The 56,674-nt window shown below is 62.4% G+C and carries 51 protein-coding genes and 1 pseudogene (2 of these 52 running past the window's edge); 27 read left to right on the top strand and 25 right to left on the bottom strand.

All coding sequences use genetic code 11. The annotated features are described in order from the left end of the window. The 4 genes in view from JET17_RS25555 to JET17_RS25540 are tightly spaced (each overlapping or abutting the next) and all read left to right on the top strand, a layout consistent with a single transcriptional unit that may run on beyond the window. Positions 1-577 carry the 3' portion of an ABC transporter permease gene (locus JET17_RS25555; protein WP_012316766.1) on the top strand. The gene continues 206 nt to the left of window position 1, outside the view, so the window shows 577 of its 783 coding nt (coding positions 207-783); the start codon falls outside the window, past its left edge; it ends in the stop codon at positions 575-577. Beyond that, positions 577-1,434 carry an ABC transporter ATP-binding protein gene (locus tag JET17_RS25550; protein WP_012316765.1) on the top strand — a complete coding sequence of 286 codons (858 nt, stop codon included), beginning with the start codon at positions 577-579 and terminating at the stop codon, positions 1,432-1,434. Before JET17_RS25555 ends, JET17_RS25550 begins: the two co-directional genes overlap by 1 nt. Further along, entirely contained in the window at positions 1,431-2,396 is a 966-nt protein-coding gene (locus tag JET17_RS25545; protein WP_012316764.1) for a HEAT repeat domain-containing protein, read from the top strand. The genes JET17_RS25550 and JET17_RS25545 overlap by 4 nt, the downstream gene beginning before the upstream one ends. Further along, positions 2,396-2,695 carry a DUF971 domain-containing protein gene (locus tag JET17_RS25540; RefSeq protein ID WP_012316763.1) on the top strand — a complete coding sequence of 100 codons (300 nt, stop codon included), beginning with the start codon at positions 2,396-2,398 and terminating at the stop codon, positions 2,693-2,695. Before JET17_RS25545 ends, JET17_RS25540 begins: the two co-directional genes overlap by 1 nt. A gap of 5 nt (positions 2,696-2,700) precedes the next feature. On the opposite strand, the gene JET17_RS25535 is transcribed toward JET17_RS25540, so the two are convergent. After that, positions 2,701-3,564 carry an ABC transporter ATP-binding protein gene (locus JET17_RS25535; RefSeq protein ID WP_012316762.1) on the bottom strand — a complete coding sequence of 288 codons (864 nt, stop codon included), beginning with the start codon at positions 3,562-3,564 and terminating at the stop codon, positions 2,701-2,703. Further along, entirely contained in the window at positions 3,561-5,147 is a 1,587-nt protein-coding gene (locus tag JET17_RS25530) for an ABC transporter permease (protein ID WP_012316761.1), read from the bottom strand. The genes JET17_RS25535 and JET17_RS25530 overlap by 4 nt, the downstream gene beginning before the upstream one ends. Positions 5,148-5,445: 298 nt before the next feature. Here JET17_RS25530 and JET17_RS25525 point away from each other — a divergent pair, with 298 nt between their 5' ends. Together JET17_RS25525 and JET17_RS25520 are read left to right on the top strand one after the other, a co-directional pair. Beyond that, a complete protein-coding gene (locus JET17_RS25525) occupies positions 5,446-6,489 on the top strand; it encodes an ABC transporter substrate-binding protein (RefSeq protein ID WP_012316760.1) in 1,044 nt (347 codons plus the stop codon). A gap of 37 nt (positions 6,490-6,526) precedes the next feature. Further along, a complete protein-coding gene (locus JET17_RS25520; protein WP_012316759.1) occupies positions 6,527-7,432 on the top strand; it encodes a TauD/TfdA dioxygenase family protein in 906 nt (301 codons plus the stop codon). Positions 7,433-7,479: 47 nt separating this feature from the next. Here JET17_RS25520 and JET17_RS25515 read toward each other — a convergent pair whose 3' ends face one another. After that, entirely contained in the window at positions 7,480-8,394 is a 915-nt protein-coding gene (locus tag JET17_RS25515) for a LysR family transcriptional regulator (protein ID WP_012316758.1), read from the bottom strand. A gap of 191 nt (positions 8,395-8,585) precedes the next feature. Between JET17_RS25515 and JET17_RS25510 the strand changes: the two genes are divergently transcribed. The 5 genes from JET17_RS25510 (at position 8,586) to JET17_RS25490 (ending at position 17,178) form a co-directional block, all read left to right on the top strand. Next, positions 8,586-10,922 carry a TonB-dependent receptor gene (locus tag JET17_RS25510; protein ID WP_012316757.1) on the top strand — a complete coding sequence of 779 codons (2,337 nt, stop codon included), beginning with the start codon at positions 8,586-8,588 and terminating at the stop codon, positions 10,920-10,922. 17 nt (positions 10,923-10,939) lie between these two features. Then, positions 10,940-12,616 (top strand): aryl-sulfate sulfotransferase, encoded by a 1,677-nt coding sequence (locus tag JET17_RS25505; RefSeq protein ID WP_012316756.1) that lies wholly within the window; start codon positions 10,940-10,942, stop codon positions 12,614-12,616. 263 nt (positions 12,617-12,879) lie between these two features. Beyond that, positions 12,880-14,322 carry an NADP-dependent succinate-semialdehyde dehydrogenase gene (gene gabD / locus JET17_RS25500; protein ID WP_012316755.1) on the top strand — a complete coding sequence of 481 codons (1,443 nt, stop codon included), beginning with the start codon at positions 12,880-12,882 and terminating at the stop codon, positions 14,320-14,322. Between the two features lie 178 nt (positions 14,323-14,500). After that, positions 14,501-15,778, top strand: a complete 1,278-nt coding sequence (gene gabT, locus JET17_RS25495) for a 4-aminobutyrate--2-oxoglutarate transaminase (protein ID WP_012316754.1) — start codon at positions 14,501-14,503, stop codon at positions 15,776-15,778. 137 nt (positions 15,779-15,915) lie between these two features. After that, positions 15,916-17,178, top strand: coding sequence for a response regulator (locus JET17_RS25490; RefSeq protein ID WP_012316753.1), 1,263 nt, complete (start codon positions 15,916-15,918; stop codon positions 17,176-17,178). A 32-nt stretch (positions 17,179-17,210) separates the two neighbouring features. Here the strand turns inward: JET17_RS25490 and JET17_RS25485 are convergent, their stop codons facing one another. Both JET17_RS25485 and desA read right to left on the bottom strand, forming a co-directional pair. Further along, entirely contained in the window at positions 17,211-18,197 is a 987-nt protein-coding gene (locus JET17_RS25485) for a GGDEF domain-containing protein (protein WP_012316752.1), read from the bottom strand. Between the two features lie 141 nt (positions 18,198-18,338). After that, a complete protein-coding gene (desA, locus tag JET17_RS25480) occupies positions 18,339-19,523 on the bottom strand; it encodes a delta-9 fatty acid desaturase DesA (RefSeq protein WP_012316751.1) in 1,185 nt (394 codons plus the stop codon). A 146-nt stretch (positions 19,524-19,669) separates the two neighbouring features. Here desA and dibA point away from each other — a divergent pair, with 146 nt between their 5' ends. After that, on the top strand, positions 19,670-21,565 hold the full coding sequence (dibA, locus tag JET17_RS25475) for a phosphodiesterase DibA (protein ID WP_012316750.1): 1,896 nt from the start codon (positions 19,670-19,672) through the stop codon (positions 21,563-21,565). 24 nt (positions 21,566-21,589) lie between these two features. On the opposite strand, the gene JET17_RS25470 is transcribed toward dibA, so the two are convergent. The 9 genes from JET17_RS25470 to tcyJ form a co-directional block, all read right to left on the bottom strand. Continuing rightward, complete coding sequence (locus JET17_RS25470; protein WP_012316749.1) at positions 21,590-22,234, bottom strand: methionine ABC transporter permease; 645 nt, start codon at positions 22,232-22,234, stop codon at positions 21,590-21,592. Further along, positions 22,224-23,333: a methionine ABC transporter ATP-binding protein gene (locus JET17_RS25465; protein WP_012316748.1), complete on the bottom strand. Its 1,110-nt coding sequence runs from the start codon at positions 23,331-23,333 to the stop codon at positions 22,224-22,226. The genes JET17_RS25470 and JET17_RS25465 overlap by 11 nt, the downstream gene beginning before the upstream one ends. Position 23,334: 1 nt before the next feature. Beyond that, complete coding sequence (locus JET17_RS25460; RefSeq protein WP_012316747.1) at positions 23,335-24,135, bottom strand: MetQ/NlpA family ABC transporter substrate-binding protein; 801 nt, start codon at positions 24,133-24,135, stop codon at positions 23,335-23,337. After that, a complete protein-coding gene (locus tag JET17_RS25455; protein ID WP_012316746.1) occupies positions 24,128-25,522 on the bottom strand; it encodes an LLM class flavin-dependent oxidoreductase in 1,395 nt (464 codons plus the stop codon). Before JET17_RS25455 ends, JET17_RS25460 begins: the two co-directional genes overlap by 8 nt. Beyond that, positions 25,522-26,703 carry an SfnB family sulfur acquisition oxidoreductase gene (locus JET17_RS25450; RefSeq protein ID WP_012316745.1) on the bottom strand — a complete coding sequence of 394 codons (1,182 nt, stop codon included), beginning with the start codon at positions 26,701-26,703 and terminating at the stop codon, positions 25,522-25,524. Before JET17_RS25450 ends, JET17_RS25455 begins: the two co-directional genes overlap by 1 nt. 73 nt (positions 26,704-26,776) lie before the next feature. After that, the gene (locus JET17_RS25445) at positions 26,777-28,018 is read right to left on the bottom strand and encodes an SfnB family sulfur acquisition oxidoreductase (RefSeq protein ID WP_012316744.1); all 1,242 of its coding nucleotides are present in this window, start codon (positions 28,016-28,018) and stop codon (positions 26,777-26,779) included. Positions 28,019-28,290: 272 nt separating this feature from the next. Beyond that, positions 28,291-29,049 carry an L-cystine ABC transporter ATP-binding protein TcyN gene (tcyN, locus tag JET17_RS25440; protein ID WP_012316743.1) on the bottom strand — a complete coding sequence of 253 codons (759 nt, stop codon included), beginning with the start codon at positions 29,047-29,049 and terminating at the stop codon, positions 28,291-28,293. Between the two features lie 2 nt (positions 29,050-29,051). Continuing rightward, the gene (gene tcyL / locus JET17_RS25435) at positions 29,052-29,720 is read right to left on the bottom strand and encodes a cystine ABC transporter permease (protein WP_012316742.1); all 669 of its coding nucleotides are present in this window, start codon (positions 29,718-29,720) and stop codon (positions 29,052-29,054) included. Next, entirely contained in the window at positions 29,717-30,511 is a 795-nt protein-coding gene (gene tcyJ / locus JET17_RS25430; RefSeq protein WP_012316741.1) for a cystine ABC transporter substrate-binding protein, read from the bottom strand. Before tcyJ ends, tcyL begins: the two co-directional genes overlap by 4 nt. A 269-nt stretch (positions 30,512-30,780) precedes the next feature. Between tcyJ and epsC the strand changes: the two genes are divergently transcribed. Further along, the gene (gene epsC / locus JET17_RS25425; protein WP_012316740.1) at positions 30,781-31,713 is read left to right on the top strand and encodes a serine O-acetyltransferase EpsC; all 933 of its coding nucleotides are present in this window, start codon (positions 30,781-30,783) and stop codon (positions 31,711-31,713) included. Between the two features lie 208 nt (positions 31,714-31,921). Then, the gene (gene betT, locus JET17_RS25420; protein WP_012316739.1) at positions 31,922-33,919 is read left to right on the top strand and encodes a choline transporter BetT; all 1,998 of its coding nucleotides are present in this window, start codon (positions 31,922-31,924) and stop codon (positions 33,917-33,919) included. 119 nt (positions 33,920-34,038) lie between these two features. Here betT and tauD read toward each other — a convergent pair whose 3' ends face one another. From tauD to tauA, 4 genes are read right to left on the bottom strand one after another with little or no spacing between them, the layout of a single operon-like run. Then, positions 34,039-34,872 (bottom strand): taurine dioxygenase, encoded by an 834-nt coding sequence (gene tauD, locus JET17_RS25415; RefSeq protein ID WP_012316738.1) that lies wholly within the window; start codon positions 34,870-34,872, stop codon positions 34,039-34,041. Positions 34,873-34,924: 52 nt separating this feature from the next. Continuing rightward, positions 34,925-35,764 carry a taurine ABC transporter permease TauC gene (tauC, locus tag JET17_RS25410; RefSeq protein WP_012316737.1) on the bottom strand — a complete coding sequence of 280 codons (840 nt, stop codon included), beginning with the start codon at positions 35,762-35,764 and terminating at the stop codon, positions 34,925-34,927. Continuing rightward, complete coding sequence (gene tauB / locus JET17_RS25405; RefSeq protein WP_012316736.1) at positions 35,761-36,549, bottom strand: taurine ABC transporter ATP-binding subunit; 789 nt, start codon at positions 36,547-36,549, stop codon at positions 35,761-35,763. The genes tauC and tauB overlap by 4 nt, the downstream gene beginning before the upstream one ends. Positions 36,550-36,562: 13 nt before the next feature. Continuing rightward, positions 36,563-37,534 carry a taurine ABC transporter substrate-binding protein gene (gene tauA / locus JET17_RS25400; RefSeq protein ID WP_012316735.1) on the bottom strand — a complete coding sequence of 324 codons (972 nt, stop codon included), beginning with the start codon at positions 37,532-37,534 and terminating at the stop codon, positions 36,563-36,565. Between the two features lie 499 nt (positions 37,535-38,033). On the opposite strand from tauA, the gene JET17_RS25395 reads away from it, so the two are divergent. The 8 genes from JET17_RS25395 to JET17_RS25360 all read left to right on the top strand — a co-directional run bounded on the left by JET17_RS25395 (position 38,034) and on the right by JET17_RS25360 (position 45,198). Continuing rightward, positions 38,034-39,365 (top strand): OprD family outer membrane porin, encoded by a 1,332-nt coding sequence (locus JET17_RS25395; protein ID WP_012316734.1) that lies wholly within the window; start codon positions 38,034-38,036, stop codon positions 39,363-39,365. A 164-nt stretch (positions 39,366-39,529) separates the two neighbouring features. Beyond that, positions 39,530-40,168 (top strand): peroxiredoxin, encoded by a 639-nt coding sequence (locus JET17_RS25390; protein WP_012316733.1) that lies wholly within the window; start codon positions 39,530-39,532, stop codon positions 40,166-40,168. A 291-nt stretch (positions 40,169-40,459) separates the two neighbouring features. Beyond that, positions 40,460-41,053 carry an NADPH-dependent FMN reductase gene (gene ssuE / locus JET17_RS25385; protein WP_012316732.1) on the top strand — a complete coding sequence of 198 codons (594 nt, stop codon included), beginning with the start codon at positions 40,460-40,462 and terminating at the stop codon, positions 41,051-41,053. 93 nt (positions 41,054-41,146) lie between these two features. Beyond that, positions 41,147-42,112: a sulfonate ABC transporter substrate-binding protein gene (locus JET17_RS25380; RefSeq protein ID WP_012316731.1), complete on the top strand. Its 966-nt coding sequence runs from the start codon at positions 41,147-41,149 to the stop codon at positions 42,110-42,112. A gap of 60 nt (positions 42,113-42,172) precedes the next feature. After that, positions 42,173-43,321 carry an FMNH2-dependent alkanesulfonate monooxygenase gene (ssuD, locus tag JET17_RS25375; RefSeq protein WP_012316730.1) on the top strand — a complete coding sequence of 383 codons (1,149 nt, stop codon included), beginning with the start codon at positions 42,173-42,175 and terminating at the stop codon, positions 43,319-43,321. Between the two features lie 10 nt (positions 43,322-43,331). Continuing rightward, entirely contained in the window at positions 43,332-44,129 is a 798-nt protein-coding gene (ssuC, locus tag JET17_RS25370; protein ID WP_012316729.1) for an aliphatic sulfonate ABC transporter permease SsuC, read from the top strand. Further along, positions 44,126-44,938 carry an aliphatic sulfonates ABC transporter ATP-binding protein gene (gene ssuB / locus JET17_RS25365; RefSeq protein ID WP_012316728.1) on the top strand — a complete coding sequence of 271 codons (813 nt, stop codon included), beginning with the start codon at positions 44,126-44,128 and terminating at the stop codon, positions 44,936-44,938. Before ssuC ends, ssuB begins: the two co-directional genes overlap by 4 nt. A 44-nt stretch (positions 44,939-44,982) precedes the next feature. After that, a complete protein-coding gene (locus tag JET17_RS25360) occupies positions 44,983-45,198 on the top strand; it encodes a TOBE domain-containing protein (RefSeq protein ID WP_008095172.1) in 216 nt (71 codons plus the stop codon). A gap of 122 nt (positions 45,199-45,320) precedes the next feature. On the opposite strand, the gene JET17_RS25355 is transcribed toward JET17_RS25360, so the two are convergent. The 4 genes from JET17_RS25355 to JET17_RS25340 form a co-directional block, all read right to left on the bottom strand. After that, positions 45,321-45,947 (bottom strand): TetR/AcrR family transcriptional regulator, encoded by a 627-nt coding sequence (locus tag JET17_RS25355; protein ID WP_012316727.1) that lies wholly within the window; start codon positions 45,945-45,947, stop codon positions 45,321-45,323. Continuing rightward, complete coding sequence (gene gshA / locus JET17_RS25350) at positions 45,947-47,524, bottom strand: glutamate--cysteine ligase (protein WP_012316726.1); 1,578 nt, start codon at positions 47,522-47,524, stop codon at positions 45,947-45,949. The genes JET17_RS25355 and gshA overlap by 1 nt, the downstream gene beginning before the upstream one ends. Before the next feature lie 154 nt (positions 47,525-47,678). After that, positions 47,679-48,062 (bottom strand): PaaI family thioesterase, encoded by a 384-nt coding sequence (locus JET17_RS25345; protein WP_012316725.1) that lies wholly within the window; start codon positions 48,060-48,062, stop codon positions 47,679-47,681. Beyond that, entirely contained in the window at positions 48,062-50,386 is a 2,325-nt protein-coding gene (locus tag JET17_RS25340; protein ID WP_012316724.1) for a Tex family protein, read from the bottom strand. The genes JET17_RS25345 and JET17_RS25340 overlap by 1 nt, the downstream gene beginning before the upstream one ends. 227 nt (positions 50,387-50,613) lie before the next feature. Between JET17_RS25340 and ompR the strand changes: the two genes are divergently transcribed. Further along, entirely contained in the window at positions 50,614-51,354 is a 741-nt protein-coding gene (gene ompR, locus JET17_RS25335; protein ID WP_012316723.1) for a two-component system response regulator OmpR, read from the top strand. 13 nt (positions 51,355-51,367) lie between these two features. Continuing rightward, positions 51,368-52,681 (top strand): ATP-binding protein, encoded by a 1,314-nt coding sequence (locus JET17_RS25330; protein ID WP_012316722.1) that lies wholly within the window; start codon positions 51,368-51,370, stop codon positions 52,679-52,681. A gap of 69 nt (positions 52,682-52,750) precedes the next feature. On the opposite strand, the gene rimK is transcribed toward JET17_RS25330, so the two are convergent. Together rimK and JET17_RS25320 are read right to left on the bottom strand one after the other, a co-directional pair. After that, positions 52,751-53,656, bottom strand: coding sequence for a 30S ribosomal protein S6--L-glutamate ligase (gene rimK, locus JET17_RS25325; RefSeq protein ID WP_012316721.1), 906 nt, complete (start codon positions 53,654-53,656; stop codon positions 52,751-52,753). Next, complete coding sequence (locus JET17_RS25320; protein ID WP_039603122.1) at positions 53,653-54,135, bottom strand: ATP-dependent zinc protease; 483 nt, start codon at positions 54,133-54,135, stop codon at positions 53,653-53,655. The genes rimK and JET17_RS25320 overlap by 4 nt, the downstream gene beginning before the upstream one ends. Positions 54,136-54,244: 109 nt before the next feature. Between JET17_RS25320 and JET17_RS25315 the strand changes: the two genes are divergently transcribed. Beyond that, positions 54,245-54,646 (top strand): RNA-binding S4 domain-containing protein, encoded by a 402-nt coding sequence (locus JET17_RS25315; protein ID WP_012316719.1) that lies wholly within the window; start codon positions 54,245-54,247, stop codon positions 54,644-54,646. A 27-nt stretch (positions 54,647-54,673) separates the two neighbouring features. Here JET17_RS25315 and JET17_RS25310 read toward each other — a convergent pair whose 3' ends face one another. Further along, positions 54,674-55,468, bottom strand: a complete 795-nt coding sequence (locus JET17_RS25310) for a phosphatase PAP2 family protein (RefSeq protein ID WP_012316718.1) — start codon at positions 55,466-55,468, stop codon at positions 54,674-54,676. A 119-nt stretch (positions 55,469-55,587) separates the two neighbouring features. On the opposite strand from JET17_RS25310, the pseudogene hslO reads away from it, so the two are divergent. Further along, positions 55,588-56,489, top strand: a pseudogene (gene hslO, locus JET17_RS25305) (Hsp33 family molecular chaperone HslO). A 179-nt stretch (positions 56,490-56,668) separates the two neighbouring features. Next, a protein-coding gene (locus tag JET17_RS25300; protein WP_012316716.1) for a phosphoenolpyruvate carboxykinase crosses the window boundary here: on the top strand, positions 56,669-56,674 show its start. 1,536 nt of this gene lie beyond the right edge of the window; the window shows 6 of its 1,542 coding nt (coding positions 1-6); it begins with the start codon at positions 56,669-56,671; its stop codon lies off the right edge, out of view.

Below are 56,674 nucleotides of genomic sequence, written 5' to 3'. Positions count from 1 at the left end.
GGTATTTGCCGGCTATAGCGTCGCGGCGCTGCTGGGGGTGGCGCTGGGGCTGCTGATCGGACGGTCGCAATGGGCCGAAGACACGCTGTTGCCGCCCCTTGAGGTACTGCGGCCGATCCCGGCGGTGGCCTGGATACCGTTGGCGATCCTGATGTTCCCTTCTTCGGAGCTGTCGATGGTCTTCATCACCTTTACCGGCGCGCTGTTCCCCATCCTGCTCAACACCGTGCATGGCGTCGAGGCGGTCGACCCGCGCCTGGTGGCCTCCGCGCGTAGCTTAGGCGCCGGGCGCTGGGCGATCCTGCGTGAGGTGGTACTGCCTGGTGCGCTGCCCAGTATCGTCACTGGGCTGGCCATCGGCATGGGAACCTCGTGGTTCTGCTTGGTCACTGCCGAGATGATCTCAGGGCAGTTCGGCATCGGCTATTACACCTGGGAGTCGTACACCTTGCAGAACTACCCGGACATCATCGTCGGCATGTTACTGATCGGCGTGCTGGGCATGGGTAGCAGTGCTCTGGTCAAGCAGCTCGGCGCACTGGCCACCCCTTGGTATCGCACGCGGAGGGCCGCCTGATGAGCCGTTGTCAACAGGCCCTGGCGCCTGGGCGCATCGAAGGGCGCGGCCTGTCCATCCGTATGGGCCAAGGTGCTGAGGCGTTCGAGGCAGTGCAGCGCCTGGACTTCGCCGTCGCGCCCGGTGAGTTCGTGTGCATCCTCGGGCCTTCCGGTTGTGGCAAGTCCACGTTGCTCGGAGCACTTGCCGGGCACCTGGCCCCCAGCGATGGCGTACTGAGCGTGGACGATCAGGTCATCAATGGGCCGTCGCCGCAGCGCGGCATGGTGTTTCAGCACCACACCCTACTGCCTTGGCGCAGTGTGCTCGACAACGTCGCGTTCGGCCTGAAGATGCAAGGCCTGGGCAAGGCCGAGCGCCAGCGTCAGGCGCGCGAGATGCTGCAACTGGTGGGCCTGGCCGACTTTGCCGGGCGCTGGCCCAGCCAGCTGTCCGGTGGCATGCAACAGCGCGCCGAAATCGCCCGGGTGCTGATCAATCGTCCCCGCCTGTTACTCATGGACGAACCTTTCGGCGCCCTTGATGCGCAAACCCGCTCACGCATGCAGGAACTGTTGCTGGATATCTGGGCGCGTATTCGCACTACTGTGGTGTTCGTCACCCATGACATCGATGAAGCCCTGTTCCTGGCCGATCGCATCCTGGTGATGAGCCCGCGCCCGGGGCGTTTCATCGAGGACCTGCAGCTGGACTTTCTGCGGCCACGCCGCGCCGGCTTGTTGACCAGCCCGCAATTCACCCATCTCAAACGTCACTGCCTGGCCTTGCTGCGCCACGAAGAAGGTCGCGAACTGCCGCGGCTGACCCCGTTGGGCCTGCCGGACACCGACCACCCTCCACTACGGATCGCGCTATGACTGAACGCAACATCGACAACCCGGCCATCATTGCTCTGCTGTCTCGCCTTGAAGACGTCGACGCAGGTGTGCGGCGCATCGCGCTGATCGAGCTGGCCGACCTGGAAGACCCGGACGGTTTGCCTTGGCTCACCGATGCGCTGTTGGTCGATGCGGCCGATGAGGTGCGCACTGAAGCCGCGCGGCTGCTCGAAGCGTGGGAAGAGCCAGAGGTGGTACAGGCCCTATGCGCTGCGTTGGCCGATCCTGCCGAGCCGGTGCGCCTGGCCGCAGCGCAGAGCCTCAGTGAACTCAAGAGCCTGGAAGCCGGGCAACTGATCCTGCCTTGGGTCAGCCACGCAGCGGCCTTTGTTCGCACCAGCGCCCTGCGTGCCCTGCGCGAACTGCGCCTGGAAGATGCCGCAGCGCCTGCGCTGCTCGCGCTGGCGGATGACGATGCGGCCGTGCGACGTGAGGCGGTGGGCATCCTTGGTTGGCTCAAACACGAGCCCGCGGTGCCGGCACTGGCAAGGCTGGCCGAGGGTGAGCCGGACGCGCAAGTGCGTCGCGCAGCTATTGGTGCGCTAGGGCTTGCGCGTGGCAGCTCCGTGCTGCCTGCGCTGGTGGCAGCGTTGAACGATGCGGTCTGGCAAGTGCGTGAAGAAGCTGCGACCACCCTGGGCAAGGTAGGCCAGGCTGAGGCTGGGCCGGCGCTGGTGGATGCACTTGCCGACGGTTTCTGGCAGGTACGCCTGCGTGCGGCGCGTTCACTGGGACGCCTGCGCTATGCCGCTGCACTGGATGCCCTTGGCGATCTGCTCGGGCACGGCATCGCCAACCTTCGCAAGGAGGCGGCCTTGGCCCTCGGCGAGCTGGGCCAGGCGCGTGCCTTGCCATTGCTGCAGGCCGCCGAGGCCGATAGCGACCCGGAGGTGCGCAAGGCGGTGCGCATTGCCTTGGCGCAATTGCGCGGGGTGGCGTGATGAACGCGCCGGGGGCAATCAGCAACCTGCGCGGGGTCGGACAGTTGCTGCTGGAATGGGAGGATGGCGAGCACAGCATCAGCCATGCGCGCTTGCGCGGTGCATGCCCCTGCTCGCAATGCCGCGCGGCGCGGTTGCTGGGAGGCATTGCAGTGGTTGCCGCCGATGTCCGCATCGAGCGGATCGAAGCACAAGGGTATGGCGTGCAACTGGTATTCAGCGATGGTCATGAGCGGGGGATCTATCCTTGGGCGTACTTGTACGATCTGGGTAAACACCGCTCTACAGCTACCGCCTGATTCAGTCAGAGCGCAATCAGCTCCGGCCGCAACCCCTCCACCCGTCGCGTTGGCGGCGGCAGGTAACCGCCATCACCGGTGATCTGGTGCAGCACCTGCTCACGCAGCCCATGCAGCGCCACGCCTGTGCGCAGCCGCGGGTGCGGCAGATCAATGTCGACCACCGACTTGATCCGCCCAGGGCGCGGCTCCAGTACCACGACCCGGTCCGCCAGGTAAGTTGCCTCCTCGGCGTCGTGAGTGACCAGCAACGTGGTGATGCCGGCACGTTCGCGGATGCCCAGCAGCTCATCCTGCAGCTGCTGGCGGGTCAGCGCATCGAGCGCACCGAACGGCTCATCCAGCAGCAGGATGCGAGGGCTGGCCACCAGACCTCGGGCGATCGCCACGCGCTGGGCCATGCCACCGGAAAGCTGATGCGGGTAAGCGGACTCGAAGCCGACCAGGCCTACCAACAGCACGAACTCATGCACGCGACGGGCACGCTCGCCCTGAGTCAGCTGCTCATTCACCAGCCCCAGGGCGATGTTCTGCTCAACCGTCAGCCAAGGGAACAATCGATGCTCCTGGAATACGATGCCGCGTTCGCCACCGATGCCGCTCACAGGTTGGCCATCGACACGAATGCTGCCGCTGTAGTCAGTGTCCAGCCCGACCAGCAGGCGCAGCAGGGTGGACTTGCCGCACCCGGAGGCGCCGACGATGGCGATGAATTCGCCCTCGTTGATCGACAGATTGAAATTGCGGATGGCTTCCAAGGAATGACCATCGACGGTGAAAACCTTGCCCACTCCTTCGAAGCTCACCAGCGCTGGCGTGGTATCAGGTTGGTTGGCCGCAAGCAGCTGTGAGGTGTTGAAAGCGTTCATGCGGTTCTCCAGCGCGTGGCGCGCATTTCGAGGCGTTGTCCAAGGTTGCCCAGCAGGGCGCCGACCAGGCCGATCAGAAGCATGGCGGCCATGACCTGGTCCATGCGGAACAACTGTTGTGCGCCGATCATCAGGCTGGCGATGCCGCCGTCCGAAGGCATGAAATATTCAGCGCCGATGGTGCCTAGCCAGGCATAGATCAGCGACAGACGCAGCCCGGCAAAGATGGCCGGAGCAGCGCCGGGCAGCACCAGTAGGCGCAGGCGTTGCCACTGGTTCAGGCGCAGCGTGCGGCCAGCTTCGCCCAGTTGTGGCGAGAGGCTGGCGGTACCGCGCTGCGTAGCGATCAGCAGTGGAAAGAATGCTGCCAGGCCGACAAACACATTCTTGGCGCCCTCACCCAGGCCGAACCAGGCCGTCAGCAGCGGCACCCAGGCGAACAACGCTACCTGGCGCAGTGCCGAAAGGCTTGGCCCGAACAGCCGCTCGGCGTTGTGTGAAAGCCCCAGCAGCAGCCCCGACAGCAAGCCCGCACCGCCGCCAAGCACCAAGCCGGTCAAGGTGCGCTGCAGGCTCAGCAGCATGGCTTCAGGCAGTGAGCCATCGGCCAGGCCTGCGAACAGCGTACGCACGACATCCAAGGGCGAAGTCAGAATGTTTTGATCGATCCAGCCGAAGCTGCTGCTGGCCTGCCAGAGCATCAGCAGGGCCACGGGCAGCAACAGGCTCAGCCAGCCTGTGGGCAGTGGGCCGCGCTGGTGTTCGCCCGTGGCCGGTTGTGGCCAGTACAGCAGGCGCTTCTCCAGCGTCGAAAAACCTCGGTCCATGAGCCCGCCGACCAGTCCGATCATCAGGATGCACAGCAGCACCAGGTCGAGCATGAACAGTTGCCTGCCCCACACCATCAAATAACCGATGCCTTCGCTGGAGGCCAGCAACTCCACGGCCAACAAGGAGGTCCAGCCGGTAGCCAGGGCAAGTCGCACGCCAGTCAGGAAAGCGGGCAGGGCGGCGGGCAACAGCAGGCGGAGTATCAGCAGATGAGGCGGCAGGCGCAACGCTGCAGCGGCTTCACGCAACTTGGGTTGGGTATCGCGTACGCCGACCAGCGTATGCAGGGTGACCGGCACCACCACGGCTTTCACCAGTACGACCAGTTTGAGCAGTTCCCCGATGCCGAAAAACAGCATGAACAATGGGATCCATGCCAAGGTGGGGATCTGTGCCAGCGCGACGAAGGTAGGCAGCACTAGCGTCTGCGCATTGCGCGAAGTCCCGAGCCACGCCCCAAGCAGCAAGCCGCTGGCAATACCTACCAGCAATCCCCACCACAGCCGCTGCAGACTTATCCACAAGTGCCCCCAGAGTTCACCGGAGCCAAACTCAACGGCACTCTGCCAGACCAGCGAGGGCGCCGGCAGTATCTGCTCACTCATCCAGTGCTGTTGGCTCGCCGCCACCCACAACAGCGCGATCAGAATAGGCAACAACACCGCAAGTATGCGGGAGCGGCCTTGGGCCGTGGAAGGGCCGCGTAGCGGCCCCAGCCGTACCCACGCTCGCTTGCTCAGAATTCCATTCATCGGCCATCTCTACGAAGCGTTTTTAGGTTATGCACTTATGGAATTAAAAATTCACATATGTGGACTTCAAGAGATAAGAGCATGCGCACCCTGCATACGGAAGCCTCACGTCATTGCGTTTTCGTCATATTTTCCATGCGTTTTCCGCAAGCTGTCCGCCGAGCCGCGTGCTGCTTGGTTTATGCCTTTCAGCTACTAAAAAATGAAGTTTTGATATTTGTAGCTTCTAACCAGACCTGCCTAGCTTCTGGCCAAAGCGCCGGCCATCGCCGGTGGCAGCCTGCCAAGGAGCCTTGCCATGAAAACCCCGCTGCGCCACCTGATCCCCGCCTTCGGGCTACTCGTTTTGTCCGCCTTCAGCGCCCAGGCGGCCGATTCGGCCAAGCCCGAGAGCATCCGTATAGCCGTGCCCGACCTGAGCGCTGGCAGCAAGCACAGTGCCGGCGGTGTCGTTGATGTGCTGCGTGACCAGCAGCTGCTGGAAAAGGAATTTGCCAAGGACGGTATTCGTATCGACTGGCGCTTCTTCAAGGGCGCTGGGCCGGTGGTCAATGAGGCACTGGCCAACGGGCAGGCAGACTTCGCCTACCTGGGCGACCTGGCAGCGATCGTCGGCAAGGCCAATGGCCTCGACACCCGCGTGCTGTCTGCCGGTGTGCGCGGGGTGAAAAGCTATCTGGGCGTCGTGCCGGGGTCGGGCATCAAGACCTTGCACGACCTCAAAGGCAAGCGCGTCGCGGTGTTCCGCGGCACTGCCAACCAGCTGTCGTTTGCCAGCGCCCTCGCTAGCCAAGGGCTGTCTGAGCGCGATTTGAAAGTGATCAACCTGGATTTCAATGCAGCTAACGCCGCGCTCGCCGCCAAGCAGATCGACGCCACCTGGGGCCTTGCCAGCCTGCTTTCGTTGCGTGAGCGCGGCCTGGTCGAACTACCGGTCAACTCTCGAGACCTGGAAGGCGCTGGTAGTACCCAGGCGGTATTGCTGGGTACCGGCGAGTTCATCCGCAAATACCCCGAGCTGGTACAGCGGCTGGTCAACGCCCAGCAGCAAGCGACCCGCTGGCTGCGCGACGAACACAACCGCGATGCCTTCGTCGACCTGGTGGCAAGCAATGCAAGCTGGCCGCGCAGCATCCTCAGTGACGACCTGGCCAAGGAAGACCTTGCCCACTACTTCGACCCGCGCCTGGATGCGGCCTTCCTCGCCCAGTTGCAACAAGGCGTGGACCTTGCTGCACAGGAGCGCCTTATCCGCCGCAGCTTCCAAGTAGCTGACTGGGTCGAGCCGCGCTTTCTCGATACCGCGTTGCAACAGGAACAAGCCGTACAAGCCGCCCGCTGAACCCTTGACCCCAACAATGACCGTGAGGACCACAACCATGAGTACTGCTGCACTGGCCACTGCGCCGCAAGCCCTCGAACTCGATATCCAACCCGTTGCCGGTCGTATCGGCGCGCAAATTCGTGGCGTGAAGCTCTCCGCCGACCTCGACGCCGCCACGGTCGCGGCCATCCAGGCTGCCTTGGTGCAGTACAAGGTGATCTTCTTCCGCGGCCAAGCCCACCTGGATGACCTGAGCCAGGAAGGTTTTGCCAAGCTGCTGGGCGAGCCGGTAGCTCACCCCACCGTGCCGGTGGTCGACGGCACCAGCTACCTGCTCCAGCTCGATGGTGCCGAAGGCCAGCGGGCCAACTCATGGCACACCGACGTGACCTTCGTCGACGCCTACCCCAAGGCCTCGATCCTGCGCAGCGTGGTCGCCCCTGCCTCTGGCGGGGATACCGTGTGGGCCAATACCGCTGCCGCCTATCAGGAACTGCCCGAGCCGTTGCGCGAACTGGCCGACAAACTCTGGGCGGTGCACAGCAACGAATATGACTACGCGAGCATCAAGCCGGATGTCGACCCGGCCAAACTCGAGCGTTATCGCAAAGTCTTCACCTCGACGGTGTACGAGACCGAGCACCCGGTGGTACGGGTGCACCCGATCAGTGGTGAGCGGGCGCTGCAGCTGGGGCACTTCGTCAAACGCATAAAGGGCTACTCGCTGGCCGACTCGCAGCACCTGTTCGCGCTGCTGCAAGGACATGTCGCTCGCCTGGAAAACACCGTGCGCTGGCGCTGGGAGGCGGGGGACGTGGCGATCTGGGACAACCGAGCGACGCAGCATTATGCGGTGGATGATTACGGCACCCAGCCGCGCATCGTGCGCCGGGTGACATTGGCCGGTGAGGTACCGGTTGGGGTTGATGGGCAACTGAGCCGGACTACGCGCAAAGGCTGATAGTGTTGGGGCCGCGTTGCGGCCCTTTCGCGACGCAAGGCCACTTTTTACTCTTCGGTATCACAGGCCACCAACTGCCTGACCATTCCTTGCGCCAGTGGCGACAACCCATACCCCACCCGGCTAACCACGCCATAGCGGGTGTAGAAAGACTCCTCCTGCTCCGGCGCCAGGTCCGCCAACCGCAGCGCCACCAGCCCCTGCCCCGCCTGATAAGGCCGCAAGTTGGCATTGCAGGCAATGCCGATGGTATCCGAGTGCATCACCACGTTGAGCAACGCATAGCCGTGCTCGCACTCTACTGAGGGCAGAAAGTCCTGCCTGCCGCTCAGTTCAGTGAGGATCTTGCGGATGTTCGGCGGGCGGAAAGTGGTCGCCAGCGGGTACTCGAATACATCCCGCGCATTAACCTGGTAGCGCTCGGTCAGCGGGTGTCCGGCGCGGCAACAGAAGTGCCAGCGCTGTGGTGTCAGCTTGTGCACGCGGTAGTCCGGGTCGGACTCGAACTGGCGGGTGTCGGCAACGAAGAATTCGATCTCCTCGGCAATCAGCTTGCGGTTCAGGGCCTGCCAGTTATCCACCTGAAAACAGGTACGCGCCGCCGGGTATTCAGCGACGAAGCGCGCCACTGCCCGTGGCACTAGCCCGCCCGCGGGGGCAGGGCCTGAGCCGAAGCACACTACGCCCGTAGTGGCGCCATTGAACTGGTGGATTTCGTTAACCAGATTGTGCGCGCCGTGCACCAGCCGGCGGGAGTGCTCCAGCACCAGCAGGCCCTGACGGGTGGGTGAAAGCTCCTTGCTGGCGCGGTCGACCAGGCGGCAGCCGACGTTGTGCTCCAGGGTCTGGATGCTGCGGCTGAAGGCCGATTGCGACAGGTTCACCGCAGCCGCCGCAGCGACGAAACTGCGGTGTTCGACAAGGGCGATGAAATGGCGGAGCTGGCGAAGGTCGATATGCATTTTTTACATGAAAACTTTCGGTCGAATGCAATTGATGAACAGGGTGAGCCCCCTTATAAAGACTGTTACTTATTCCTCAAAATATGAATAAAACATATTTATATCTCTTAAAAGAATATAAGCCCACTTAGCCGCGATTCGGTTCCGCCAACGGAAATGCTCGCCAGGGCAATGCCTCAAGGAGCATTTGCATGTCCCGAATTTCCCGTTGGCCTGCGCGCGCGTCGCGTTTCACCTTGCAACCCTTGGCCGCTGGCGTTCTGCTGGCTGCTTCCAATGGCAGCTTCGCCGAAGAACCGGTCAGCACTGCCCCCGCCGTGGCGCAGGACGCCAAGCTCGGCACCGTCACCGTCAATGCCCGCCGCCGTGAGGAAACCGCACAAAGCGTGCCCACGCCGATCAGCGTGCTCAATAGCGAAACTCTGGAAACACAGCGCATCTACCGTGTGCAGGACCTGCAACAACTGGTGCCAAGCACCAACGTGTCCTATGTGCATGCCCGCCAGTCGAGCATCTCGATCCGCGGCCTGGGCAACAACCCGGCTAGCGATGGCCTGGAAGGCAGCGTTGGCATCTACCTGGACAACGTCTACCTCGGGCGCCCTGGCATGGCGGTGTTCGACCTGCTGGATGTCGAGCAACTGGAAGTACTGCGTGGCCCGCAAGGTACGCTGTTCGGCAAGAACACCACGGCCGGGGTGCTGAACATCACCTCGCGCAAGCCGACCTTCCACCGTGAGGGCAGCATCCAGCAGTCCATTGGCGAGGATGGTTATCTGCAGACCCAGGGCAGTTTTTCCGGGCCCATCAGCGACACCTTGGCCGGGCGAATCAGTGCCTACCGTACCGAAGACGACGGCTATGTGAAGAACATTCACAACGGCGATCATCTGAACGGCGGCAAGCGGCAGGGCTTTCGGACCCAGTTGCTGTTCCAGCCGAGCGAAACCTTTAACCTGCGCTGGATCGGCGAGTACAACGAAGAGGATTCCAACAACGGCATCCTCAGCCTGTACAGCTCCGGGCCGACCATCAATGGCGTCAATCGTTACGAAAGCCTGGCCGCCCTGGCCGGTGCCACACTGGTCTCGGGCAAGGACCGCAAGGTCAATTTCGATTCCGATCAGCAGGTAACGGTGTTCCAGGGAGGTACCTCCGTGGAGGCCAACTGGACGCTGCCCAATGACTTCACCCTCACCTCGATCACCGCCTACCGTTGGTGGGACTTCACCCCGCGCAACGACGATGGTCTCAACGTGCCGGCGGCCTACAACGCAGGGGTCGCGGTGCGCGACAAGCAGTATTCCCAGGAAATCCGCCTGGCGTCGCCCACCGGAGGCTTTTTCGATTATGTACTCGGTGCCTACTACTTCAAGCAGGACCTGGACAACAAATCCTTCACCTATTACGGCCCGCAGGCCGACGTCTGGAGCGCTACGCCCGCCGGTGCCCTGAACGACGTCACTACACTGGGTGACGGGCACATCGATACCGACAGCTATGCCCTGTTCGCCCAAGGCACCTGGCACGTCACCGACCGCCTCGACTTCACCGCCGGTGTGCGCGGCACCTATGAAGAGAAGAGCGCGTCGGTGACACGTGATGCGCCGGTTGGCGGAGCGCTCGTGACCGGCGCCGCTGCTGCGGCGCGCCAGGGCAGGGTGGGGGCCTATGACTCGGGTGACCTCAACCAGTACAGCTTCAGCCCCTCCGGCCTGCTCGGCCTGAGCTACCGCTTCAACGAGCAACTTCTGGGCTACGCCACCCTGACCCACGGTGAAAAATCCGGAGGTATAAACCTCACCGTCGGCGCGGCGCCGCGGCTGGGTACCGACTCGTTGTTGGTCGGTACGGAACGGGTCAACAACGCCGAAGTCGGTCTCAAGAGCACCCTGTTCGATGACCGCCTGCAACTCAATGCCAACTTGTTCTGGGCCGAGGTACATGGATACCAGGCCAACGTCTACGACCACATCAACCGCGTGCAGTACCTGGCCAACGCCGGGCGTGTGCGTTCGCGGGGCCTTGAGTTCGAGGCCACCGCGCTGCCGATTCGTGGGCTGACGGTCAATTTCAATGGCTCGTGGAATGACGTGCGCTACACCGAGTACGACGATGCGCCGTGCCCACCCGAGGTCAGCTTGGTCAATGCCACTGCCACCTGCGACCTGTCCGGCCACCAGGTGGTCGGCGCCTCCAAGTACATCGCGAACCTCAACGGCCAGTACAAATGGCAGCTGACCGAGCACATCGAGCCTTATGTCACCGCCAGCTATGCCTTCCGCTCCAAGGCGGTCGGCACCATCGACGATTCCGACTTCGGCCAGATCCCCAGCTACGCGCTGGTCAACCTGTCCACTGGCGTGCGCCTGGACCAGGGCGATGGCGTGCTCGATCTGTCGCTGTGGGTGAAGAATGCCGGCGACAAGACCTACTTCACCAGCCTGTGGAATTCCGCCAACGGCGGCTATGCCGGCGTGCTTGGCACCCCGCGCACCTTCGGCGCCACCGCCCGTTATGACTTTTGAGCACAAGGAGCTTTGCCATGAACGCCAAGACCGAAACCCCCGCACTGCCCGAGGGCGCCTGCCTGACTGCCCAGGTGCCGCAGCGTGATGAAGCGCTGCTCGGCGATGTGGTGGTCAACCCGTATCGCCTGGCGCCGCTGACCGCGATCGTCCGCGATGGCGGGCGCACCCTGACCGCTGCCCATGTTCGCGTGCTGGGCCGCGGTGAACGTGGTGTGGATATCGCCTATGAGGTTTCCGACCGTTCGCTGTGGACTTACGGGGGCATCCCGGTGTTCGGGTTGTACCCGGATCATGTGAACCAGGTGGAAGTAACATACAAGCTCGACGGTGAGCGCATTCGTGAGCGCTACCAGATCTACGCCCCGGCAGTGCGCCTGCCGGTGGTGGCCAAGCAGACCGCCGCATTGCCGGAAGTCGAGCCAGTCAAAGTTGCCCCGGGCTTTGCAAACCGTCTTTACCTGTTCAACCACTTGCTCGGCGACATTCCCGGTGGTCGCGCCTTCAAGTGGAATGGCCTGGGTGGTGCCGCCGAGTGGGACCAGGTTGGCAACAACTGGATCGCCGACAGCAACGGCGATGTGCGTTGGTATCTGGACATAGAACAGATCCATGATTCCAACCGCCGCGACGGCCTGGGTGGCACCATGGGCTTCCAGCAGACCCGGGACGGCAAGCTGATTTGGGGCCAAGGCCAGACCTACTCCAAGTACGACCTGCTGGGCCGGCGCATCTGGCAGCGTAGCCTGCCGGACAAGTTCGCCGACTTCTCCCACGAAATCCGCGAAACGACTAACGGTACCTACCTGCTGCGCGTCGGTACCAGCGACTACCGCCGGCCTGATGGCAAACGGGTGCGCTCGATCCGAGACCACATCATCGAGGTCAACGAAGCCGGGGATGTTCTGGAGTTCTGGGACCTGAACCAGATTCTCGACCCTTACCGTGGCGACCTGCTGGAGACCTTGGGCAAGGCCGCCATTCAACTGCCGGAAGGGGTACAGAAGCAGGACGACCGCCTGGCCAATGAACTCGCCGAAGGGGACCTTCCGTTCGGTGACACCCCTGGGGTGGGCACAGGACGCAACTGGGCGCACGTCAATGCCATCGACTACGATGCCGATGACGACAGCATCATCGTTTCAGCGCGCCATCAGGGCGTGGTGAAAATCGGCCGTGACAAGGAGGTGAAGTGGATTCTGGCTTCGCCGCAGGGCTGGCCGCAGCGGCTGCAGGATAAGGTACTCAAGCCTGTCGCCGGTGAGGGCTTCGATTGGTCGTGGACCCAGCACACTGCCTGGCTGACCGGCAAAGGCACGCTGACTGTCTTCGACAATGGCTGGGGGCGTGATTTTGCGCCGACCAAGCTTACCGGCAACTACAGCCGTGCGGTGGAGTACAGAATCGACGAGGCCAAGGGCACGGTCGAACAGGTCTGGGAGTACGGCAAGGAGCGCGGCGACGAGTGGTACAGTCCCGTGACGTCGGTGGTCGCTTACCGTCCTGAAACCGATACCCAGTTCATCTACTCGGCATCGGTTGATTTCCTCACCCCCGAGAAGCTCACCACCACGGTGCTAAATGAGGTGCGCCGCGGGAGCCAGGAGGTACTGGTGGAGCTGAAGGTGCATAGCCGTCAGCCGGGTAGCGTCGGGTACCGCGCACTGGTGATCGACCTGGCCAAGGCCTTCTGATAATTCCCGCCGGGAGGGCCGTCGGTCCTCCCTTCACATTTCCTTCAGTTCATTCGTCTAACCTGTACTGGCTTTGGCGGCGGCAAGGCCGGTTGCTGAACCACTCATCCAGAAGCATCACTGGCCTGTGCAACCATTCGTTCTTTTTTTCGAACAGCCTATTGTCCTATACCCCAGCAGCCGCTTAGCATTCGTTTGAGATTTCAAACGCTCGATGCCCTGCCTTGGGCGCTTTTCAACAATCAACAATTCGGGAAGCCGACATGCAGCTCAAAGACGCTCAGTTGTTCCGCCAGCAAGCCTTCATCAACGGTGAATGGCTGGATGCGGACAGCGGCCAGACCATCAATGTGACCAACCCGGCCACAGGTGAAGTCATCGGTACCGTGCCGAAGATGGGTACTGCGGAAACCCGCCGCGCCATCGAAGCTGCCGACAAGGCCCTGCCGGCCTGGCGTGCACTGACCGCCAAAGAGCGCTCGAACAAGCTGCGTCGCTGGTTCGAACTGATGATCGAGAACCAGGACGACCTGGCTCGCCTGATGACCACCGAACAAGGCAAGCCACTGGCCGAAGCCAAGGGCGAAATCGCCTACGCAGCCTCGTTCATCGAGTGGTTCGCCGAAGAAGCCAAGCGCGTCTACGGTGATACCATCCCGGGCCACCAGCCTGACAAGCGCCTGATCGTCATCAAGCAGCCGATCGGCGTTACCGCGGCCATCACGCCGTGGAACTTCCCGGCGGCGATGATCACCCGTAAAGCCGGCCCGGCCCTGGCCGCTGGCTGCACCATGGTGCTCAAGCCTGCTTCGCAAACCCCGTACTCTGCCCTGGCCCTGGTCGAGCTGGCTACCCGTGCCGGCATCCCGGCTGGCGTGCTGAGCGTGGTGACCGGCAGCGCTGGCGAAGTTGGCGGCGAGCTGACCGGCAACTCCCTGGTGCGCAAACTGTCCTTCACCGGCTCGACCGAAATCGGTCGCCAGTTGATGGAAGAATGTGCCAAGGACATCAAGAAGGTTTCCCTGGAGCTGGGTGGCAACGCCCCATTCATCGTGTTCGACGATGCCGACCTGGATAAGGCGGTAGAAGGCGCGATCATCTCCAAGTACCGCAACAACGGCCAGACTTGCGTTTGCGCCAACCGTATCTATGTGCAGGACGGCGTCTACGATGCCTTCGCCGAGAAGCTCAAAGCCGCTGTTGCCAAACTGAAGATCGGTAACGGCCTGGAAGACGGCACCACCACTGGCCCGCTGATCGACGGCAAGGCCGTCGCCAAGGTTCAGGAACACATCGAGGACGCCGTCTCCAAAGGTGCCAAGGTGCTGTCCGGTGGCAAGCTGATCGAAGGCAACTTCTTCGAGCCGACCATCCTGGTCGACGTGCCGAAGACGGCTGCCGTCGCCAAGGAAGAGACCTTCGGCCCGCTGGCGCCGCTGTTCCGCTTCAAGGACGAGGCTGAAGTCATCGCCATGTCCAACGACACCGAGTTCGGCCTGGCCTCGTACTTCTATGCCCGCGACATGAGCCGTGTGTTCCGCGTTGCCGAGGCGCTGGAATACGGCATGGTGGGTATCAACACCGGCCTGATCTCCAACGAAGTCGCGCCGTTCGGCGGCATCAAGGCTTCGGGCCTGGGCCGTGAAGGCTCCAAGTACGGCATCGAGGACTACCTCGAAATCAAGTACCTGTGCATCAGCGTCTGATGCGCTGAAGGCTTTACCTCTGCCAGCGGGGCGCGAGAGCGACGTCTCGCTGGCTTTTTTGACATCGCAGTACCTGGTGGCCAGGGCGTTCACGGCAGTCGATCAACGAATACTGTTCGCGAGCACTCCCAGCCACCCCCGAATAAAAGCGCCGCTGATCGGCGCAAATGAGGGCATTATGAGCAAGACCAACGAATCCTTGATGCAACGTCGTGTAGCCGCCGTCCCACGTGGCGTAGGCCAGATTCACCCGATCTTCGTCGAAAGCGCGAAGAACTCGACCGTGATCGACGTTGAAGGCCGCGAACTGATCGACTTCGCCGGCGGCATCGCAGTTCTGAACACCGGCCACCTGCACCCCAAAGTGGTTGCCGCTGTTCAAGAGCAGCTGACCAAAGTCAGCCACACCTGCTTCCAGGTACTGGCTTACGAGCCTTACGTAGAGCTGTGCGAGAAGATCAACAAGCTGGTCCCAGGTGACTTCGACAAGAAGACCCTGCTGGTTTCCACCGGCTCCGAAGCCGTTGAGAACGCCGTGAAAATCGCCCGTGCCGCCACTGGCCGTGCTGGTGTAATCGCCTTCACCGGCGGCTACCACGGCCGCACCATGATGACCCTGGGCCTGACCGGCAAGGTTGTGCCGTACTCCGCAGGCATGGGCCTGATGCCGGGCGGCATCTTCCGCGCCCTGTTCCCGAGCGAACTGCACGGTGTCAGCGTTGACGATGCCATCGCTTCGGTCGAGCGCATCTTCAAGAACGACGCCGAGCCGCGCGACATCGCTGCGATCATCCTCGAGCCGGTACAGGGCGAAGGCGGCTTCCTGCCAGCGCCTAAAGAGCTGATGAAGCGCCTGCGCGCCCTGTGCGACCAGCACGGCATTCTGCTGATCGCCGACGAAGTACAGACTGGTGCGGGCCGGACCGGCACCTTCTTCGCCATGGAACAGATGGGCGTCGCGCCGGACCTGACCACCTTCGCCAAATCCATTGCTGGCGGCTTCCCGCTGGCCGGTGTTTGCGGCAAGGCCGAGATCATGGACGCCATCGCTCCGGGCGGCCTGGGCGGTACTTACGCCGGTTCGCCGATCGCCTGTGCTGCGGCTCTGGCCGTCATCCAGGTGTTCGAAGAAGAGAAGCTGCTGGACCGCAGCAAGGCAGTAGGTGAGCACCTGACCGCTGGCCTGCGCAAGATCCAGGAAAAGCACCCGATCATTGGCGACGTCCGTGGTCTGGGCTCGATGATCGCTGTGGAAGTCTTCGAAAAAGGCACCCACACCCCGAACGCCGCTGCGGTTGCCCAAGTGGTTGCCAAAGCCCGTGACAAGGGCCTGATCCTGCTGTCTTGCGGCACCTACGGCAACGTTCTGCGTATCCTGGTTCCGCTGACCGCCGAAGATGAGCTGCTCGACAAGGGCCTGGCCATCATCGAAGAGTGCTTCGCTGAACTGGCCTGATGTGACACGCTTCATGAAAAAACCCGCTTAGGCGGGTTTTTTTTGTGCCTATTAAAGGCCCTTGGCGCTATGGTTGTGGCAGGATTTGCTTTGGAAGCTGCAACGGATTGCGTGTCAGGGATATTCAGGAGTTGGCCATGAACGCTGCAGACCCCACCCCACCTTGCGTACTGATTGCCGAGGGCGATCCCTGGGTGCGCGACATGCTGCGTGAGATGCTGCTCAGCGTGCGCTGTGATGCCCGGCTGCAGGTGTGCGCCGATGGCTCACAAGCGCTCACGGCATTGGCCAGCAAGCCTGATCTGATCATCGCCGCCCGTGAGCTGGCAGGTGTCGATGGCCTGGACCTGTTGCGCAAGGTGCGCGCCAAGGGGCCGGGGTTGCCGTTCATTCTCATGAGTAACCGCAGTGACAGTGCCAGCGTGCGTGAGGCGCTGCCGCTGCACCCCACGGCTTACCTGAGCAAGCCACTGAACATGGACAACCTGCGCAAGCGCCTGGAAGAGCTGCTGCTTGAAGTGGGTGAGCAGATCGCCTGCCCGGTGCCACCGTTGCAGCCAGGGGCGAGCCTGCCGGCCTTCCTTGAGCAGCGCCGCGCCACCGCCGATGGCGGGCCACTGTTTGCTGATGTGCAGGTGGCGATCAAGCGCGCGCTGAACCCGCAGGGGCTGGACCTCAAGGTGCTTGAAGAGGAAGTGCGCAACGATCCGCAGGTTACTGCCGTACTGATCGCTGCGGCCAACAGTGCTGCGCTGCACCGGGACGCGCCGGTGCAGACCTTGCTGCAGGCGCTGAACAAGCTTGGCAGCACGCAGAGCATGAACCTGATTCTTGGCCTTGCCCTCAAGCGCAGCGCCCGCCTTAGCGACCCGCTGCTGGCGCAGCAGGCGGCGCATTTCTGGAACCTGTCGCTGCATACCGCCGAATACGCTCGTTCGCTGGCGCGCATGCTCGAGCTCGACGAAGAGCTTTGTTACTGCGCCGGGCTGTTGCACTGCCTGGGTGACCTTGCGGTGCTGCGCTGCCTGCAGGAATGGCGGCTGGCCGGTGGTGAACTGCATGATGGCTTGGTGCAGGCGTCACTGCGCGACTTCGGTGCAGCATTCGGCTCGGCACTGCGAACCCGTTGGCGCTTGCCGCTGGGCCTGCGTGAGCTGATCGCGGCAATCTATCAGTTGGGCGGTGGCGTGTATTCGCGGGAGATCCTGGCCATGAACCTGGCAGGGCAACTGGCAAGACTGCCGGCGGACCAGGGGCTGGAGAAGGTGGCCGACAACAAGACCGCGCGCTTGCTCAAGGTTGGGTTGGCGCAGTTGAGCCGGTTGCGCAAGGTGCAGGACCCTGGGGTAAAGCCGCAGGATGAAGAGCCGCCTGTGCCGGAAGAAGAGGTGCCGACCTGAGTTTTTTGGGGCCGCTGTGCCCACCCCATGGCTCAGCCCCGCACTATCTGATTCTTGCCCTGCCGCTTGGCCCGGTACATTGCCGCATCAGCCCTAGCGAAGAGGCTGTCCAGTGAGTCATCCTCGGCCGTGAGCCCGGTCAGCCCCTGGCTTACCGTCACTCCATACACCTGCTCGCCATGGCTGAAGCTCAGCCGCTGAATCTCGCGCTGCAGGCGCTCGGCAATCTGCTCGGCAACCTGTGCATTGCAGCCGGGGAACACCGCGGCAAATTCCTCGCCACCAATACGCCCGAACAGGTCACCGCGGCGCAGCACTGCCTTGCCGCTGTCGGCAATGCGTTGCAGCACCTGATCGCCTTCCTGATGGCCGTAGCTGTCGTTGATCTGCTTGAAGTCATCGATGTCCAGCAGCAGGAATGCCAATGGTGTGCCGTCTTCGCGTGCACTGTCGAAGGCTTGGCCTGCACATTCGAAAAAGTGCCGGCGGTTGCTGCTCTGGGTCAGCACGTCCGTGGTGGCCAAGCGATGCAGCTCGCCTTCAAGCTGCTTCTTGTCGGTGATGTCTTCGGCAATGCCGACGATTATCACCCGGTCACCTTCCTGCTGCTGGTTGATGTAGCACTTGTCACTGAGCCAGCGCACCTGGCCGTTTGCATTGAGAATGCGGTACTCGCGGTCTTCAACCGCGCCTTTGATCAGCACCTGGGCCAGGCTACGTTCGGCGTATTCCAGGTCATCGGGGTAGATGCTGTCGCGCCACTCGTTGAAGTCCGCCAATACCAGGCTCGTGGGGCGGCCGAAGATGCGTTCGTAGGCGGGGCTGACGTAGAGCACCTGGCGTGTTTCCCAGTCGAACGCCCAGAGCACCGCGTTGACGCTGTCGAGCAACGAGCTGTAGAGCTGTTCACGTTCGCTCAGGCGAGCCACTTCGCCTTGGGCATGCAGCAAGGCCAGCAGGGTTTGGGCTGCCTCGGGAGCTGAATTGCCGGGCAGCGTTGAATGGATGTTCTTGGCCATGTGCACGGAGCGGCTCTCGACGGATAAGCGTGCGGCCAAAGACCGGCCCGCCACGCGGGCGATGTGCCGGCTTTGAGTAGTTTTGCAGAGGGGAAGTTCCAGCGGGCACGCCCCGTTGCGGGGCGTGCCGATCAACGGTGCTCAGGCGCCGTTCGGGCGCAGGGAGTAGGTTTTAAGCTGCGCTGCAAAGTCGTGCAGGGCGTGAATGCCACTGGCCTCTGCTTCGTGTACCCAGTCTTTCATGGCGGCCAGCATGTCGTGACCATTGGCGCTGGTGCGGGCCCAGATCTGCTGCAAGGCCAAGCGTTTTTCATAGATGGTCTTGAGTGCCTGGCTCTGCTCAAGCAGGGACTCGATGCGCACATGGTGGCGCTCTTCGAGCAGGCTGGGTTCCCGCGACAGCAGGCGTTTGGCCCGGCGGAAGCGATGGCGTACCGAGGCGTCGACCTTGGCCAGTTCCTGTTTGACCAACGGGCCGATCACCAGCTTGCGGTATTGGGCCATGATCTGGAAGCGGTTGTTGAGGATGGCCATGGTGGTGTCCATGTCCAGGTTGGCCTTGCCTTCGACGCGGTGGGCGATAGGTGCCACTCGTTGTACTTTGGCCAGGCGCAGCAGGCACAACAGGCGTATCCAGGCCCAGCCCGCATCGAACTCCCAGCGTTTGACCGACAGTTTGGCCGAGTTGGGGTAGGTGTGGTGATTGTTGTGCAGTTCTTCGCCGCCGATGACGATGCCCCATGGCACCAGGTTGGTAGCAGCGTCGCGGCATTCGAAGTTGCGGTAGCCCACCGCATGGCCCAAGCCGTTGACCACACCCGCAGCCCAGAACGGAATCCACATCATCTGCACCGCCCAGATGGTGATGCCGATGGAGCCGAACAGCAGCAGGTCGAGCACCGCCATCACGGCGATACCGCCATGTTTGTAGCGTGAGTAGAGGTTGCGCTCGATCCAGTCATCCGGGCAGTTTTTGCCATAGATGCGCAGGGTTTCGGGGTTGAGTGCCTCTTCCCTATAGAGTTCGGCCCCTTTGCGCAGCACCGTGCCCAGGCCTTTGTGTACCGGGCTGTGCGGGTCGTCCGGGGTTTCGCACTTGGCGTGGTGCTTGCGGTGCACTGCTGTCCACTCGCGGGTGTTCTGCGCCGTGGTCAGCCACAGCCAGAAGCGGAAGAAGTGCTTGAGCGCGCCATTGAGCTCCAGGGCACGGTGGGCGGAGTAGCGGTGCAGATAAATGGTGACGCTGATGATGGTCACGTGAGTCATCAGCAGGGTAACGCCAACCAGTTGCCAGGCCGACAAGTCGAGCAGACCGTAATACCACATAGGTGTAAAAGCCCTCGAAGACACAGGGAAAGAGCTGATTATCCCTTGGTAGGGAAATAAAACCAGTCACCCTTTCAGATAGGACGTCACGGCATGTTTCTGCCTCTATAATGCCCCATCATTTTTCATGGACTTTTGTTGCCGACATGTCTGTTTCCGTTCGCGACGCCTTGCGCATGGCCGCGCTATATCTGGTGCTCTCGATCCTCTGGCTGGTGCTGTCAGAGGTGGTTTTGCGCAGCATGTCTGAAGACCCCCTGGCCTTGGCCGTAGGGCGGCAGATCAATGTTGTCCTTTGGGTGCTCTCCAGTGCGGCGCTGATTTTCTTTACTCGTGCCCGTCTGCTCAATTTCATCGGTGTCGGCGCACGTCTTCGCAGCGAGGACCGCGCCCGCCTGCGTATGGCCGCAGCCGTGTTCGACAGCACCCTGGAGGGCGTGCTGGTCACTGACCGCCAGGGGCTGATCGTGCACGTCAACCGCGCGTTCATGCGGATCACCGGCTACCAGCAGGATGAAGTGCTTGGCCAGCGCCCGAGCAAGTTCAAGTCGGGCCGGCACGACGTGCCGTTCTACCAGCAGATTTATGCCACCCTGGCAGAGAAGGGCGAGTGGAGCGGGGAGATATGGAACCGGCGCAAGAGCGGTGAAATCTACCCGCAATGGCAGACGATCCGTGCCATTCACGATGATGGCGGCGAGATGACCCATTATGTTGCGGTATTCAGCGACATCAGCGCGATCAAGCATACCGAGCAGGAATTGGCCTATCTGGCCCACCACGACCCCCTTACCGGTTTGCCCAACCGTCTATTGTTCAGCGACCGGGCCGAGCAGGCACTGGCGTCGGCACAGGCCAACAAGCGTGGATGTGCTTTGTTGCTGCTTGACCTGGACCATTTTCAGAGCATCAACGACGGGTTGGGCCACACCATCGGTGATCAGCTGCTCAAGCTGGTAGGCGAGCGTTTGGCCGAGGTAGTGGGCAATGGCGTGACTTTGGCGCGCCTGGGTGGTGACGAGTTTGGTGTGCTGGCGGAGAACTGCCAGCAGGTCGGCCAGGCCGGCAAACTGGCACAGGCGCTCATCGAACGCATGCGTGAACCGTTCGATTTCGACGGGCATCGGCTGTTCATCAGCGTCAGCGTTGGCATCAGCCTGTTCCCCAGCGATGCATTGAGCGCAGAACAGCTACTGCGCAACGCTGACTCGGCGCTGTTCAAGGCCAAGCACAATGGCCGCGCCTGTTACGCGCTGTACACCGAAGAGCTGACGGCGCACGCCCAGCACCGGGTGGAAACGGCAGGCGAGCTGCGCCGTGCGCTGGCGCAAGACGAGCTACGGGTGTTCTATCAGCCGGTGTTCCACCTGTTCACCTCGAAGATGGTCGGGGTGGAGGCACTGGTGCGTTGGCAACACCCGCAACGTGGCTTGGTGCCGCCAAGCGAATTCATCCCTATCGCCGAGCGTACCGGGCTGATTGCCGACATCGATGCCTGGGTGTTGCGCGAGGCGTGCCGCCAGATGGTCAGTTGGCAGGCTGACGGGCGCCTGCTCGAGTTCGTTGCGGTGAACATCTCCAGCCGGTTGTTCGGCCAGCGTGAGCTGTACCGGCAAGTGGCCGGGGTGTTGCACGAAACCGGTCTGGATCCTTCGCTGCTGGAGGTGGAGGTGACCGAGAGTGCGGTCATGGAAGATCCCGAAGTCGCGCTGGAGCAGTTGCACCGGTTACGTGAGCTGGGCTTGAACCTGGCAATCGATGACTTTGGCACCGGCTACTCGTCGTTGCTGCGGCTAAAGCGCCTGCCGGTGCAGAAGCTGAAGATCGACCAGGGCTTCGTCGCCGGCTTGCCGATGGATGACGACGACGTCGCGATCGTGCGGGTGATCATCGCCCTGGCCCGGAGCATGGGCATGCAGGTGCACGCCGAAGGCATCGAGCAGCCTGAGCAGGCCAGGTTCCTGCTGGAGCAGCAGTGCCAGCTGGGGCAGGGCTACTGGTTCGGGCGGCCCGTGCCGGCTGAGGGTTTGCGTTGGAGCTGAGTAGGGCGCGAAGCGGCCCTTGGTTCAGCGCTTGTTCAACCCTTTCGCCAACCGGTCCCCACCCACCTGAATCACCGCCACCAGCGCCACCAGCATGGCAATCACCGTCAGCATGATCTGGCTGTCGAAGCGTTGATACCCATACCGATAGGCAATATCCCCCAACCCACCCGCACCGATCGCCCCAGCCATGGCGGAGGAGTTGATCAGCGTCACCAGGGTAATGGTGAAACCGCCGACGATCCCTGGCAGTGCTTCGGGCAGCAATACATGCCAGACGATGTGCCAACGTCGACACCCCATGGCCTGAGCCGCCTCCACCAGGCCGTGGTCCACTTCGCGCAGGCTCACCTCGGCAATCCGTGCGAAGAACGGCGTAGCGGCGATGGTCAGCGGCACCACGGCGGCCCACACACCATAGGTGGTGCCGACCAGCAGGCGGGTGAACGGGATCAGTGCGACCATCAGGATCAGAAACGGGATTGAACGGAACAGGTTGACGAAGGCGCTCAGCACCCGGTTCAGCAGGGGCGCCTCGAAAATGCCGCCTTTATCACTGGTCACCAGCAGCACGGCCATTGGCACGCCCACCAGCAGGGCGATCAAAGACGACACGCCGACCATCAGCAGGGTGTCGAGCAAGCCTTCAAGCAAGCGGTCAAACCACATGGCCCAATACCTCCACATCTTCGGCCCAGTGGCGGGCATGTTCGAGCAAATGATGGGTGTCGTGCGGGGAGCCTTGTACCGACAGGATCAGTTGCCCAAGGGCGTGCTCGCCGATGGTTTCGACCCCGCCCTGCAGCAGGCGCACGCGTCCACCCAGGGCGCTGAACAGGTCGGACAGCGCCGGCTCGCCAAGCACTGTGAGCTTGAGCACGACGGCGGCGTCGCGACCTGCCGGGCTGGCTCGCAGGCTTGCCTGCAAGGCTGCAGGCAGCTTGGCCTGCAAGGGCGCGAGCAAGGTGCGGGTGACCTCATGGCGGGGTGTGCCGAATACCCGCCAGACGTCGCCCTGTTCGATGACTTCGCCGCGTTCCAGCACCACCACGCGATGGCAGATGTCGCGGATGACGGCCATTTCGTGGGTGATCAGCACCACCGTGAGGCCCAGACGCTGGTTGATGTCGCGCAGCAGTTCGAGGATAGATGCCGTGGTCTCCGGGTCCAGCGCCGAGGTGGCCTCGTCACACAATAGAATTTCGGGGTCATGCACCAGGGCCCGGGCGATGCCCACACGCTGCTTCTGCCCACCCGACAGTTGTGCCGGATAGACGTGATGTTTGTCCTGCAGGCCCACCAGTTCCAGCAACGCGCGGACCTTGTGCTGGCGTTCGGCCTTGGCCACGCCGGCCACCTTCAGCGGCAGCTCGACGTTCTGCCATACGGTCTTGGCCGACATCAGGTTGAAGTGCTGAAAGATCATGCCGATACGGCGGCGCAGCGCCACCAGGCGGTCTTCGTCGAACGGAGCAATGTCGACCTGATCAATCAGCACGCGCCCCTGGCTTGGTTGTTCCAGCCGATTGATGGTGCGCAACAGTGACGATTTACCTGCGCCGCTGCGGCCGATGATGCCGAAGATCTCGCCACGGCGAATATTCAGGTCGATGCCCTGCAACGCGGGCTGCTGCTGGCCCGGGTAAGTCTTGCCAAGGCCGATGAAGCGCACATGCGCGTCATTGACCTCCAGGCGCAAGGCCTGCTCCCGCGCAGGTGCCGGCGCGGTTTGAACGGATGGCGCCCTGAGGGCGCTGGCCTGCCTCATTTCAACCTTCCCAGCCGGCTTGGTAAAGGTTGCCGTGGGCCTTGTCCAGTGCTGCACGCACGGCAGGTGAATGCTGGTAGATGTCGACGAACTTGGCCAGGCGCGGATCGTCCTTGCTCTGTGGGCGTATGACGAACTGAATCACGTACTCCTTGTTTTCCAGGCCGTCGAACAGCAGCGCCGAGGTGGCATCGAAGGTGTTGGCCAGGCGAATGTAGGCCGGGTAGCCCTGCACCAGGTCGGCGTCGTCGTAGGCGCGTACCAACTGTACGGCTTCTACTTGCAGGATTTTCAGCTTCTTAGGGTTGGCGACGATATCGTCCTCGGTAGCTTTGTAACCGACACCCGATTTGAGCGTGATCAGCCCGGCCTTGGCTAGCAACTGCAGCCCGCGGCCACTGTTGATCGGATCATTGGCGATGGCCACGCTGGCACCTTCGGGCAGCTCAGCGAAGCTTTTGTATTGCTTTGAATAGAGCCCGACGTTGTTGATGATGCCGGGAGCGAAGGGCACCAGCTTGAAGCCGGCTGCAGCCTTGGCGTTTTCCAGGAAGGGGATGTGCTGGAAGTAGTTCACGTCGATGTCGCCGCTGTTGAGGCTGACATTGGGTGCGATCCAGTCACTGAATTCGATCAGTTTCACCTCCAGACCCTGCTTGTGCGCTTCTTCCACTGCCGCCTCCAGCGGGATGGCGAAGGCAGAAGTGGTGCCGATCTTCAGCGGTTCGGCAGCGGATGCACCTGCGCACAGGCCGAAGGCCAGGGCAATGGCCGCGACGGGCCGGAACAGTTTCTCAAGCATGATGCGCAACTCCAGTCGTGGCAGGGGTAAAAAAGGTGTGGCGATAGGTAGAGCCTGGATGGTCGGCGGGCAGGTGTGGGCGATCGCTCTGGAACAGTTTTTCGCGCAGGGTGCCTTCGCCGTAGGCGGTCTTGTAGCGGCCGCGCTGTTGCAGCTGCGGGACCACAAGTTCGATGAAGTCCTCATAGCTTTCCGGGGTGACGGTGCGGGTCAGATTGAAGCCGTCCAGGCCCGTTTCGTCGACCCAGGCGATCAGCTGTTCGGCGACCTCTTCGGGCGCACCGACCAAGGTCAGGTAGCGCCCGCCCAAGGCGTGCTGTTCCAGCAGGCGGCGGCGGGTCCAGGTGTTTTCCTGCAACTGGCGGGTGGCCGACTGGATAGCGTTGCCCGTGCTGGCGCCAATCGGCTCATCCAGCCCATAGGCGGCAAAGTCGATACCGGTCGAGGCGGCGAAGTGGGCCACACCCGCTTCCGGGCTGGCATAGCGCAGGTATTCGGCGTACTTGGCCTGGGCCTGCTGCTCAGTGGGCGCGACGATCACGGTAATGCCCATGAACACCTTGACCCCCTGGGGGTCGCGGCCGGCAGCCTGCGCCGCGGCGCGTACCTTGTCGACCTGGGCACGGGTGGCGGCTTTGTCCTGGCCGCTGATGAACACGCATTCAGCGTGGTTACCGGCGAAGGCCAGGCCGCGGGGCGAACTGCCGGCCTGGAACAATACCGGGGTGCGCTGCGGTGAGGGTTCGCACAGGTGGTAGCCCTCGACCTTGTAGAACTCGCCGTGGTGATGGACCTTGCGCACTTTTTCGGGCTCGGCATACACCCGTCGTGTGCGGTCTTCGACCACCGCATCGTCGGTCCAGCTGCCTTCGAGCAGCTTGTACAGCACCTGCAGGTACTCATCGGCCTGGTCGTACCTGCGGTCGTGTTCCGGCTGCTGATCCAGGCCCATGGCCCGGGCGGCGCTGTCCAGGTAGCCGGTGACGATATTCCAGCCAACCCGGCCATTACTCAGGTGATCGAGCGTGGAGAGGCGCCGCGCGAAGAGGTATGGCGCCTCGTAAGTAAGGTTGGCGGTAAGGCCGAAGCCAAGATTGTGGGTGACGGCGGCCATGGCCGACACCAGCAGCAGCGGGTCGTTGACCGGCAACTGGATCGATTCCTTCAGTGTCACGTCCAACGACTTGCCGTAGATGTCGTAGGTGCCGACGATATCGGCGATGAACAGGCCGTCGAACAGCCCACGCTCCAGCAGGCGCGCCAGATCTGTCCAGTAGCTGATGGACGTGTATTGGGTCGATGTGTCCCGTGGATGCGTCCACAAGCCGTGGTTGATATGCCCGATGCAGTTCATGTTGAAGGCATTGAGCAGGATATGCCTGGCCATCAGATGGTCCCCCGACGCGGTGGGTTTTCATCGTTGAGGTAGTAGTTGCCGATGGCGTGGTACTTCCAGCGCACCGGGTCGTGCAAGGTGTGCACGCGGGCGTTGCGCCAGTGGCGGTCGAGGTTGTGCTCGGCCAAGGTGGCCTGGCTGCCGGCCAGCTCGAACAACGTAGTGCCTGCGGCGAGGGCTATTTCGGTGCTGATCGCACGGGCTTGTGCAACGGCGATGGAGGCAGCGGCGACGGTATCGGCGTTGCTGTCGGCCTGGGCGCGGTCGAGGAATTCGCCGGCGCGCTCGAGCAAGGCCTCGGTGGCGTGCAGGCGGATGGCAAGTTGGCCGAAGCTTTTGAGCGTCAGGGGATCTTCGCTGGCCTTGTCTTGGCCGGAGTCGACCCATGGCCGGCTGCGCGTGCGCACGAAGTGCAGGGCATCCTCATAAGCGGCGCGGGCGATCCCGGTGTCGATGGCGGCGTGAAGAATCTGCGCCAGCGGGCCGACCGGGGTAGGGCGCTCGAACGCCGATTGGAAGGGCACCACGTCTTCAGCGCTGACCCGCACGTTGTCGAACACCACCGAGCCACTGCCTGTGGTGCGTTGGCCGAACCCGCTCCAGTCGTCGATCACTTGCAATCCTCGGCTGTCGGCCGGGACGAAGGCCAGTTGCTGCACGCCGTGCTCATCGATCACCGACGTCGGTATGCGCTGTGCGTAAAGGGCCCCCGTGGCGTAGAACTTGCGGCCGTTGATGCGGTAGCCGTCGCCTTCGCGGGACAGGCGGGTGGTTCGGTCATGGGCGGTCTTGGTGCCCAGCTCTGCCAGGGCGTTGCCCAAGCGTTGACCGGCCAGGATTTCGGCGTAGAGGCGTTGCTGTTGGTGCGGGCTGCCGTTCACTCGCAGCACTTCCAGGGCGTAGAAGTGGTTCTGCGGGATCTGCCCAAGTGAGGCGTCGGCCTGGGCGATGCGGGCGATGACCCTGGCGAGGGTGACGTTGGAAACACCGGCGCCGCCGAATGCCTTGGGCACGCTGATGGCCCATAGGCCGGACTGGCTGAACAGGTCCAGCTCTGCGTGTGGCAGGCGGCGTTCACGGTCCCGCAGTGCGCTGTCGCGCCGCAGTTGCTGAGCGACTTGTTCGGCAATGGCCAGGGCTTGGGTGTCGCTGGTGATAACGGATGTTGTCATGGTGTGCTCCGGGGCCTGGGGCCGTTGTGCGGCCCATTCGCGGGGCAAGACTGCTCCCCCGAAAGGCCAGAAATCAGATCCAGGAATGCCGCGCAGGGAAGGTGCCGTTCAGGTGGTAAGCGCCCACCGCGTGATACTTCCAGCGCACCGGGTCATGCAGTGTGTGCACCCGGGCGTTGCGCCAGTGGCGGTCGAGGTTGAACTCGGCAAGGGTGGCGCGGCTGCCGGCCAGCTCGAACAACTTTTCACTGGCCTGCAGCGATATCTCGGTGGTCAGTACCTTGGCCTCGGCCACCGCAATCGAGGCGCGTGCGGCGGCGGCTGCGTCGATCGGTGCAGCGTTGACTTCATCGAGCACTCGCGCAGCCTTGCGCAGCAGTGCCTCGGCGGCATGCAGTTCGAGTTTCAGGCGGCCGATGTCGGCAATCACATAGGGGTCATCGCTGGCGCGCTCGACCTTGGCTTCGATCCACGGGCGCGATTTTTCGCGCACGAAGCGGATTGCATCTTCAATCGCGGCCTCGGCAATGCCGGCATCGATGGCTGCCTGGATCAGCTGCGAGCCTGCGCCCTGGATATTGGGGATATCGCGCTGGCGCCAGTTGTCGATCACCAGGTCTGCATCGACCGGTACCTGATCGAGTAGTACGGTGCCGCTGGCGGTGGTGCGCTGCCCGAAGCCTGACCAGTCATCGACGATGCGCAGCCCGGGGGAGCCGCGGCGGACAAAGGCCAGGCGCTGGCGGCCGTCGTCGTCCAATGCCTTGACGGCCACCCAATGGGCGAACAGCGCACCGGTGGAATAGAACTTCTCACCGCTGATGCGAAAGCCGTCGCCGCTGCGGGTGATTTTCGCCTTCAGCGTCAGGGTGTCCTTGGTGCCACGCTCAGGCCCGGCGTTGCCGATGCGCCAGCCGTCCAGCACGCTGCGGAAGATCAGCGCCTGTTGGGCTTGTGTTGCGGTCAGGCGCAGCAGTTGCAAAATGCCGAACTGGTTCTGTGGGATCTGCCCCAAGGCCGGGTCCGCGGCGCTGATGATACGGAACACTTCGGCGATGGTTTCGAACGAGACGTCGGGGCCGCCATAAGCCTTGGGCACGCTGATGCTGCCCAGGCCGCTACGGGTGAATTGTTCGATTTCTGCCCAAGGCAGCTTGCGCTGCTGGTCGCGGCGGGCTGCCTGCTGGCGAGCGGTCTCGGCAAGTTCGCGGGCCGCTTGCAGGGCTTGTGCGTCGTTACGCAGTATTTTCGCCGGTAGCAGCTGCGGGGAGCTGTCGAGATCGCTGTGGAATTGGGTATTTGGCTGGCTGGACATCAGTGCCGCTCCTTGGCTGCACTCGATGCCCTGGTGTTGCGCACTGGGGGTGGTGTGATCCTGACCATTCCTGACCTCACAAATTGAATATGTCGCTACAGCTGATGGCGACTGACGTTTGCTGGTCCGGTGGTCCGGTTTATATACCCTAATGGCCTATTAAAATATTATGAAATAACATTTTTGAATATATATAGAAGTGGGGATTTGTGTGAACTGCACTGCCCCTATCGCCGGCTTGCCGACGATAGGGGCAGTGCAACGAATGCAGATTATTCGGAAGCCGCAGTCCCGAGAAACTTGCGCAAGAACTGCCGAGTCCGCTCTTCCCTGGGATTGGCAAACAGCGCCTTGGCCTCGCCCTGCTCGACGATCACCCCCTTGTCGAAGAAGATCACCCGGTTAGCCACATCACGCGCAAAGCTCATCTCGTGGGTGACGATGATCATGGTGCGCTTTTCTTCCGCCAGGCCGCGGATGGTCGACAGCACTTCGCCGACCAGCTCAGGGTCGAGCGCCGAGGTGGGTTCATCGAACAGGATCACCTCAGGCTCCATGGCCAGCGCCCGGGCGATGGCAACGCGCTGTTGCTGTCCGCCCGAAAGGCGTTTGGGGTAGGCGTCTTCCTTGCCCGCCAGCCCGACCTTGGCCAGCAGCTTGCGGCCCAGCTCGATGGCTTGGGCGCGGGGCGTCTTCTTGACGATCACCGGCCCTTCGATGACGTTTTCCAGCGCTGTACGATGAGGGAACAGGTTGAAGCTCTGGAACACGAAGCCGGCCTGCTGGCGCAAGCGGCGAATGGCACTTTGCTGGTTACCAAGCGGGCGGTTGGCATCGATGCTGATGGCACCGATCTGAATGCGCCCGGCGTCTGGCGTTTCCAGCAGGTTGAGGCAACGCAGGAAGGTAGTCTTGCCCGAGCCGCTGGGGCCGATGATGGCCACCACTTCGCCCGGTTGCACGGTCAGGTTGATGCCGTTGAGCACGGTCTGGCCTTTGAACTGCTTGGTCAGCCCTTCTACTACGATCATCTTCAGTGCTCCTGGTCGTGCTGGTTGACCCGCGCTTCCATGCGGTTCTGGAAGTGCGCGAGGATGCTGCAGAGGATCCAGTAGACCACCGCAACGGCCAGGTACATGGTGAATACTTCGAAAGTGCGCGCAGTAATCAGCTGCGCCTGGCGGAACAGCTCGGGCACCTGGATGGTCGCCGCCAAGGCGGTGTCCTTGACCAGCGAAATGAAGCTGTTACCCAGCGGCGGCAACGCCGTGCGCAGGGCTTGCGGCAGGATCGCCCGGCGCATGGCCTGGGTGCGGGTCATGCCGATGCTGGCGGCTGCTTCCCACTGGCCACGGTCGATCGAGGAGATCGCCGCACGCAGGATTTCGCAGATATACGCTGCCATGTTCAGCGACAGGCCAATCAGCGAGGCCGGGATCGGGTCGAGCTCGATACCGATCTGCGGCATGCCGAAGTAGATCACGAACAACTGCACCAGCAGCGGTGTGCCCCGGAAGAACGACACATAGATGCGTGCCAGCCAGTCCAGCGGCAGGATCTTCGACAGGCGCATCAGTGCCAGGGCAAAACCCAGCACCAGGCCGAAGAACATACCGCCGACACTCAGCAGCACTGTATAACCCGCGCCCTTCAGCAGGAAGGGCGCGGAATCGACAACGAGTTGCAGGCTTTCAGCGATCATTTGGTGACATCGGCACCGAAGTATTTCTCGGACAGCTTGGCCAGGGTGCCATCGGCCTTGAGCTTGTCGATAGCCTTGTCGATGGCCGCCAGCAGCTCCGGCTCACCCTTGCGCAGGGCCACGCCGCTTTCCAGGCGCGAGAAGGCGTCGCCTGCAAGCTCGGTGTCCTTGGCTTTTTGCGCGTATTCCAGGGCGGCCAGGCGGTCGATCAGGATGGCGTCGATACGGCCGTTGCGCAGGTCGGCGAACTTGCTCGGGTCATCTTCGTAGGTGCGCACTTCAGCGTTCGGAACGTCCTGCTTCACCCACTGTTCGTAATTGGTGCCCAGGCCCACACCGACCTTCTTGCCGGCCAGGTCCTGCGCGGTCTTGATGTTCAACTGCTCGGCTTTTTTCTTCAGGATCAGCGCCTGGATGCCGGAGACGGTGTAGGGCTCGGAGAAGTCATACTTCTTCTTGCGCTCCTCGGAGATGGTCACTTGGTTGACCACCACGTCCAGGCGCTTGGATTCCAGCGCTGCAAGGATGCCATCCCATTTGGTCGGCTGGATCTTGGCCTTGACGCCCAGCTCCTTGGCCAGCAGTTCCGAAAACTCGACCTCGAAGCCGGCGAGCTTGCCGTTTTCATCCTGGAAGCTGAACGGCGGGTAGGTGCCCTCGAGGCCGACGTTGATCACGCCTTTTTCCTGGATGGTTTTCAGTTGCTCGCCGGCGAATGCCTGGCTGAACAGACCGGTGCCCAGCAGGATGGCCAGGCTGGCATTGAGAAGCGGTTTGGCGAATTTCGACATGTCAGGCCCCGCGCTTGTTGTGGAAGTGGTGGGTGGCGACTATAGGGTTGGCTTCATAGGCCAGGAAATAATAAAAACTTATTTTGTTATTTCCTTTTTGATCTGTGCCGGGTTTTGGCTGCTTTGAGGGTAGGCGACGATGCCGGGTCCGTCATCGCGGCTTATGCCCGACTTAGCGCAGGATGGAATAAAGCGTTGTTTTTTCCAAGGGGCTGATTTGCCGTAAAGTGGATTGCAAACTATCTGATTGGCCCTGGCAGGAGAGCACCGTGAGCGAACAACCTTCATCCGCGCATTGGCAGTTGCACAGTATTGTCAGCGGCCTGCGCAGCGCCCGTGAGCAGTGGCGCAGCCGCAATGGCCGCAGCATTGGCGAGCAGGGCGGGCGCGAACTGCCTTCGCGCGAGGCCATTCGGCAGGTCCTCGAGCAGCTATGCGGTGCGCTGTTTCCGATGCGCCTTGGCCCGGTAGACCTGCGCGAAGAGAGCGAGGACTTCTACGTTGGCCACACCCTCGACGCCGCGCTGACCGCGTTGCTGGCCCAGGCACGCCTGGAACTGCGCTATGCCGCGCGCCAGAGCAACGCTGACCTGGCCGCCGTCGATGCCCAGGCACTGCGCCTGATCCAGGATTTTGCCGCCGCCCTGCCAGGCCTGCGCGTGCTGCTCGACACCGATGTGCTCGCCGCCTACCACGGTGACCCGGCAGCGCGCAGCGTCGACGAAGTGCTGCTGTGCTATCCGGGCATACTCGCCATCATCCATCACCGACTGGCCCACCATTTGTACCAGGCCGGTTTGCCATTGTTGGCGCGCATCTGTTCGGAGCTGGCGCATTCGGCCACGGGTATCGATATCCACCCGGGCGCGCAGATCGGCCCGAGCTTCTTCATCGACCACGGTACCGGTGTGGTGATCGGCGAGACTGCAATCATCGGTGAGCGTGTGCGCATCTACCAGGCGGTGACCCTTGGCGCCAAGCGCTTCCCGAGCGATGAGTCGGGTACGTTGCACAAAGGCCTGGCCCGCCACCCGATCGTTGAGGACGATGTTGTGATCTACGCGGGGGCGACCATCCTGGGAAGGATCACCATCGGCAAAGGTTCGACCATTGGCGGCAATGTGTGGCTGACCCGGAGTGTGCCGGCCGAAAGCAACATTACCCAGGCCAATCTACAGTTGGATTGCCAGGGCAAGAATTGACCTGAATTCTTCACCGCCTGTACCGGCCTTATGCCGGTGCAGGAATGCGCCGATCAGCAGCCCGGGTCGCATCGAATCCCGATCCATGGTTAACTTGAACGCTTGTTCAACGAAAAAACGCTGGTCCGCTGCCGGTGTTCAACAGGAGGATTCCTTTGCTGAACCCGTTCATTCCGAACCTCACGTCAATCGACGAGGTGCATGCCCAATGAGTGCACCGACCTCTTCCAACAGCCAGATCCGCATGAACCCTCCGGTGTTCTATTTTGCGGCAAGCTTCATACTCATCTTCGGCCTGGTGGTCATCGCCCAACCTCAAGCAGCGGGCGACTGGCTCTTGGCTGCGCAGAACTGGGCGGCCAATACGGTCGGCTGGTACTACATGCTGGCCATGACCCTGTACCTGGTCTTCGTGGTGGTCACCGCCTTGTCCGGCTACGGCAAGATCAAGCTCGGTGCCGACCACGACGAACCCGAGTTCAGCTACCTGTCGTGGGCCGGCATGTTGTTCGCCGCCGGTATCAGCATCACCCTGTTCTTCTTCTGCGTTTCCGAACCCCTGACCCACATGCTCCAGCCCCCCCAAGGTGAGGCGGGCACGGCGGAGGCCGGGCGCCAGGCGATGCAGATACTGTTCCTGCACTGGGGCCTGCATGGCTGGGGCGTGTTTGCCTTCGTCGGCATGGCGCTGGCCTATTTCGCCTATCGCCACAACCTGCCGTTGGCTTTGCGTTCGGCGCTGTATCCGCTGATCGGCAAGCGTATCAACGGGCCGATCGGCTACGCGGTAGACGGTTTCGGCATCATCGCCACGGTGTTCGGCCTTGGCGCTGACATGGGCTTCGGGGTGCTGCACCTCAATGCCGGCCTCGACTACCTTTTCGGCATCAGCCATAGCCAATGGGTGCAGATCGCGCTCATCGTCCTGATGATGGGCGCTGCGGTGGCTGTAGCGGTTGCGGGGGTAGAGAAGGGTGTTCGGGTGATGAGCGACATCAACCTGTTCCTGGCCTGTGCCCTGCTGCTGTTCGTGCTGTTTGCCGGGCCCACCCAGCACCTGTTCAATACCCTGATCCAGAACCTTGGCGATTACCTTGGCGCCCTGCCACGCAAGAGCTTCGACGTTTATGCCTACGGCGAAAACCGTGACTGGCTGGGTGGCTGGACGGTGTTCTACTGGGCCTGGTGGATTGCCTGGGCGCCTTTCGTGGGGCTGTTCATCGCCCGTATCTCGCGTGGCCGAACCATCCGTGAATTCGTCTTCGGCGTGCTGCTGATCCCGCTGGGCTTCACCCTGGCGTGGATGTCGATCTTCGGCAACAGCGCGCTGGACCAGGTGCTGAACCACGGCATGACCGCGCTCGGCCAGTCGGCCATCGATAACCCGTCGATGAGCCTGTACCTGCTGCTGGAGACCTACCCGTGGAGCAAGGCCGTCATCGCGGTGACGGTGTTCATCAGCTTCGTGTTCTTCGTCACATCGGCGGACTCGGGCACGGTGGTGCTCTCGACCTTGTCCGCCAAGGATGGCGGTGCTGATGAAGACGGGCCGAACTGGTTGCGGATCTTCTGGGGCGCGATGACTGCGCTGATCACTAGCAGCCTGCTGTTCGCCGGCAGCATCGACTCGCTCAAATCGGCGGTGGTGCTGACCTCGCTGCCGTTCTCGTTGATCCTGCTGTGCATGATGTGGGGGCTGCATAAGGCGTTCTACCTGGAGTCGCAGCGCCAGATCGCCCAGTTGCATTCGCTGGCACCGTTCGCGCAGTCCCGCCGTGGCCGTGGTGGTTGGCGCCAGCGCTTGAGCCAGGCGGTGCACTTCCCGTCACGCGATGAGGTGTACCGCTTCATGGACGACGTGGTGCGCCCGGCGATTGCCGATGTGCGCGAGGTGTTCGAGCAGAAAGGCCTGGTACTGGTGACCCAGGACGACCCCAGCCATGACAACGTCAGCCTGAAAGTGGGCCATGGTGAAGAGCAGCCGTTCATCTATCAGGTGCAGATGCGTGGGTATTTCACGCCGTCGTTCGCGCTGGGTGGGTTGGGGACGCAGGATTTGAAGAACCGCCGTTATTACCGGGCGGAGGTGCACCTTAGCGAGGGCAGCCAGAACTACGACCTGGTGGGCTACAGCAAGGAGCAGATCATCAACGACATCCTCGACCAGTACGAGCGGCATATGCAGTTCTTGCATCTGGTCCGCTAGACCGCCGGGGCCGCAGTGCGGCCCTTTCGCGACACAAGGCCGCTCCAACAGGGATACGCGATTGCCTGTAGGAGCGGCCTTGTGTCGCGAAAGGAGGCCAAAGGCCTCCCAAGGTTCTTTCAGAACGGCGCATCCCCCAGGATGGTCGCCCGATGCATCACCCGCCGGTTCGGCCGGTAATCATCCACCGCAAAATGCTGAGTGACGCGGTTGTCCCAGAACGCCACGTCGTTCTCCTGCCAACGCCAGCGAATGCTGAACTCCGGCCGCGTCGCATGGGCGAACAGCAGCTTGAGCAATGCTTCACTCTCCAGCTCGCTCAGCTCATTGATCCGCGTGGTGAACCCTTCATTGACGAACAACGCCTTGCGGCCGCTCACCGGGTGCGTACGAATAACCGGGTGTGACAGCGGCGGGTTGTTGCGCCGGGTCGCTTCCCAGCGCGCCAGGTCTTCAGGCGTAGTGCCAAAGCGCTCGAGCGGGAACGATTTGGTGAAATCGTGCATTGCAGTCAGGCCATCGAGCATCTCGCGCAGGGGTGCCGACAGGGCTTGGAAAGCGGCAATGCCGCTGGCCCACAAGGTATCGCCGCCATAGGCCGGCAACTGCTTGGCACTGAGCACCGCACCCAGCGCCGGGGTCGGCAGGAAGGTCACGTCGGTGTGCCACACGGCATTATCGCGTACGTCGGTGACCGCGGTGTCGAGGATCAGCACCTGCGGGGTTTGCGGTACGTTGGGGTAGATCGGGTGGATGTGCAGGTCGCCGAAGCGCGCGGCAAAGTGCGCTTGCTGCTCGGGTGTGATCGGCTGGTCCCGGAAGAACAGCACCTGGTGTTGGAGCAGTGCCTGCTCGATGGCGTCGCGCTGCTCGACGGTAATCTCGCGACTGATGTCCACGCCGCTGATCTGGGCGCCGAGGGCCGGGCTGAGGGGGGTAACGGTCAGGCTCATGTCTTTTCTCACTCCAGGCGCCGGGTAGCCGGCGTGGTCAGTCCGCAATCGGTCAGTGGCTTTGCCCATGCCAGGGCACCAGCTTGCGCTGCAGGGCGCGCAGGCCCATCTCCAGGGCGAAGGCGATCAGGGCGATCAGCAGGATGCCCAGCACCACCACGTCGGTCACCAGAAACTGCGCCGCCGACTGCACCATGAAGCCCAGGCCGCTAGTGGCAGCGATCAGCTCGGCGGCTACAAGGGTCGACCAGCCCACACCCAGGCCGATACGGATGCCGGTGAGTATGTCGGGCAGGGCGCTGGGCAGGATTACGTGGCGGATCAGTTGCACCTTGGTCGCCCCCAGCGATTGCGCAGCGCGCAATCTGGCCGGGTCGACGGTGCGCACGCCGGTGGCCGTGGCGATGGCGATCGGGGCGAAGATTGCCAAGTAGATCAGCAGTACCTTGGACAGCTCGCCGATACCGCACCAGATGACGATCAGTGGCAGGTAGGCCAGTGGCGGTATGGGGCGGTAGAACTCGATCAGTGGATCGAGGATGCCGCGAGCCACACGGTTGTAGCCGATGGCGATTCCGACCGGGATGGCAGTCAGGGTCGCGGCAACCAGCGCCAGGCCGATGCGGCCCAGGCTCGCGCCCAGGTGTTGCCACAGGCTGGCGTCCATGTAGCCTTGGGTGAGCAAGCTCCAGGCTTTGGCCAGGATGTCACCGGGTGCAGGCAGGAACAGTGGCTCGATCCAGCCGGCGGCGGTCACCAGCCACCAGACCAGCAGCAGGCTGGCCAGGGTTAGCGTGCTGATCCAGCGGGTGGCGAGCTGGCGGCGCGCTTTTTCAACGGGCCGGGCTTGGCTGTCGCGCTTGCTGGCGACCAGCAGATCAAGGCTGCTCATGCGTGCTCCTGCAGGCTTTGGCGTTGGGAGAAAACCCGCGCCAGCACATGCTCGCGGGTTTCAATGAAGCGAGGGTCAGACTTTATTGCCCGGGCCGATTCGCCAGCGGCATAACGTTGGCCGAAGTCCAGCTGCAGGCGCTCGACCACACGGCCTGGGTCGGGGGCCAGCAGCACCAGTTCGGTAGCAAGGAATACGGCCTCCTCGATGTCGTGAGTGATCAGGAACACCGGTTTGGCGGTGCGCTGCCAGACTTGCAGCAACAGTTCCTGCATCTGCTCGCGAGTGAACGCGTCGAGGGCGCCGAACGGCTCGTCCATCAGCAGCACCCTTGGGTCGGCCGCCAGCGCGCGGGCCAGGCCCACACGCTGCTTCTGGCCACCGGACAGTTGCCAGATGCGCCGCTCGCCAAAGCCATCCAGATCGACCAGTGCCAGCATTTCCCGTGCCTTGGCCTCTCGCTCGCCGCGGGCTACACCGCCCAGCTCCAAGCCGAAGGCGACATTGCCCAGCACGTTCTGCCACGGCAGCAGGGCATCGTCCTGAAACACCACGCCGCGTTCGGCGCCGGGGCCTTGCACCGGCACGCCGTCAAGGGTGATGCGCCCGCCGCTGGGGGCGACGAAGCCCGCGATCAGGTTGAGCAGGGACGTCTTGCCGCTGCCGGAGGGACCCAGCGCTACAAGCAGCTGGCCTGGGCCCAGGCTGAGGTTGATGTCGGCCAGCACAGGGGTGCTGGCGCCGGGGTACTGTGCGCTGATGCGCTCCAGTTCTAGCAAGGCCATGACGGGCTCCGGATCAATTGGGCAAGAACTTGGCGCTGACGTAGGCCGAATAGTCCGGCAGCACGGCGTCGACCTTGCCTTGCTGCTTGAGGAAGGTGGCGGTGTCGGTCAGCGCTTGAGTGGTCGGTGCGCCCAGGGCGTCGGCCTGGTCGGCGGCCAGCGGGTAGACGTTGCCTTGCAACAGAACAGGAATATCACTGGCCTTGGCACCGGACAGCTTCACCAGCTTGGCCACGTTGTCCTTGTTGGCAAGCCAGGCCTGCGGGTCTTTGCGATAGTCGGCGTAGGCGTCGAGGGTGACCTTGGCAAACGCTTTGACCACGTCGGGGTGCTTGTCGGCGAAGTCCTTGCGCACGATCCAGGCATCGAAGGTCGGTGCGCCTTTCTCGGCCAACTCTCCGGAGGTGATCAGCACCTTGCCGTTTTCCTTGGCCACACCCAGGGCGGGGTCCCAAACGTAGGTGGCGTCGATGTCGCCGCGCTTCCAGGCAGCGATGATCGCCGGTGGGGCGAGGTTGAGGATCTGCACCTTGGACGGGTCGATGTTCCAGCTCTTCAGCGCGGCCAGCAGGCTGTAGTGGCCGGTGGAAACAAAGGGCACGGCGACTTTCTTGCCGATCAGGTCTTGTGGGGTCTTGATGCTGTCGCGGGCCACCAGCGCTTCGCCGGCGCCGATCTGGGTGGCGATCAGGAAGGTTTCCACCGGCAGCTTGCGGGTGGCGGCAGCGGCCAGCGGGCTGGAGCCCAGGTAGCCGATCTGCACGTCGCCGCTGGCCACTGCGGTGATCACATCGGCGCCGTTATCGAACTTGCGCCAGTCGATGCTGGCCTTGCTGGCTTTTTCGTAGTCGCCATCGACCTGGGCCACCTTGGCCGGGTCGACGGTGGTCTGGTAGGCGACGGTAAGGTCGGCGGCCTGGGCGAACCAGCTGGTGCCGGCGAGGGTCAGGGCGGCGAGCAGGCGCAGTGGAGCGTGCGGGATCATGGTCGAACCTCTTGTCAGGCAATCGGTGTGATGGATGGCAAGAAGGCTAGATGATCTAAGAAACAGAAAATAAATAACTTTTTGGAATTAGCATAGGAGCCATTCGCTTTAAGCTGAAGGGCTTGATCAGGCTTCAGGGTGAAGACCAAGTGCACTGCTCGGTCTTTTCGGCTTGACAGAGCAATTGGAAATAAGGATATGAGCAAACGTTTGCAAATAACCTAAAGCTATTACAAGCGTCTGCCGATACAGCTTTTGGCAGTAAAGGTTTCAACCATATGCCTTAAAAATCTTACAAATTCATAAAACGGTCATTTTGGATTTATAGGATTGTCATTATCCTGTAGCGCAGGTGGCGTCTTAGACCAAAGTCGTGAAATGTTCAGTAACGATTGACTTAGTGGTCATTCTTTGGGACTAAATCGCCAGTCCACGGTGAGCGGGGCATCAGATCCTGCCGCCAGAGATACACAAAAATTAGAACGTAGAGGAGCAAAACATGTACAAGTCCAGCCTGGCTCTGGCCGTGGCACTGGGGGTTCTCGCCCAACAAGCAGGCGCTGCCGGTTTCGTTGAAGACAGCAAATTGTCCCTCAGCTCGCGCACCATGTATTTCAACGATGACAACCGTGATGGCGGTACCGACCAAGAAGAAAGTGGTCAGGGTTTCAAGCTCGACTACCTGTCTGGTTTCACCCAGGGTGTCGTAGGCTTTGGTGTTGATGTACAAGCGCTGTGGGGTATTCACCTTGATGGTGGCCGTGGCAGCCGTCCAGATGCCAACAACAGCTTCTTCCCAAGCGATTCCGATGGGTCTGCAGTCCACGATTGGGCACGTATTGGCGGTAATGCCAAGGCTCGCTTCTCGAAGACCGAGGCCCATTTCGGTAGCGCGCTGGCTCCGAATCTGCCAATCCTGGTTGCCAACGATGGCCGTCTGCTGCCGCAAACTTTTGAAGGCGGTACCATTCAGTCGAAGGAAATCGACAACCTGACCATCAACGCAGGTCAGCTGACTCACGCCATGGGCCGTGCTTCGAGCAACCGCACGGGTTTGTCTGTTGCCGGCTCTGCGGTTGACAGCAACAAGTTCTACTACGGCGGTCTGGACTACAAGCTCACTCCAGATCTGACCCTGCAGTACTACTACTCGAACCTGAAGGACTTCTACAAACAGCACTTCCTGGGTGCAACCCACGTCTTTAAACTTTCGGACGATTCCTCGTTCAAGACTGACCTTCGCTACTTCGACAGCAGCAGCGACGGGAAGAACGGCGATGGTGGTGAGTACTTCTTCAACAACAACGGCGGTTACGCTAAAAATGCTGGCGAGATCGACAACAAGACCTGGTCGGCCATGTTCACCTACACCCTGGGTGGCCATGCGTTGATGGTTGGCCATCAGCAGGTCAGCGATGACGGTGGTTTCGTCTGGCTGAACCAAGGTAACGTCGAGGATGGTAATGGCAACCTGGAAGGCGCTGGTGGTGCCAGCTTCTACCTGTTCACCGACAGCATGATCAACCAGTTCGCCCGCGCAGGTACCAACACTACGTTCGGCCAGTACAGCTATGATTTCGCCCGTGTTGGCGTCCCTGGCCTGAAGGCGTCGGTCTCCTACCTGCGTGGTACTGATATCCGTAACCAATCTGGTAGCGGTACTTACCACGAATGGGAACGCGACGCTCGTGTCGACTACGTGATTCAAGAAGGCACCTTGAAAGGTCTGGGTGCGAGCCTGCGTCACGGTATTTACCGCGGCGAAGGCGAGGCTCCGGTCGATAAGGACCAGACCCGCTTCATCGTGAACTACACTTACAACTTCATGTAAAACGTAGTTGTGAAAAAGAGCCTCGCCTAGCGCGAGGCTTTTTTGTGCGCGTCATTTTGTATTCCTTATGGTTATAAATAAATCATTATTTATTCTTTTTGTTTTTATCGGAATGCAGGCAAATTGAACCTCACAAGGCCAGCCCATAGCCCAGGAGCCGCACCATGAGTCTCAAACTCGGCGACATCGCCCCCGACTTCGAACAGGATTCCAGCGAAGGTACGATCCGCTTCCACGAGTGGCTCGGTAACAGCTGGGGTGTGCTGTTCTCTCACCCGGCCGACTTCACCCCGGTGTGCACCACCGAGCTGGGCCTGACCGCCAAGCTCAAGGACGACTTCGCCAAACGTGGGGTCAAGGCCATCGCCCTGTCCGTGGACCCGGTCGACTCGCACCACAAGTGGATCGAGGACATTAACGAGACCCAGAACACCGTGGTCAACTTCCCAATCATCGCCGACGCCGACCGCAAGGTTTCCGACCTGTACGACCTGATCCACCCGAACGCCAGCGACACCCTGACCGTGCGCTCGCTGTTCGTCATCGACCCGAACAAGAAGGTACGCCTGACCATTACCTATCCAGCCAGTACCGGGCGCAACTTCAACGAAATACTGCGGGTGATCGACTCGCTGCAGCTCACCGACAACCACAAGGTCGCCACGCCAGGTAACTGGCAGGATGGCGACGAAGTGGTGATCGTGCCTTCGCTGAAGGATGAGGACGAGATCAAGCAGCGCTTCCCGAAAGGCTACCGCGCTGTAAAACCCTATCTGCGGCTGACCCCGCAACCCAATCGCTGAAGAATTCTCGTTGCATTGCTCTTAGCCATAGCAGGGATATTCGGGCCGTTTCGACGGCCCTTTTTTATGCCTGCACAAACCGCTCAGGCGTGGGGCTGCTGCGCAGCCCATCGCGACACAAGGCGCGGCTCCTCGTAGGAGCGGCCTTGTGTCGCGAAAGGGCCGCAAAGCGGCCCCAGTATCAAAGAATCACCAAAGCACTTTATGGAATAAACAAATGAAAAAATATGATTTCTAGATATATACCCAGGCTGCTAATGTCACCCCAACAGAACACAAGGAAGCGCTTCAATGCTGGTCGTCTCAATCGGTGGTAGCCCCAGTACCCGTTCCCGCTCCGGCGTGCTGCTCGAGCGTTCGCGCCAGTGGCTGCAGGACCGTGGCGCCGAGGTGGTGACCTTCCAGGTACGTGACTTCGCCGCTGAGGACCTGCTCCATGCGCGCTTCGACAGCCCGCAGGTGCAACACTTCCAGCAACTGGTGGCTCAGGCCGACGGCCTGATCGTCGCCACCCCGGTGTACAAGGCATCGTTTGCCGGGGCATTGAAAACATTGCTCGACCTGCTGCCCGAACGCGCCCTGGCTCACAAGATCGTGCTGCCAATCGCCACCGGCGGCAGCATCGCCCACATGCTGGCGGTGGATTACGCGTTAAAGCCGGTGCTGTCAGCACTCAAGGCGCAAGAGACCCTGCAAGGGATCTTCGCCGACGACAGCCAGGTCGCCTACGCAGAGGACGGCCAGCCGGCACAGTTGTCACCCGCTCTGCAAGAGCGCCTGCAGGACGCGCTGGAAACCTTCCACGTTGCCCTGGCCCGTCGGCCGCGGCCCGTGGCCCCCGGCGTACTCAACGAACGCTTGATCAGTGCCCGCTGGAGCATCTGAACCGGCACAACGGCTTTATCGCGTCATACACCTTACTCGCCCGTCAACGAGGCAAGCAGGTGCAACCCGAACCTACTCGCACAGGAGAGCGCCATGCGCACAGTCTTCTTGCGTCGTGGTCTGGTCGCCCTGTTTGCGGCGGCTGTGTCCTTCGGCGCCATTACCCAAGCCCAGGCTGAAAGCCTGCGTATCGGCTATCAGAAATACGGCACCCTGGTGCTGCTCAAAGCCAAGGGCACGCTGGAAAAGCGCCTGGCCGATCAGGGCATCCAGGTGCAATGGACCGAATTCCCCGGTGGCCCGCAGCTGCTCGAAGGCTTGAATGTCGGCTCCATCGACTTTGGCGTAACTGGTGAAACGCCGCCGGTATTCGCTCAGGCCGCCGGTGCCGATCTGCTCTATGTGGCCTACGAACCGCCTGCGCCGCACAGTGAAGCGATCCTTGTACCGAAGGGTTCGCCGATCCAGTCGGTGAAGGAACTCAAAGGCAAGAAAGTTGCGCTCAACAAAGGTTCGAACGTTCACTACCTGCTGGTCCGCGCCCTGGAAGAGGCCGGCCTCAAGTACAGCGATATACAGCCCGTCTACCTGCCGCCGGCCGATGCCCGCGCCGCGTTCGAGCGTGGCAGCGTCGATGCCTGGGTGATCTGGGACCCGTACCAGGCCGCCGCCGAACAGCAGCTGCAGGCACGCACCCTGCGTGACGGCAAAGACCTGGTCGACAACCACCAGTTCTACCTGGCCACCCGCAACTACGCGACCCAGCATCCGGCTGTGATCAACGCCCTCATCGAAGAAGTACGCGCCGTGGGCAAATGGTCGCAGGCCAACCCGCAGGAAGTGACCGACCAGGTCGCTCCGCTGCTCGGGCTGCCTGCCGACATCACCCTGACTTCGGTCAAGCGCCAAGGCTACGGTGCCGCGCCGCTGACCCCCGAGGTGGTGGCCGCACAACAGAAAATCGCCGACACCTTCCAGGCGCTGAAGCTGATTCCCAAGCCGCTGAGCATCAAGGACGTGATCTGGACACCCCCGGCCAAGGTCGCCAGCGCGCCTTGATTGATTCGCCTGTGCCGGGGCGCCGCTGTGGCCCTCGCCACCTTTAAGGAGACAACTCCAATGAGCCTTAACATTTTCTGGTTCCTCCCGACCCACGGTGACGGCAAGTACCTGGGCACATCCGAGGGTGCCCGTGCGGTCGATCACGGTTACCTGCAACAGATTGCCCAGGCCGCCGACCGTCTCGGCTTTGGTGGTGTGCTGATCCCTACCGGGCGCTCCTGCGAGGATTCCTGGTTGGTGGCAGCATCGCTGATCCCGGTGACCCAGCATCTGAAATTCCTGGTTGCCCTGCGTCCAGGCATCATTTCGCCGACGGTCGCGGCGCGCCAGGCGGCAACCCTGGACCGCCTGTCCAACGGCCGGGCGCTGTTCAACCTGGTCACCGGTGGCGACCCCGACGAGCTGGCCGGTGATGGCCTGCACCTGAACCACCAGGAGCGCTACGAAGCCTCGGTCGAGTTCACGCGTATCTGGCGCAAGGTGCTGGAGGGCGAGAACGTCGACTACCAAGGCAAGCACATCCAGGTGAAGGGCGCCAAGCTGCTCTATCCGCCCATTCAGCAACCACGCCCGCCTCTGTATTTCGGTGGCTCGTCCGAAGCCGCCCAGGATCTTGCTGCCGAGCAGGTTGAGCTGTACCTGACCTGGGGCGAGCCACCAGCCGCTGTTGCCGAGAAAATCGCTCAGGTGCGGGAGAAGGCTGCCGCGCAAGGTCGCGAAGTACGCTTTGGTATCCGTCTGCATGTGATCGTGCGGGAAACCAACGACGAAGCCTGGGCCGCGGCAGACCGCCTGATTTCGCACCTGGACGACGACACCATCGCCCGGGCCCAGGCCTCGCTGGCGCGCTTCGACTCGGTGGGCCAGCAACGCATGGCCGCATTGCATGGCGGCAACCGTGACAACCTCGAAGTCAGCCCCAACCTGTGGGCGGGTGTCGGCCTGGTACGCGGTGGCGCCGGTACCGCGCTGGTCGGTGATGGCCCGACTGTCGCAGCGCGGGTCAAGGAATACGCAGACCTGGGGATAGATACCTTCATCTTCTCAGGTTACCCACACCTGGAAGAGTCCTACCGCGTTGCCGAGCTGCTGTTCCCGCACTTGGACGTGCAGCGCCCGGAGCAACCGCAGACCGGTGGCTACGTGAGCCCGTTCGGCGAGATGGTGGCCAACGACATCCTGCCCAAGTCCGTGTCGCAGAGCTGAGGGCGCAGCCATGAGTCGTGCAACGTCCTCCACTCTGACCCAGCGCCTGGCGCCGTGGGCGCTGCCGGTACTGCTGTTGGCTGTCTGGCAGCTGGCGGTCAGTGCTGGCTGGTTGTCGACGCGCATCCTGCCTGCACCCAGCGCCGTAGTCAGCGCCGGTGTCGAGCTGGTACGCAGCGGTGAAATCTGGACGCACCTGGCCATCAGCGGCTGGCGTGCCGGCCTGGGCTTTCTGATCGGTGGCAGCATTGGGCTGGTGCTGGGCTTCATCACAGGCTTGTCGAACTGGGGCGAACGCCTGCTCGACAGCTCGGTGCAGATGATCCGCAACGTGCCGCATCTGGCGCTGATCCCGCTGGTGATCCTGTGGTTCGGTATCGACGAGTCGGCAAAGATCTTCCTGGTCGCGCTGGGCACGCTGTTCCCGATCTACCTGAACACCTATCACGGTATCCGCAACGTCGACCCGGCGCTGGTGGAAATGGCCCGCAGCTATGGCCTGTCCGGCTTCGGCCTGTTCCGCCAGGTGATCCTGCCGGGTGCGCTGCCCTCGATCCTGGTCGGTGTGCGCTTTGCCCTGGGCTTCATGTGGCTGACCCTTATCGTTGCCGAAACCATTTCGGCCAACGCCGGTATCGGTTACCTGGCAATGAATGCCCGTGAATTCCTGCAGACCGACGTGGTTGTCCTGGCCATCGTCCTGTATGCCGTGCTCGGCAAGCTCGCCGACCTCGCCGCCCGTGGCCTGGAACGTGTCTGGTTGCGCTGGCACCCGGCCTACCAAGTCGCCAGGAAGGAGGGCGCATGACCATTCTCAAGGAACAGCCGCCGCGCTTGTTGCGGGGTATCCCGCTGGCCGCCAATGGCCTGCGCAAGACCTTTGGCCAGCGTGAAGTGTTGCGTGGTATCGACCTGCACATTCCGGCCGGCCAGTTCGTTGCCATCGTCGGGCGCAGCGGCTGTGGCAAGAGCACCTTGCTGCGCCTGCTGGCCGGGCTCGACCAGCCCGGCGCCGGTGAGCTTCTGGCCGGTGCCGCACCGCTGGCCGAGGCCCGCGAAGATACCCGCCTGATGTTCCAGGACGCTCGCCTGCTGCCTTGGAAAAAGGTGATCGACAACGTCGGCCTGGGCCTGTCCGGCCACTGGCGCCCCCGTGCGCTGGAAGCACTGGAGGCGGTTGGCCTGGCTGACCGCGCCAATGAATGGCCGGCAGCGCTCTCGGGTGGCCAGAAGCAGCGCGTGGCCCTGGCCCGGGCGCTGATTCATCAGCCACGCCTGCTGCTGCTGGACGAGCCGCTGGGTGCGCTGGATGCCCTGACCCGTATCGAGATGCAGCACCTGATCGAACGCCTGTGGCGTCAGCACGGCTTCACCGTGCTGCTGGTCACCCATGACGTCAACGAAGCCATTGCCGTGGCCGACCGGGTGATCCTTATCGAGGACGGCGCAGTCGGCCTGGACCTCAACGTCGATCTGGCACGGCCAAGGGTGCGTGGTTCGCACCGTCTGGCCGCGCTGGAAAGCGAAGTGCTCAACCGTGTTCTGTCGGCCCCGGGCACTGCGCCCGAGCCGGACCCTGTAGCCCCTCTGCCCACGCAACTGCGTTGGGCGCACTGAATGACTCACTTACCAGACTGAAGCCATAGAGAAGGAAGCACATCATGACTATCAAAGCCATCAACGTCCGCAACCAGTTCAAAGGCACCGTGAAAGAAATCCTCGAAGGCCCGGTATTGTCGGAAATCGATGTGCAGACCGCCTCCGGCATCGTCACCTCGGTGATCACCACCCGCTCTGTGAAGGAGCTGGAACTGCAGGTGGGCAGTGAAGTGATCGCTTTTGTGAAATCGACTGAAGTGTCCATCGCCAAGCTGTGATGTGGGCATTTGGGGCTGCTTTGCAGCCCTTTCGCGACACAAGGCCGCTCCTACAGGGGAACGCGATTTCCTGTAGGAGCGGCCTTGTGTCGCGAAAGGGCCGCAGGGCGGCCCCAGCAAGATCAGCGTTTAGTAAGAAACGGCGGCAGGTACAAGCCCAGGTACGCCTCGAACACCCGCTTGCCTTCCTCGGCCATGCGCGGGGTAATCGCCTCGTGCAACTGTACCGAGCGCGCATACACCCGGTCGCTCAACTCCATGGCCAGTGCAAACACATCCACGTCCGCAGGCATTACCGGCAACCGGAAATGCTGGTCGAACAGTTTGTGCATCAACTCACCCAGCTCCATGTCGTGCTGCCGGTCCGCCTGCACCACTTCGCTCAGGCCATGCTGGGCCAGGATCAGCTGACGCGCTGCAGCATCCTCGTTGTAGATGTCGAGCATGCGCTGTTCGATCAACCGTGAAAGCTCATGCCAGGTGCCAAGCGCGCTGCTGTCTATCGGTGCGCTCAACGCCTCGCGAAAAGCCCGGTGCACATCGGCCGTCAGCGCTTCGAGCAGTGCCGGCACGCTGGCAAAGAAGTGATACACCGACGAGGGTGGAATCTGCGCCCGTTCGGCCACGCTGTAGATCGACAATGCTGCCACCCCTTGCTCGGCCAACAGCTCGCGCGCCGCCGCCAGGATCGCCGCGATCCTGGCCTGGCTGCTGGCGCGCGGCTTGCGCGGGGTGGTGCTGCGGGTCATCAGTTGCTGATCGCCAGGATGCTGGCCTGATAGGCGCCGACGAACAGGTCGAAGTCGCCGACCTCTTCCTGCTCTAGGCGCGACTGCTCGGCCAGCGAATTGCGGGCGAGGGTCTCGTAGGCTTGCTGGCGTTCTGTGGGCAGCGGTTGTTCACGGAACGTTTCAGCGTGCAGGCGGCTCTGGCGCAGAGAGAACTGGATGAAGCTTTCCTCATGCTCGCCCATGCGCGCAAGCACTTGGGCCGATGGCGTCAGCGAAGCGTCGTCGACTTTGGCCTGCTGTGCGGCCAGGGCTTTGGCATGTTCGTCGCCGCCCTGGGCGCGATCGAGCAGCTCAGCCAGCTGGCCGATGCGCCCAAGCAAGTCGCTGGCCCAGGCTTTCAGCTCGATCGGGTGCCCGTCACGGCGCAGCTCAAGGCCTGGGCGACGGCCTTCCTTGACTACGGTCAGGAAGTTGTCGGTGCACTGGCCGCATTCGCCATTGTCCAGCAGCGGGCTGTCTTCCAGGGCACAGAACAGCAGGAACGCATCGAGGAAGCGCGCCTCGGTCAGGTCGATGCCTACCGGCAGGAACGGGTTGATGTCCAGGCAGCGTACCTCGACATACTGTACGCCGCGTGAGGTCAGGGCCTGGATCGGCCGCTCGCCGGTGTAGGTGACACGCTTGGGGCGGATGTTCGAGTAGTACTCGTTCTCGATCTGCAGGATGTTGGTGTTCAACTGCACCCATTCGCCGTCGACGTGCGTGCCGATCTCGACGTAGGGCGGGTAGGGCGTGCCCACCGCCTTGCGCAGGCTGTCGGTATAGCTGGCCAGGTTGTTGTAGCAGGGAGTGAGGCCGGCCTGAGCATTGCTCTGGTAACCCAGGTCGCTCATGCGCAGGCTGGTGGCGTAGGGCAGGTACAGGGTTTCGGCGTCGAGCTCTTCGAGCTGGTGCGGGCGGCCGCGCAGGAAGCCTTTGTCCAGGGCTGGCGAGGCACCGAACAGGTACATCAGCAGCCAGCTGTAACGGCGGAAATTGCGGATCAGCGCAATGTACGCCGCCGACTGGTAGTCGCGGTCGCTCTGCTCGTTGCCATCGCTGGCGCGTAGCAGCGGCCACAGCGCTTCAGGCAACGAGAAGTTGTAGTGGATGCCGGCGATGCACTGCATGGTGCGGCCGTAGCGCAGGGCCAGGCCCTTGCGGTAGACGTGCTTGAGCTTGCCGATGTTCGAGGCCCCGTACTCGGCGATCGGGATGTCCTCCTCGGCCGGGAGTGTGCACGGCATCGACGGGCTCCACAGCAATTCGTCGCCAAGCTTGCTGTAGACGAAGCGGTGGGTTTGCTCGAGGCTTTCCAGCACCTGGGCCGGGTCGGGCAGAGCCGGGGTGATGAATTCCAGCAGCGACTCGGAATAATCGGTGGTGATCTGCTCGTTGGTCAGCGCCGAACCCAGGCTTTCCGGATGCGGGGTCTGAGCCAGGCGACCTTCGTCGGTGACGCGCAGGCATTCACGCTCAATACCGTGCAGGCACTGCTTGAGCAGGGGGAGATTGGCGCCGAGCAGGCTCAGGCGGCGGTTGAGGAGGTCGCTCAAGATGGTTTCCTTCACGCATCAGTCGCCCCAATATGGGGGTAGAGTTGACGGTCTACAAGGGTAGGAGGAAAGGAACTGGCGTTGTCGCCTGGTTTACGCGGTTACGGCAGTGCCAGCGCACTGCCGCAAAATACCGCAGATACCGTTTGGTGAGCTAGAGAACCGCGAAGGTTCCCTGCGCTTTGGCGACCAGTTTGTCGCCTTGGACTACGTCGGCGTCGACCACCAGGGTGCGGCGCCCGGCGTGCAGCACCCGCGCTGTGCACAGTACCTCGCCGTCACCGACCGCACGCATGTAGTTGATCTTGCATTCGATGGTCACGCTCTGCTGGTCGAAACCATGGCTGGCCGAGCAGGCCAGGCCCATGGCGATGTCCACCAGGCTGAAAATGGCCCCGCCGTGCAGCTTCTGGCCGCGGTTGCGCAGGTGCGGCTCAAGCGCCAGTGCCACCTCTGCCACGCCCGTGTCAAGGCGTTGCAGGCGGCAGCCCAGCAGCTGGCTGTAGGCGCTTTCAACGAGCTCTTTGGGGATCTCCATCACTTCTTTTTCAACTGCTTGGCGTTGGCAAAGAGCGCAGCCATGGCGTTGTTCGCCGGGGCGGCGCTAGCGGTTTCGCGCTGGCGTGGTGCCTGCTGCTGACGGTTGCCGCCATTGCCACGGTTGCCGCCACGGTTGCCTTCGACTTTTTCGCCCGGGGTATCGCTCATGCGCATGGACAGGCCGACACGCTTGCGCGGGATGTCCACTTCCATGACCTTGACCTTGACTACGTCACCGGCCTTGACCGCTTCGCGCGGGTCCTTGACGAACTTCTCGGACAGCGCCGAGATATGCACCAGGCCGTCCTGATGCACGCCGATGTCGACGAACGCGCCGAAGTTGGTGACGTTGGTGACCACGCCTTCGAGAATCATGCCGGGCTCCAGGTCCTTGAGGTCTTCGACGCCGTCCTGGAAGGTGGCGGTCTTGAACTCGGGACGGGGGTCACGGCCGGGCTTGTCCAGTTCCTGGAGGATGTCGGTGACGGTGGGCAGGCCGAAGGTTTCATCGGTGAACTGCTTTGGGTCCAGGCGCTTGAGGAAGCCGCTGTCGCCGATGAGCGAGCGGATGTCACGGCCGGTGTCGGCGGCGATGCGTTTCACCAGCGGGTAGGCCTCGGGGTGCACGGCGGAGGCATCCAGCGGGTTGTCGCCGTTCATTACGCGCAGGAAGCCCGCGGCCTGTTCGAAGGTTTTCTCACCCAGGCGGCTGACCTTCTTGAGTGCGGCACGGGTGGCGAACGGGCCATTGGCGTCGCGGTGCGCGACGATGTTCTGCGCCAGGGTAGCGTTGAGGCCGGAGATGCGGGTCAGCAGCGCGACCGAAGCGGTGTTGACGTCCACGCCCACGGCGTTCACACAGTCCTCGACCACCGCGTCCAGGCCGCGTGCCAGCTTCACCTGGGATACATCGTGCTGGTACTGGCCGACACCGATGGATTTGGGGTCGATCTTCACCAGTTCTGCCAGCGGGTCCTGCAGGCGGCGGGCAATCGACACGGCGCCACGAATCGACACGTCCAGGTCAGGGAATTCACGGGCAGCCAGCTCCGATGCCGAGTACACCGACGCACCGGCTTCGGAGACCATGATCTTGGTGATCTTCAGCGCCGGGTATTTTTTAACCAGCTCGGCGATCAGTTTGTCGCTCTCGCGGCTGGCGGTGCCGTTGCCAATGGCAATCAGCTCCACCGAGTGTTTGGCGCAAAGTGCGGCCAGTACCGATATCGTGCGGTCCCAGTCGTTGCGCGGTGCGTGCGGATAGACCGTAGCCGTGTCCAGCAGCTTGCCGGTGGCATCGACCACCGCGACCTTGCAGCCGGTACGCAGGCCCGGGTCGAAGCCCAGAGTGGCACGCGGGCCGGCCGGGGCGGCCAGCAGCAAGTCGTGCAGGTTGTGGGCGAAGACGTTGATCGCCTCGCTTTCGGCATTGTCGCGCAACTCACCGAACAGGTCGGTTTCCAGGTGGGTGTACAGCTTGACCTTCCAGGTCCAGCGCACCACCTCGCCCAGCCACTTGTCAGCCGGCCGGTTGCGGTTTTCCACGCCGAAGTGGCTGCCAATCATCATTTCGCACGGGTGCAGGGTGCCCGGCAGCTCTTCGCCAACCTTCAGCGATGCGCTCAGCACGCCTTCGTTACGGCCGCGGAAAATGGCCAGTGCACGGTGCGACGGGCAAGTGCGCAATAGTTCGTCATGGGCGAAATAATCGCGGAACTTGGCGCCTTCCTCTTCTTTGCCCGCCACCACACGGGCGCTGAGCACCGCTTCCTGCTTGAGGAAGTTGCGCAGCTTGTCGAGCAGGGCAGCGTCTTCGGCGAAGCGCTCCATGAGGATGTACTTGGCGCCTTCGAGGGCGGCCTTGACGTCGGCGACACCCTTGTCGGCATCGACGAAGCGCGCGGCTTCGCTTTCCGGCGCCAGTTGCGGGTCGTTGAACAGGCCGTCGGCCAGCTCGCCCAGGCCGGCTTCCAGGGCGATCTGGCCCTTGGTGCGGCGCTTTTGCTTGTACGGCAGGTAAAGGTCTTCGAGGCGGGTCTTGGTGTCGGCCAGCTTGATCTCGCGGGCCAGCTCAGGGGTCAGCTTGCCCTGTTCCTCGATGCTGGACAGGATGCTCGCACGGCGCTCGTCCAGCTCGCGCAGGTAGCGCAGGCGCTCTTCCAGGTGGCGCAACTGGGTGTCGTCCAGGCTACCGGTCACTTCCTTGCGGTAACGGGCGATGAAGGGCACGGTAGAGCCTTCGTCCAACAGGCCCACGGCCGCCTCGACCTGCTGAGGGCGTACGCCCAGTTCCTCGGCGATACGGCTGTTGATGCTGTCCATGTAAACCACCTGACAATTGTGAATACGGGGGCTGCGAGGCGCTTGTTCCGCCCGGCGGCGCTGGAGAAAGCCGCGCATTATACCCATCGGAGAAGGCTTGCGGTGATGGCGCCAGGCCAGTCGCAGAGGCCGGGAAGTGGCGCCGGGGGAAAAATCTGCTAACAATGCTCACGGCACGCGTGGCAATGGCTACGCCATAATGCGCGGCGATCTCAGAGGAGTTATTCATGACCGGCACCGCAAACACCGCTGAAGGTGACAAGATTCTCATCGTCGACGACGATCCGGGGCTCAGCAGCCTGCTGGAACGTTTCTTCACCAGCAAGGGCTACCGTGCCCGCGCGGTGCCCAACACCGAACAGATGGATCGCCTGCTGCAGCGCGAGGTATTCAACCTGGTGGTGCTCGACCTGATGCTGCCGGGCGAGGATGGCTTGTCCGCGTGCAAGCGCCTGCGCCAGTCGAACAACCAGATCCCGATCATCATGCTCACCGCCAAGGGTGACGAACTCAGCCGCATCAAGGGGCTTGAGCTGGGCGCTGACGATTACCTCGGCAAGCCGTTCAACCCGGACGAGCTGATGGCGCGGGTCAAGGCCGTGCTGCGCCGTCAGGCACCTACGGTACCGGGCGCCCCGGGCAGCGAGGACGAGTCGGTCACCTTCGGCGATTACGAGCTGTCGCTGGCCACCCGTGAACTCAAGCGTGGTGAAGAAGTGCACATGCTCACCACCGGTGAATTCGCCGTGCTCAAGGCCCTGGTCATGCACGCCCGTGAGCCGTTGACCCGCGACAAGCTGATGAACCTGGCCCGTGGCCGTGAGTGGGATGCACTGGAGCGTTCGATCGACGTGCAGATTTCGCGCCTGCGCCGCATGATCGAGCCGGACCCGTCCAAACCGCGGTATATCCAGACTGTGTGGGGCGTAGGTTACGTCTTCGTACCGGACGGAAACGCCAGCAAATGAAGCCTGGCCTTCGATGAAAACTCCGGTCTGGTTCCCGCAAAGCTTCTTCGCCCGTACCCTGTGGCTGGTGCTGATCGTTGTCCTGTTCTCCAAGGCGCTGACCCTGGTCTACCTGCTGATGAACGAGGACGTGCTGGTCGATCGACAGTACAGCCATGGTGTGGCGCTGACGCTGCGCGCCTATTGGGCGGCCGATGAAGAAAACCGCGACAAGATTGCCGAAGCCGCAGGCCTGATCCGGGTGACCGGCTCCGGCGTGCCGGAGGGCGAGCAGCACTGGCCCTACAGCGAAATCTATCAACGGCAGATGCAGGCCGAGCTGGGCGAAGATACCGAAGTGCGCTTGCGCATCCACGCACCGCCTGCGTTGTGGGTCAACGCGCCGAGCCTCGGCCCGGGCTGGCTGAAAGTGCCGCTTTATCCGCACCCGTTGCGTGGCCAGAAAATCTGGAACGTACTTGGCTGGTTCCTGGCCATCGGCCTGTTGTCCACCGCTTCGGCGTGGATCTTCGTGCGCCAGCTCAACCAGCCGCTCAAGCGTCTGGTGTTCGCTGCCCGTCAGTTGGGCCAGGGCCGCAGTGTACGTCTGCCGATCAGTGATACGCCGAGCGAAATGACCGAGGTGTATCGCGCGTTCAACCAGATGGCCGAGGATGTCGAGCAGGCCGGGCGTGAGCGCGAGCTGATGCTGGCGGGTGTGTCCCACGATTTGCGCACGCCACTGACGCGCCTGCGGCTGTCGCTGTCCTTGCTGAACAGTGACAACGACCTGAGCGACGACATGGTCCGCGACATCGAGGACATGGATGCGATTCTTGACCAGTTCCTGGCCTTCATTCGCGATGGCCGCGACGAGCCGCTGGAGGAGGTAGACCTGGCCGACCTGGTGCGCGAGGTGGTGGCGCCCTACAACCAGCCGCAAGAGCGTGTGCGTTTGTGCCTGGAGCCTATTCCGCCATTCCCGCTGCGCAGGGTTTCACTCAAGCGCATGCTGGGCAACCTGATCGGTAACGCGCTGCATCATGCGGGCAAGGGGGTCGAGGTGGCCGCCTATGTGTCGGGCGACGAGAGCGCGCCTTATGTGGTGCTGAGCGTGCTGGACCGGGGGGCAGGGATCGATGAGTCGGAGCTGGAGACCATCTTCAACCCGTTCATTCGTGGGGACCGGGCGCGGGGTGGCAAGGGCACCGGGTTGGGGCTGGCGATCGTTAAGCGGATCGCCGCCCAGCATGGCGGTAATGTCGAGTTGCGCAACCGGTCCGGGGGCGGGATCGAGGCGCGGGTAAGGTTGCCGTTGGGGCTTTTGCTACCGCGTAATGCGGTTTGAGCCTTCGCTGTCAGTGATGGCCCTATCGCCGGCTTGCCGGCGATGGGGCTGCACGGCAGCCCCAAACCCTCAGCCTTTGCCCTTGGTTCGGGTCTGATTCGGCCCGCCATTTTTCTCCAGATGCTCGATGATCATCCCGGCCACGTTCTTGCCGGTTGTCACCTCGATACCTTCCAGGCCCGGTGAAGAGTTCACCTCCATCACTAGCGGCCCGTGGTTGGAGCGCAGAATATCCACCCCCGCCACGCTCAGGCCCATCACCTTGGCCGCACGAATGGCGGTTATCCGCTCTTCAGGCGTGATCTTGATCAGGCTGGCCACACCGCCGCGATGCAGGTTGGAGCGAAACTCGCCTGGCTTGGCCTGGCGCTTCATCGAAGCAATCACCTTGTCGCCCACCACGAAGCAGCGGATATCGGCACCGCCGGCCTCCTTGATGTATTCCTGAACCATGATGTTCTGCTTCAGGCCCATGAACGCTTCGATCACTGACTCGGCCGCTTGGGTTGTCTCGCACAACACCACGCCGATCCCTTGCGTGCCCTCCAGCACCTTGATGACCAGCGGGGCGCCATTGACCATCTGGATCAGGTCGGGGATGTCGTCCGGCGAGTGGGCGAACCCGGTAATGGGCAGGCCGATGCCGCGCCGGGACAGCAACTGCAACGAACGCAGCTTGTCACGCGAACGGGCGATGGCCACCGACTCGTTGAGCGGGTAAACGCCCATCATCTCGAACTGGCGCAGCACCGCGCATCCGTAGAACGTCACTGAGGCGCCGATGCGCGGGATCACTGCATCGAAACCCTCCAGCGGCTTGCCGCGGTAATGGATCTGCGGCTTGTGGCTGGCTATGTTCATGTAGGCCCGCAGGGTGTCGATCACCACCATTTCGTGGCCACGCTGAGTGCCGGCTTCGACCAGCCGGCGGGTGGAATACAGACGCGGATTGCGCGACAGCACAGCGATCTTCATGCAGCACCTGTGACAGGAGATAGGGTGGCCGGGTAGGCCGGTTTGTCTTGCACGTACTTGAGCCCGGGGTTGACCACCAACTGGCCGTGAATGAGTGCCTTGGAGCCGAGCAGCAGGCGATAGCGCATGTTCTTGCGGCAGGCCAGGGTGAACTCTACCTCCCAGACGCCATCGCCCAACGCCAACGAGGTGCGGATCACGTAACGGGTCTGCGCATGGCCGTTGGAGCTCTTGATGGTCTTCATGGTGACCAGCGGGGCTTCGCAGCGGCGGTGGCGCAATTGCACGATCGAGCCCAGGTGGGCCGTAAAGCGCACCCATGGCTGGCCGTCGCGCTCGAAGGGCTCCACCTCGGTGGCATGCAGGCTGGAGGTGCTGGCACCGGTATCGATCTTGGCGCGCAGGCCCGCCACACCGAGGTCGGGCAAGGCGACCCACTCGCGCAGGCCGATTACAGTCAGATGGTCAAATGTCTTCACGAAGCACACCCTGCGAATGAGGTGGTGAACTGTAAGCACGGCGGGGACTTTTTGCATCCGTCAGTTACGGTAGTACAGTTCGATGAAAGACAGAATTCGAGGCAACGGGATGGCACACAAAGCGGAAGAAGACGACAAGGTACGCCTGGACAAATGGTTATGGGCGGCGCGGTTCTACAAGACCCGTGCGCTGGCCAAGGCCGCCATCGAGAGTGGCAAGGTGCATTGCCGTGGCGAGCGTTGCAAACCCGGTAAAGAGCCGCGGGTGGGTGATGAGTTCGTGCTGCGTACCGGTTTCGACGAGCGCACCGTGGTAGTCAAGGCGCTGTCGGTGGTACGCCGGGGCGCGCCTGAAGCGCAGGCCCTGTATGCAGAAACCGAGGAGAGTGTGCGCCGCCGCGAGCAGGCAGCCGAGCTGCGCAAGGCCGGGGCCATGGGCGTGACCACCGACGGCCGGCCGAACAAGAAGCAGCGGCGGCAGATTCACCAGCTGCACGGCAATTTTGATTGAATGGGGCTGCGCAGCAGCCCCAGCCGTCTAGCGGACCACCGCCAGGCGCCCGACCAACGGTAGCCTGGCAGCGAGGGCAAACAAAGGCGCCGTCCACCGCACCAGCAATGCGCTACCTTTGGCCGCCAGCGGCGTATGGCAGCTCCAGCCCAACGCTAGGACTGCCATCAGCAAGCCACCGATGTAGTCATCCTGCCCCCAGTGCGCGCCTGCGACCAGGCGCGGCAGCATGAACAGCAACGCCAGGCACCAGATCACGAGGTGCTGGACCAGGCGCCGGCTGAACAGGCTCATGAACAAGGCCCAGATCAGCAATACCGAGGCGTGGTCGCCCGGGAAACTGTTGCTGGAACGGTCTTTCAGCTCCCATGCCTTCTCAAGGTTCGGGTAGTAGTCGCTCAGGTGCACAACGTTGGTGAATACCATTGATGGGCTGTCATGCTGCCAGCCCATTGCATCTACCCACTTGGAAAACAGCGCGCGAATCACCACTAAGAGGATCAGCGTAACCAAAAAGCCGAAGAAGGCTTCACGCACCTGGCTGGCTTTGAACACCCAGTCGCCCCGAATCAGCACGGCCAGAAGGACCAGGCCAACGACGATGTCGAAGGGGCGCAGGCTGCCGATGGTCCAGATATAGCGCCAGGTGGTGTTGTCGGCCAGGGGTGCATTGAGGCTTTGGAACAGCCATTCGTCGAAAGTCAGGCACAGGATCTGGCCAAAGGGCCATAACCAGAAACACAGTAGAGCGATGGGCAGCAAAGTGCAGGCTGCCAAGGGGCCCCAAGACCACCTTGCTTTTAACAGTGGTCGATTGTCCATAAAATACCTCTATTGCAATCAGGAATCGGAGCGCCTTGTGAGCGCTCTGTCACGGGAACTCGCGAGTGTTCGACATCCCGTGTAACCATTTTGTCATCATTTCTAGATAGCCAAAACCTATGAGCGATTTGCCGGATACCGATTTCACCCAACGTTTCATCTTCGACGACCGCGATATTCGCGGCGAGTGGGTGGCACTCGTTATGACAGCTACGCCGCGGTGTTGGCTCGTCATGCATACCCACAGCCCGTTGCCACATTGCTCGGTGAGCTGATGGCCGCTACCTCGCTGTTGGTGGGCGCGCTGAAGTTCGACGGCCTGCTGATCCTGCAGGCGCGTTCTGCTGGCCCCATCCCCCTGCTGATGGTGGAGTGCTCGGGCGAGCGCGACATCCGCGGCATGGCGCGTTACGAAGCGGACCAGATAGCAGCCGACGCGACCCTGGCTCAGCTGATGCCCGACGGCCATCTGACCCTGACCATCGACCCGGTCAAAGGCCAGCGCTACCAGGGTACCGTCGAGCTCGACGGCAAAAACCTGTCCGAGTGCTTCACCAACTACTTCGTGCAGTCTCAGCAGCTCAACACGCGCTTCTGGCTCAACGCCGAAGGCGGCAAGGCTCGCGGCCTGTTGCTGCAGCAGTTGCCGGTGGATCGCCAGCGTGACGAAGAAGAGCGCGAGGACAGCTGGCAGCATGTGATTGCCCTGGCCAACACCCTCAAGCCGCAGGAGTGGGCCGAGGCCAACGAAACCTTGCTGCACCGCCTCTATCATGAAGACGCGGTACGCCTGTTCGATATCCAGCCGCTGCGCTTCAAATGCAGCTGCTCGCGCGAACGTTCCGGCAATGCGCTGGTCAGTCTTGGCGAGCAGGATGCCAAGCAGCTGGTTGAGGAGTGCGGGGGCAAGGTCGAGATCGATTGCCAGTTCTGCAACGAGCGTTATTTCTTCGATGCCAGCGATGTGGCACAACTGTTTGCCGGTGGTGGCACTGACACGGCGTCAGAAACTCGCCACTGAAACGTTTAATTTCAGGGAAATCTCCTGTCGAATTGCGCAAAAGGGCAGTTACGACAGGAGGGGCCTACTTTTTTTGGGCGTTTCTGGCATAATCCGGCCACTTTTTTCGCTGTAGTAGTTTTTTACAGACAACTACAAAACGTTTGGAGCACTCGGCCTCGGGCCGGATGGGGTATCTCATGACG

Origin of the sequence: Pseudomonas putida, from assembly GCF_016406145.1 — a bacterium.
GTDB classification, from domain to species: domain Bacteria; phylum Pseudomonadota; class Gammaproteobacteria; order Pseudomonadales; family Pseudomonadaceae; genus Aquipseudomonas; species Aquipseudomonas putida_E.
This window is presented reverse-complemented; position numbering and strand designations above follow the sequence as displayed.

Coding starts and splice junctions, on each gene's coding strand:
- JET17_RS25550 (WP_012316765.1), top strand. CDS start 577: ATGAGCCGTTGTCAACAGGCCCTGGCGCCTGGGCGCATCGAAGGGCGC.
- JET17_RS25545 (WP_012316764.1), top strand. CDS start 1,431: ATGACTGAACGCAACATCGACAACCCGGCCATCATTGCTCTGCTGTCT.
- JET17_RS25540 (WP_012316763.1), top strand. CDS start 2,396: ATGAACGCGCCGGGGGCAATCAGCAACCTGCGCGGGGTCGGACAGTTG.
- JET17_RS25535 (WP_012316762.1), bottom strand. CDS start 3,564: ATGAACGCTTTCAACACCTCACAGCTGCTTGCGGCCAACCAACCTGAT.
- JET17_RS25530 (WP_012316761.1), bottom strand. CDS start 5,147: ATGAATGGAATTCTGAGCAAGCGAGCGTGGGTACGGCTGGGGCCGCTA.
- JET17_RS25525 (WP_012316760.1), top strand. CDS start 5,446: ATGAAAACCCCGCTGCGCCACCTGATCCCCGCCTTCGGGCTACTCGTT.
- JET17_RS25520 (WP_012316759.1), top strand. CDS start 6,527: ATGAGTACTGCTGCACTGGCCACTGCGCCGCAAGCCCTCGAACTCGAT.
- JET17_RS25515 (WP_012316758.1), bottom strand. CDS start 8,394: ATGCATATCGACCTTCGCCAGCTCCGCCATTTCATCGCCCTTGTCGAA.
- JET17_RS25510 (WP_012316757.1), top strand. CDS start 8,586: ATGTCCCGAATTTCCCGTTGGCCTGCGCGCGCGTCGCGTTTCACCTTG.
- JET17_RS25505 (WP_012316756.1), top strand. CDS start 10,940: ATGAACGCCAAGACCGAAACCCCCGCACTGCCCGAGGGCGCCTGCCTG.
- gabD (WP_012316755.1), top strand. CDS start 12,880: ATGCAGCTCAAAGACGCTCAGTTGTTCCGCCAGCAAGCCTTCATCAAC.
- gabT (WP_012316754.1), top strand. CDS start 14,501: ATGAGCAAGACCAACGAATCCTTGATGCAACGTCGTGTAGCCGCCGTC.
- JET17_RS25490 (WP_012316753.1), top strand. CDS start 15,916: ATGAACGCTGCAGACCCCACCCCACCTTGCGTACTGATTGCCGAGGGC.
- JET17_RS25485 (WP_012316752.1), bottom strand. CDS start 18,197: ATGGCCAAGAACATCCATTCAACGCTGCCCGGCAATTCAGCTCCCGAG.
- desA (WP_012316751.1), bottom strand. CDS start 19,523: ATGTGGTATTACGGTCTGCTCGACTTGTCGGCCTGGCAACTGGTTGGC.
- dibA (WP_012316750.1), top strand. CDS start 19,670: ATGTCTGTTTCCGTTCGCGACGCCTTGCGCATGGCCGCGCTATATCTG.
- JET17_RS25470 (WP_012316749.1), bottom strand. CDS start 22,234: ATGTGGTTTGACCGCTTGCTTGAAGGCTTGCTCGACACCCTGCTGATG.
- JET17_RS25465 (WP_012316748.1), bottom strand. CDS start 23,333: ATGAGGCAGGCCAGCGCCCTCAGGGCGCCATCCGTTCAAACCGCGCCG.
- JET17_RS25460 (WP_012316747.1), bottom strand. CDS start 24,135: ATGCTTGAGAAACTGTTCCGGCCCGTCGCGGCCATTGCCCTGGCCTTC.
- JET17_RS25455 (WP_012316746.1), bottom strand. CDS start 25,522: ATGGCCAGGCATATCCTGCTCAATGCCTTCAACATGAACTGCATCGGG.
- JET17_RS25450 (WP_012316745.1), bottom strand. CDS start 26,703: ATGACAACATCCGTTATCACCAGCGACACCCAAGCCCTGGCCATTGCC.
- JET17_RS25445 (WP_012316744.1), bottom strand. CDS start 28,018: ATGTCCAGCCAGCCAAATACCCAATTCCACAGCGATCTCGACAGCTCC.
- tcyN (WP_012316743.1), bottom strand. CDS start 29,049: ATGATCGTAGTAGAAGGGCTGACCAAGCAGTTCAAAGGCCAGACCGTG.
- tcyL (WP_012316742.1), bottom strand. CDS start 29,720: ATGATCGCTGAAAGCCTGCAACTCGTTGTCGATTCCGCGCCCTTCCTG.
- tcyJ (WP_012316741.1), bottom strand. CDS start 30,511: ATGTCGAAATTCGCCAAACCGCTTCTCAATGCCAGCCTGGCCATCCTG.
- betT (WP_012316739.1), top strand. CDS start 31,922: ATGAGTGCACCGACCTCTTCCAACAGCCAGATCCGCATGAACCCTCCG.
- tauD (WP_012316738.1), bottom strand. CDS start 34,872: ATGAGCCTGACCGTTACCCCCCTCAGCCCGGCCCTCGGCGCCCAGATC.
- tauC (WP_012316737.1), bottom strand. CDS start 35,764: ATGAGCAGCCTTGATCTGCTGGTCGCCAGCAAGCGCGACAGCCAAGCC.
- tauB (WP_012316736.1), bottom strand. CDS start 36,549: ATGGCCTTGCTAGAACTGGAGCGCATCAGCGCACAGTACCCCGGCGCC.
- tauA (WP_012316735.1), bottom strand. CDS start 37,534: ATGATCCCGCACGCTCCACTGCGCCTGCTCGCCGCCCTGACCCTCGCC.
- JET17_RS25395 (WP_012316734.1), top strand. CDS start 38,034: ATGTACAAGTCCAGCCTGGCTCTGGCCGTGGCACTGGGGGTTCTCGCC.
- JET17_RS25390 (WP_012316733.1), top strand. CDS start 39,530: ATGAGTCTCAAACTCGGCGACATCGCCCCCGACTTCGAACAGGATTCC.
- ssuE (WP_012316732.1), top strand. CDS start 40,460: ATGCTGGTCGTCTCAATCGGTGGTAGCCCCAGTACCCGTTCCCGCTCC.
- JET17_RS25380 (WP_012316731.1), top strand. CDS start 41,147: ATGCGCACAGTCTTCTTGCGTCGTGGTCTGGTCGCCCTGTTTGCGGCG.
- ssuD (WP_012316730.1), top strand. CDS start 42,173: ATGAGCCTTAACATTTTCTGGTTCCTCCCGACCCACGGTGACGGCAAG.
- ssuC (WP_012316729.1), top strand. CDS start 43,332: ATGAGTCGTGCAACGTCCTCCACTCTGACCCAGCGCCTGGCGCCGTGG.
- ssuB (WP_012316728.1), top strand. CDS start 44,126: ATGACCATTCTCAAGGAACAGCCGCCGCGCTTGTTGCGGGGTATCCCG.
- JET17_RS25360 (WP_008095172.1), top strand. CDS start 44,983: ATGACTATCAAAGCCATCAACGTCCGCAACCAGTTCAAAGGCACCGTG.
- JET17_RS25355 (WP_012316727.1), bottom strand. CDS start 45,947: ATGACCCGCAGCACCACCCCGCGCAAGCCGCGCGCCAGCAGCCAGGCC.
- JET17_RS25345 (WP_012316725.1), bottom strand. CDS start 48,062: ATGGAGATCCCCAAAGAGCTCGTTGAAAGCGCCTACAGCCAGCTGCTG.
- JET17_RS25340 (WP_012316724.1), bottom strand. CDS start 50,386: ATGGACAGCATCAACAGCCGTATCGCCGAGGAACTGGGCGTACGCCCT.
- ompR (WP_012316723.1), top strand. CDS start 50,614: ATGACCGGCACCGCAAACACCGCTGAAGGTGACAAGATTCTCATCGTC.
- JET17_RS25330 (WP_012316722.1), top strand. CDS start 51,368: ATGAAAACTCCGGTCTGGTTCCCGCAAAGCTTCTTCGCCCGTACCCTG.
- rimK (WP_012316721.1), bottom strand. CDS start 53,656: ATGAAGATCGCTGTGCTGTCGCGCAATCCGCGTCTGTATTCCACCCGC.
- JET17_RS25315 (WP_012316719.1), top strand. CDS start 54,245: ATGGCACACAAAGCGGAAGAAGACGACAAGGTACGCCTGGACAAATGG.
- JET17_RS25310 (WP_012316718.1), bottom strand. CDS start 55,468: ATGGACAATCGACCACTGTTAAAAGCAAGGTGGTCTTGGGGCCCCTTG.